The organism is Aquicoccus sp. (assembly GCF_041686535.1).
GTDB lineage: Bacteria > Pseudomonadota > Alphaproteobacteria > Rhodobacterales > Rhodobacteraceae > Aquicoccus.
This window is the reverse complement of sequence record NZ_JAWLDS010000005.1, coordinates 1-56,155: the sequence shown is the minus strand read 5'-3', so window position 1 is coordinate 56,155 and position 56,155 is coordinate 1. Positions and strand designations below refer to the sequence as shown.

The following is a 56,155-nucleotide window of genomic DNA, read 5'->3' as shown; positions in this document are numbered from 1 at the left end:
CAACCTCGATGGCACGTTGCGAGGGGCCCCTGCGATGAGCCTCAACGCGGGGTTCTGCAAGGAGGCTTACAAGTTGCCACAGGTGCGCTGTGAGGAATGGCTGGGCTGGGTCTTCATCACATTGAACCCTGATGCGGGGCCGGTTGCCATGCAGCTTGCCGAGCTGGGCGAGATGATCGCGGGTTATAACATGACCAACTACAGCGAGACGTTTTACGAGGAGCATGTCTGGAACACCAACTGGAAGGTGTTGGCCGAAAATTTCATGGAGAGCTATCACCTGCCGGTCTGTCACGCGGGCACGATCGGGGGATTGTCGAAGCTAGACGAGATGGAGTGCCCGCCGGGCCGGGCGGCGTTCAATTATCACACGATCCTCAAGGATGACAGTCTGCGCATCGCGATGGCGCATCCCTCCAATGACCGGCTGGAGGGGGATATGCGGCGCATGACCTACCTGATCGCGGTCTATCCCAGCCTGATGATCACGCTGACGCCGGGGTATTTCTGGTATCTCTCGCTACATCCGCTCACGCCGGGGCAGGTTCATATCCGTTTTGGCGGCGGGATGTCGGACGATTATGCCGGTGACCCGGACGCGCAACAAAATTTTGCCGATCTCAAGACCCTGCTGGATAACGTCAATGTCGAGGACCGGGGCTGCACCGAGAAGGTCTATGCCGGGCTTTCATCCGGCCTTGCAAGCCCGGGCCACCTGAGCCACCTTGAACGTCCGAATTATGACTTCGCGCAGTACCTTTATGCGAAGCTCGGTGCCTGAGGGGCCGTTCAAGAGGTGATGGATATGGGGCATGCCACCGGCGCGGCGCTGCGCGAGAGATTCCTTGGCGGGATGAGCCACGCGGCGGCGACGGTGAATGTGGTGACGACCGATGGCAGAGCAGGGCGCGGGGGCGTCACCGTCTCGGCCATGTCGAGCGTGAGTGCCGACACGCCGCGCCCGACGCTGCTTATCTGCATCCATCAGCAAAGCCCGGTGGCGCGGCAGATCATCGACAACGGGGTCTTCTGCGTCAATATCCTTAAGGATGACCAAGCTTATATCTCGGACGCCTTCGCCGGCCGATTCAGGGATCAGCTGGCCGACAAGTTCGATTGCTGCGACTGGGCGCCGATGCGTTCGGGCGCGCCACGGGTGCGCGATCCGTTGGTGGGGTTCGACTGCCACGTGATCTCGTCCGACCGGGTAGGTACGCATCACGTTTTCTTTGGTGAGGTCGATGACATCTTCATCGCCGAGGGCGGCTCACCACTGATCTATGCGCGCCGGGCCTATGGTGCTGCGACCCGGATCGAGACGCCCGCGACGGTGGCGGCGGGGCAGGAGGCCGAAGGTCGGGTGCTCAGGGTCGGATGCTTTCACACCTTCGGGCCGGTCCTGCTGCCCGATATCATCCGGCGCATGGCCCGGGCCGAAGAGCCAGCGCGCATCGCCCTGATCGAGGGCGACCAGCGCCGGGTGCAGGAGGCGGTGATGGCAGGTGAAGCCGATCTGGCGCTGCTTTACGATGCGGGGCTGCCCGAGGGGATCGAGGCGATGGAGCTTGCGCGGCTTGAGCCTTATGTATTGCTGGCCCAGGATCACCCGCTGGCAGAATTGCCCGAGATCACGCCGCGAGATCTGGCAAAACATCCGATGATCCTTCTGGGGGCGACGCAGGGCGGGGATTATTTCACTTCGATCCTCGAAGAGGCCGGGGTTCGCCCGCACGTGGCCTATCGCTCGTCGAGTTTCGAGATGGTGCGCGGGCTGGTGGGGCAGGGGCTAGGCTATGCGATCCTGTCCACACGCCCGGCGGCGACGATGAGTTATGACGGGCATTTGCTGGTCACGCGGCCCTTGCGGGCGGCGGCGCGGCCCAACCGGGTGATGCTGGCCACGCGGCGTGGTGTTGTTCCCGGACCGCAGGCGGCGCGGTTCATCCGCTATTGCCGGGATTATTTCCACCTGGATGAATGAACCGTGGTGGGTTGCGGACCCACTCAGAACAGGAGATCGAACAGTGGCGCATGAGCGTATTCGCACCTTCAACACCAGGGATACATATCCCGAACAGGCGCTCGACAATGACCTGTGCCAGGCCGTGGTCACGCACGGCGGGCGTACCGTGTGGATGCGGGGGCAATGCCCCCAGAACCTTGACGATTCGAAGAACATCGACAGCCATGATCCGGGCGAGCAGACCCACAAGGTGATGCAGAACATCCGCCAACTGATCGAAGAAGCCGGCGGGCGCATGGAGCATCTGGTCAAGGTGGTCGTCTATATCACAGATGTGCGCCACCGCGAGGCGGTTTATCGTGTGATGGGCGAGTATATTCGCGGTGTGCATCCGGTCTCGACCGGGCTTGTCGTACAGGCGCTGGCGCGGCCCGAATGGCTGGTAGAGATCGACGCCACGGCGGTGATCCCGGATTGAGAGGGAAGCGGCGAGGGGCCAGCCCCTCGCGCTCCCCGGAGTATTTACGGCAAGATGAAGGAGCGGGGAGATGACATTTTCACTGGTGGCGCGCTGCGCCAAGACGGGGATGTTCGGGGTGGCGATCTCGTCTTCATCGCCAGCGGTGGCGGCACGCTGCTCTCATGCGCGGGCGGGGGCGGGCGCGGTGGCGAGCCAGAACGTGACCGACCCGCGGCTGGGACCGCTGGTCCTGGACGTGATGGGCCGAGGCATGAGCGCCGGAGAGGCGATTGCCGAGGTGCAACGGTCGGGCGGTCATATCGACTATCGGCAGGTTCTGGCGATCGACGGGCAGGGGCGCACAGCGATTCATTCGGGGCCCAATTCGCTCGGCATCTGGACGCAGGCCGAGGGGCGCGACGTGGCGTCGGGGGGTAATCTTCTGGCCAATGAAAGCGTGCCTGCGGCCATCGTGGCGGGGTTCGAGGCAGCCGACGGCCATCTGGGCGACCGGCTGATCGTGGCGATGCGCGAGGGGTTGGCGGCGGGAGGTGAGGCCGGGCCGGTGCATTCGGCGGGGATAATGATCGTCGATGACGTGCCATGGCCGGTGGCCGACCTACGCTGTGACTGGATCGACGAGGGCTGCCCGATCGAGGCGGTGGCCCGCGCTTGGGAAGTCTACAAGCCGCAATTGCGCGACTATGTTACCCGTGCGCTGGATCCCACGCGGGCACCGTCCTACGGGGTGCCGGGGGACGAATGAACCGGTTTTCCCTGCGCCAGCTGGAGTATTTCGTTGCCGTCGGCCGGGCCGGGTCGATCGCGCGGGCGGCGGAGGCAGTGAACGTCTCGTCGCCCTCGATCTCCTCGGCGATAGCTCAGCTCGAAGAGACGCTGGGCCTGCCGCTGTTCGTGCGTCGCCGGGCGCAGGGTTTGTCGCTGACCCAGGCCGGGCGGCAGGTGATGGAACAGGCGTCCCGTGTGCTGGCCGAGGCCGAGGCACTGAACCGTCTGGCGGGCGAGATCGCGGGTAGCGTGCGCGGACCGTTGGCGGTTGGCTGCCTTTTGACCTTTGCGCAGATTATCGTGCCGGCGCTTCGCCGCGGTTTCGAGACGCGCTACCCGGAGGTGCGTATCCGGCAATACGAGCGTGACCAGGAAGGGATTTTCGACGGGTTGCGTCGGGCCGAGCTGGACGTGGCGCTGAGCTATGACATGAACATTCCCGATGATCTGGAGTTCGTGCCGCTCTTGCCCTTGCGCCCCTACGCTGTGATGGCGGCGGATCACCCGCTTGCCGGGCAGGCGGAGGTGACGGCAGCGGAGTTGGCCATGCATCCGATGATCCTGCTCGACCTGCCCCATTCCGCAGCCTATTTCCTGTCGTTTTTCGACGAGACCGGCACGCCGCCCCTGATCGGCGAGCGCACCCGCGACATGGCGGTGATGCGCAGCCTTGTCGCCAACGGGTTCGGCTATGGCATCGTCAATATCCGCCCGCTGAATGACCTTGCCCCGGACGGGCGGCCGCTCTCGTTCGTGCCGTTGGCCGGGTCGGTGGGTATGATGCATCTGGGGCTGGTGATGGCCCGGGGGGCTGCGGGTCTGCCGACGATCCGGGCCTTCATCGACCATGCGCGTGGCTATGTCGAGGGCGGCCATGTCCCCGGAATCACCCGGGTGGAGACGCCCGCATGAGCCGCACGCTGGAGCATCTCGAACGGCTGGTGGGCTTTGCCTCGCTCACCGATACGCCGAACGGCGAGATCGTGGACTATGCCGCCATGGTGCTCGACGCGGCGGGAGCACGGGTGTACCGGATCGAGGGCGGAGCGGGAAAATCGGGGTTATTGGCCGCGATTGGACCCGAAGGGCCGGGCGGCGTGATGCTTTCGGGCCATGTCGATGTGGTGCCGGTGGCGGGACAGGAATGGTCTTCGGACCCGTTCACGCTGCGCCGTGCGGGCGACCGCGTGTTCGGGCGCGGGACCACCGACATGAAGGGGTTCCTGGCCGCGATGTTGAGCGCGGCAGAACGGGCCGGTGGCTTGGCTCGCCCGCTCAAGCTGTCCTTTTCCTGGGACGAGGAAATCGGCTGTCGCGGTATCCCGGTGATGCTGGATCGTATCGACGAGACCGTGGGGCGGCCGGATGCCTGTATCGTCGGTGAGCCGACGGGGATGCAGATCGCGCTGGGGCACAAGGGCAAGACATCGCTGCGCGCGGTCGCGCAGGGGCAGGCCGGGCATTCGGCCGAGGCGCCAGATTACGTAAATGCACTGCATCTGGGTGCCGAGATGATCGGCGCGTTACGCGCCGAGCAGGCGCGGCTGGCCCGGTTGGGCGCGCGCGACGCCGGGTTCGCCATCCCATACAGCACGGTTCACGCCGGGGTAATGCAGGGCGGGCGCGCACTCAACATCGTGCCGGACCGGGCCGAAATCGCATTTGAAATCCGCAACCTGGCCGAAGAGACGCGTGATGGAATCATCGCCCGGCTGCAAGCGGCGGCGTTCGAGATTGCCGGGCAGGCGGGGCCGGGGGCCGAGTTGGAGATCGAAGAGATCGGGGCCTATCCCGGTCTTGCCACCGCGCCGGGCAGCCCGGCGGTGGCGCTGGCCCGTGACATCGCTCCCGGGGCGGGGTTGATCAAGGTTTCCTTTGGCACCGAGGCGGGGCATTTCGCGGCGCGCGGTATAGAAACGGTGGTCTGTGGTCCGGGCGACATGGCGCAGGGGCACAAGCCGGACGAGTTCATCGCGCTTGACCAGTTGGCGCAATGCGACGCGATGCTGGAACGGTTGCGAAAGAAGCTGGCGGGCTATTGAACGCCATATCAATGTCGTCCTTCAATGGCCATGAAGCGCGAGATAGATGCCGAACCCGCCGACGAGAACGAGGCTCGATGCCCAGACGACATCGAGGTTGAACCAGGTTCGTGAGAGGAATTTCAGACCAAAATAGAAATAGATCGCAACGGCAATGATGCCCCCCGCGATGGTCATGGCGAGGGTGTGCGCAAAAGCCACGAGGAAGGCGGATGCGACATTCTGTTCCATCAGGCCGCGTGCCGCCTCATGCCCGCCATCGCCCGGATCAACGCCGCAAATTCCGAGATAAATCGGCACAAGCATGAGCCCCGCGCCATGCGCCATGGCGGCCAGAAAGGACCAAAGCACCAGTCGAGACGGATGAACCCGGGCCAGGAATCGCGGGTGCCTGCGATTGATCAGAAGATAGAGGCCTGCAGCGATCACGAGCGCCCCGGCGCCGACGCGGAGTTCTGTTTCCCACGCGACCAGCGCGGTCAGCATGGAAAAGGGCAGCAGGATCGCGAGCATCGCCAGAAAATGACCCAACGCCAGGGCGGCGATGGCCTTTTCCAGCGCCCGGTGCCGACCTTCCATCAGGCCCGCGGACACAGCGAGCGGCCAACCCATCCCGGGATTGATCCCGTGATAGAAACCGGACAGGATGACGGCCCCCCAAAGAGCCGTCATCGTGCTTGCCTCGAGGGCCATTCAGACGTTGGGATAGCAGAAACTGTCGGTCGAGCAGTCTCCGCCCTCCAGCCGGATCTGGTGCGCCCTGTAGCCTTTGGGGAAATCGACATAGAAATCCTTGTCGAGCGTCAGCCCGCCATTTTCGCCCACATGTGCCATGACCATCTGGCCGCCTTCCTGGTCCGGATAGAATTGGCTGTCCCATGTCGAATAAAGCGAGTTGGTCCAGTAGACTCGCTTTCCGTCGCGACTGATCTCGACCATCTGCGGGCCGAAGGCGAAATCACCGCCGCCAGGGTGCTTGGTGCCGCGCGCGATCCCGCCCAGCTCGACCTTGCCTGCGAGAACCGGGTTCATCGGGTCGGACACGTCATACTGGTGCATCTCGCCAAGGCCCCAGCAAGCGACATAGAGATATTTGTCGTCAAGGCTGAGGTCGATATCGGTGATGAGAGGCGGCACGGCCTCGAAACCCTGCAGGAGCGGTGGCAGGTTCTCGGGCTTTTCCGGGCGCGGATCGATGGTGATGGTTTTCTTGGACTGCCAGGTGCCGTCCTCGCCGCGCCACCAGGTGAAGACCGCGCCTTGAAGGTTGGTGGTGTCGACCACCACGCCGCAGAAACCGTGGGATTTCTTGGGATCGTGGGCGGGGCGGATTTCCAGCGCCATCTGGTAGTTTTCGCCGAAATCGATGGTCTGGATGTTCTTGCGGCGGCGCAGATCCCAGAAATGTATCGAGTGGCCATACTTGTTGGACAGCAAATCCTCAGGCACGATGCCGTTCTCGTATTGCGGCGGCAGGGCCCACTCGGAACTGACCATGTAATCTTGTGGCAGGTTCCACCAGAAATCATAGTGCTTGTCCTGCTTGCCACGGTCCATCTCATACTGGCCGATGATCTCGAAGGTCTCACAATCCATGATGAAAATGCCCGGCGGGCCGTCCATGCCATCTTTGCCGCCACCGCCGAGTGTCGAGACATAAATCCCTTCTGGACCGCAATGGATGGTGTGGGGGCGCGAATACCCGGTCTTTGCGAATACCTCCTCGGGTTCGATGATCTTGTGAATCTTCAGGTCCAGTGGGTCCTTGGTGTCAATCACGTAGATGCGCGAGGACCGGATTCCTGGAACGATCAGGTAGCGACGCTCCAGAAAGGCGTGGCCCGAAAGCGGCGAGAGCGCCGAGGAACAGGCGTTCCAGCCGAAATGGTGGAACTCATCGCCCGTGTTGGGCATCAGGAGTTGATGGACGATAGTGCCATAGCTGTCGGATTTCTGGTCGAGATCTACCACCGCGATGCCGTCGGGTTTCGAGCCGTCCGGGCTGAGCATCACAACGAAGCCGTAGGTTTCCACCGGGGCCTGCATGGCAAGCTGCGCGGTTGCGTGAAATGTCGGGTCTGGTCTCAAAGTCATGTTTTCCTCCCTTGGATAGATGGGCCCGTGACGGGCTGACGTGCTCTTCTTTTCCTTTCTTCTTGGCGGTATGGCCGGTGCCTCCTCAAACTTCGGCCACATTGCACAGTTGTATGGCCCCGCTGACGCGGTCGGCCAGGTCGATCAGGTCATGCCCGATGTGGGCGCGGTTGTCCGATCCAAAGCGCCGGATCGGGCCGACGGCCCCGACGCTGAAGATCGCGCCGATATTCCCGATTGAGATCGGTGCCGCCACGCTGGCAATGCCGAGGTCGATCTCCTGATCGCAATCGGCAAAGCCCCTCTCGACGATGCGGGCGAAATCGGCGCGGAGCTCCTTTTCGGTGGTCTTGGTGTGTTCTGTATAGGCCTTGAGACTGCCGCTGATGATGCAGTCCTGGAACGTCGGTTCGGCAAAGGCTGCGATGGCCTTGGAACACGAACATGCATGCATCGGGCGCACGCCAAGACCGGGATGGATGAAAGCGCGCGCAGGATCGTCCGGCGTCTCGACATGGATGATCTCGACCTGGCTATTGCGGAACCGGGACAGGAACACCGTTTCGTTGAACCGGACCGCGGCGGCCTTGAGCAGTGGTGCCGCGGCCCGTCGCACGTCCACGTCGGATTTTCCAAGCAGGGCGATCCGGATCAGACGCTCTCCGATCATGACGCGACCGTCGCCCGAGGGGGACTCGATCAGGCCATGATCCTGAAGCGTCTGGATAAGCCTGTAGCAGGTCGGCTTTGGCAGGCCGGTCGCCTTTTGGATTTCCGATGCCGAAACGGGGTTCCCGGCCACGGCGACGATCTCCATGATTGTGATCAGGCGTTCGAGATGCATATTGACCGAATCGCTCCACCGGATGAGACTTGGTCTCAAATGATGAAACGAAACGCGGGAAACGCAAGAAAATTCGGGAGGTGATGTGAACATGCGCACACGAGCTGCTGTGGCCCTTGAGGCCGGAAAACCCCTTGAGATCATGGAAGTGAACCTTGAAGGTCCGAAAGCGGGCGAGGTTCTGGTTGAGATCAAGGCCACCGGCATTTGCCACACCGACGAATTCACCCGTTCGGGCGCTGACCCGGAGGGGCTGTTTCCGTCGATCCTCGGCCATGAGGGCGCAGGCGTGGTGATGGAGGTGGGCGAAGGGGTTACGACGCTCAAGCCAGGGGATCATGTGATCCCGCTCTACACGCCCGAATGCCGCGAATGCTATTCTTGCCGCTCGGGCAAGACCAACCTTTGTACTGCGATTCGCGGCACGCAAGGGCAGGGATTGATGCCAGACGGAACCACACGGTTCTCGATGCTCGATGGCACGCCGATCTATCACTACATGGGCTGCTCGACCTTTTCCAACCACACGGTTCTGCCCGAGATCGCGCTGGCCAAGGTGCGAGAGGACGCACCGTTCGACACGATCTGCTATATTGGTTGCGGCGTGACTACCGGCATTGGCGCGGTGATCAATACAGCAGAGGTCGAAATCGGGTCCACGGCGGCGGTGTTCGGGCTGGGCGGAATCGGCCTCAATGTGATCCAGGGTTTGCGCATGGCCGGGGCCGACATGATCATCGGGGTGGACCTAAATGATGCCAAGGAAGAGATGGCGCGCAAGTTCGGGATGACACATTTCATCAATCCCGATAAGGTCGATAACACGGTGCAGGAAATCGTCAAACTGACCCAGCGTGGCGACGACGCAATTGGTGGCGTGGATTATTCGTTTGACGCCACGGGCAATGTACAGGTGATGCGTGATGCGCTGGAGTGCAGCCATCGGGGCTGGGGCGTGTCGGTCATAATCGGCGTCGCGCCGGCGGGTGCCGAGATCTCGACGCGACCCTTCCAATTGGTGACGGGACGCGTCTGGAAGGGTACGGCATTCGGTGGAGCGAAGGGACGCAGCGATGTTCCCAGATTCGTGGATTGGTACATGAACGGGAAGATCGAGATCGATCCGATGATCACACACAAGCTGACACTGGACCAGATCAACAAGGGCTTCGATCTGATGCACGAAGGCAAATCCATCCGGGCAGTGGTGGAGTTCTGAAGTCTATTTCAAGGGCGCGACGCGCACCCTTCATGGCAACGGGCCGGATCGGGAAGCCGCTTCCGGTAGCGATATCGAGGTTAGCGCGCTTCCTGCTCAAGGTTCAGCTTCATGTCGAGCGATACCTGTTGCAGGACGACCGCTTCCTTGTGCAGGTTTGGTCTCGTTCACCGTCGTGAACCCGTCCTCGAGGGCTTGTCGAAACTCGTCATGAGCATCGCTAAACGGTGAGCCAGGGCTATTACATCCGTGTAGACGTCTCCCTGAGATACATGATCGCGGCGCCGGTCACGGCTCGGCGTGATGCCCTTCAGGTCGGACAGGGCCGCGGTCATATGTCTATTGCGGGCGCGCATTTCCTTCGGGCTCTTCGGTATTATCTTTTCCGGTTGCCTGTGGTGTCTCGGTTCCAGAGGCTTGCACCCATGCGCCAAGGCGGCATAAACCGCGCCCATGGCAAAGCTTCATTTCAATTATTCGACCATGAACGCGGGCAAATCGACGGTGCTCTTGCAGGCGGCGCATAACTACCGCGAAAGGGGCATGGAACCTTATTTGCTGACCGCACGGCTCGATACGCGCGCAGGGGTGGGACGGATCGCGAGTCGCATCGGAATCGGGGCCCAGGCCGATATGTTCGATGCGCAGGACGATCTGTTCGGATCGGTCGGCACGCGTTTGGCCAAGGGGCCGATCGCCTGTGTTTTCGTGGACGAGGCGCAATTTCTGACCCATGATCAGGTCTGGCAACTGGCGCGCGTGGTCGACGATCTCGGCGTGCCGGTGATGTGCTACGGGTTGCGGGTCGATTTTCGTGGCGCGCTGTTTCCTGGCTCGGCCGCGCTTCTGGCGCTTGCGGACGAGATGCGCGAGGTGCGGACCATCTGCCATTGCGGCAGTAAGGCGACGATGGTGGTGCGCCGAGATGCAAACGGTCGCCCCGTGACGTGTGGCGAACAGGTGCAGATCGGTGGTAACGAAACCTATGAGAGCCTGTGCCGGCAGCATTGGCGCGAGGCGGTGGGCGACCAGGTGGAAAAAATGATGGGAGGTGAGGGATGGAAATCGAAACGATAGGCAGGGCGCTGGCCGAGGCGCGTCGCACGGGGCGAAAGCTGGAGGAATATCCCTGCGTACGGCCCGACATGGGCGAGGCGCTCGCGATTCAAGGTGCGATGACGGCAGCGATGGGGGCGTCGGTGGTGGGCTGGAAGGTTGGGCTGACCTCGCTGCGCGCGCAAGAGCTTTGTGGTGTCGATGCACCGCTGGCTGGGCCCTTGTTCGAGGGGTCGGTCTGGGGCAGCGGGGTCGAGATCGCGCCAGTCGAGGGCGATCTTGGTATCCTTGAGGCGGAGATCGGGCTGAGGATGCAAGCCGATTTGCCGCCGCGCGCAGCGCCCTATGAGCGGGCCGAGGTGCTGGCGGCGGTGGGCGAGGTGCTGCCGGTCATTGAATGGGTCAACAAGCGCCTGCCCGGCGGCATCCGCGATGCGGCCGAATGGCTGGCCGCTGACGGGGTTATCAACCGCGGGGTGATCTGCGGGGCGGGGCATCCGTTCAACCCGGACCGGGACCTTGCGGGCGAGCGCGTCACGGTACGGCGCGACGATGTTGCAGTGACCGAAGGCGTGGGGGCCAACGCCATGGGCGGGCCCGATGCGGTGATCGCATGGCTGGCCAATGACCTCTCTGCGCGCGGCATCGGGCTGCGCCGGGGAGACGTGGTCGCGACAGGGTTGATCTGCGATGTGGTTCACGCCGTGCCGGGAGCGCGGATCGAGGCGGATTTCATGACCCTCGGGCCGGTTGCCGTTGCGGTGGCGGGATAGACGATCTTTCGCCGAATGATAGCGACGTCAGGCGCGCTCGATCAACACCGACCCCACCGAATAGCCCGCGCCGAATGAACAGATCAGCCCCTTGTCGCCCTTCCTCATATCATTTGAATGCTTCGCAAATGCGATGATCGAACCGGCGGATGATGTGTTGGCGTATTCCTGAAGAATGTTGGGTTGTTCCTCGGGCTCGGGCACCCGGCCCAGCACCTTGCGGCCGATAAAATCATTCATCGCCTTGTTGGCCTGATGCAGCCACATTCGCCTGAGATCGCCCGCCTGCCAGCCTGCGTCTTCGAGGTGGTGCGCGATATGGTCCGAGACCATCGGGACCACCTCCTTGAACACCTTGCGCCCGTTCTGCATGAACTGCATGTCGCGCCGGTCCTTCATCCCGTCGGGCCGATTGCGCCGCAGGAAGCCGTTGTTGTTGCGGATGTTGTTGGAAAACTCGGTCGCGCAGCGGGTGGAATGCACGATCCAGTGCTCCCCCTTGGCCTCCTCGGCGCGTTCCAGAACTGTCGCTGTGCAGACATCACCAAAGATGAAATGGCAATCGCGGTCGCGCCATTCGAGATGGCCGCTGGTGATCTCGGGATTGACAACCAACGCCTTGCGCACACTGCCCGCGCGGATCATGTCGGCGGCGGCCTGAATGCCGAAGGTGGCGGAAGAACAGGCCACGTTCATGTCGAAGGCGAAACCGCCCGCGCCAAGCGCCTTTTGAATCTCCACACCGATCGCGGGATAGGCGCGTTCCATGTTCGAGGCGGCACAGATCACGAGGTCAATCTCAATGGCCCGTACTCCCGCCCGCGTCAGCGCCTTTTCGCAGGCGTCCATCGCAATCTCGGTCATCAGGCCCGGCTCTTCGTCGCTGCGTTGACGGAAATGGGGATACATGCGGTCGGGATCCAGAATGCCCTCTTTTTCGAGCACATAACGCTGTTCGATCCCACTGGCCTTGAGGATGAACCCGGTCGAGGACATTTCCTTCGCTTCGACCTCCCCGGTGGCGATGGCATCGGCATGGGCGGCGTTCCACTTCTCGGCATAGGCGTTGAAGCTGGCGACCAGCTCTTCATTGGTGATGACATGTTCGGGTGTGAAAACACCCGTGCCGGTGATGGCTGGCTGATACATGAGACCTCTTTCTTTGATCGCGCTACAGGGCGCCCCGGTGTGTCGGGGATATCAAGGACGGAACCACCGCCCTCAAAGCTTGTTGGGTGGTTCGCGGCCTTCGAGATGGGCACGCAGGTTCTCGACGGCCATCATCCCCATTGCCTCACGCACATCGAGTGCGGCGGTCCCGAGATGCGGCAAGAGCACCGCGTTGTCCAGTTGTCGCAAGCGTTCGGGCACGTGCGGCTCATGCTCGTAAACGTCGAGTCCCGCACCGCCGATCCGGCTCTCCTCCAGCGCGGCGATCAGGGCGTTTTCATCCACAACGTCACCGCGCGAGATATTGATGAAATGCGCATGCGGCTGCATCGACGCGAGAAAACCCGCACCGATCAGGTGATGCGTCTCGCGTCCGCCCGGCACCGCCACCACCACGATGTCGGCGTGTCGCGCCAGTTCGTGTTGCGCCATCTGCTCGGCGGGGAATTCCATCCGTTTCTCGGACCGGTTGGTATAGATCACCTTCATCCCGAACCCATAATGACAGCGCCGCGCAATGGCCTGTCCGATCCGGCCCATGCCGACGATGCCTACGGTCTTGCCGGTCACATGCATGCCCAGAAGCTGCATCGGGTTCCAGCCCGTCCACCGACCTGCACGCAACATCCGTTCGCCTTCACCCGCGCGGCGCGCGCTCATCAGGATGAGCGTCATCGCGATATCGGCGGTGGCGTCGGTGACAGCACCTGGCGTATTCGTCACGGTCACTCCGCGCAGCCGTGCGGATTCCACGTCGATATGGTTATATCCTACGCCGAAATTGGCCAGGATGGTTGCACGAGGGGGGCTAACGGCAGCGAAGATCTTCTCCGAAAAGGCATCGCCCAGCGTCGTCAACACCGCGTCATAGTCAGTAAGCGCCGTGCGCAACTCGTCCGGTGATAGCGGGTCGTTTTCATCGCGCACCGTCACGTCGAAAAGCCCCTTTGCGGCTTCGATGGTCCGATCGGGGTGGCGCCGGGTAATGAGCAGGCGTTTCAATGCATCCGTCCTCCGTTCGGTACGGGCAGGTCCGGTGATAATAGCACGATTCCACCTTTCGTGCCCGACAGCCCCAGAACAAGGCATTCGGACATGAATTTTCCGATCTGTCGAGGCGGGAAATTCACTACGGCAAGCACTTGTTTTCCGAGCAAAGATTCGGGTGTGTAATGCGCGGTGATCTGGGCCGAGGATTTGCGCTCGCCGAGTTCGGGGCCGAAATCGACCCAGAGCTTGATTGCCGGCTTGCGCGCCTCTGGATAGGGTTCGGCGCGGGTGACGGTGCCTACGCGGATATCGACCTTGAGAAAATCGTCGAACGTGATCTCAGCCATTTGCAAGCTCCCGTGATCGGTTGACGGCGGCGGCGACGGTCCTTTCGATCAGCGGCGGAAGTCCGGTCGCCTCGTCCATCAATATGTCGAGCCCGGCTTGGGTCGTGCCATTGGGCGACGTGACATTGACGCGCAATTGCTCGGGGCTTTCGCCCGAGTTCATCGCCAGCGCCCCCGCACCCGCCACCGTAGTCCGAGCAAGTTCCAGCGCAAGATCGGATGAGAGCCCCTGCGCTTCGCCGGCCTGGGCCAGGCACTCGATCATGTGAAACACATAGGCCGGGCCGGACCCGGAAACGCCGGTGACCGCGTCCATTTGCGATTCGGCGTCGAGCCTGACCACCTGTCCGACCGCGGACAAAAGGGTTTCGGCCGCGTCCAGATGGTCGGCGCTGGCATGTGCATTGCCGATGATCGCGGTGATACCTCGGCCTATGGCAGCGGGCGTGTTGGGCATGGCGCGGATAATCGGGGACTCGGCCCCCAGCACCCGCTCGTAGGTGGCGATCGACGTGCCCGCCGCGACCGACAGGAACAGCGTTTCGCCATTCCCCATTGGAAGCAGCACCGGAAGCGCCTCTGCCATCATTTGCGGCTTGACCGCGATCAGCACGATGGCAGGCTCGACGGGAAGGTCCGTGTTGAGGTGAACCCCTGTGCCGCTCAGCCAATCCGAGGGTGCAGGGTCACGCACATAGACCGATCCGGCCGGCAACCCACCGGCCAGCCAGCCCATCAACATGGCCGAGCCCATCTTGCCGCAGCCCAGCAAGACCAGCCCGCGCGCCGCGATGTCATCCATAGTCATGTGATCCCCCTTGGTGATTGCGGGGGACAGTGTTACGCGCGCCCGTAAGCCTCGGCAATGGCGACTTGCAGCGCATCCTTGGGGGTGCGGTCGGCCCAGACGACCAGTTGAAACGCCGGGTAATAGCGTTCGGCGCTTACCACCGCGGCGCGGATCATCGTGTCGATCTGTTCCGCCGATGCGATCTGACCGCCCGCCAAGACGAGGCCGTAACGATAGACCATCAGTTTCTGGTCTTCCCACCATGTGAACGCGCCCGCCCAGCATTGATCGTTGACCGCGTTCAGCGCAGCCATCAGCGCGTCGTGCTTGCCCTCGGGCGGTTCCATCTCGAAGGTGCAGACCATGCGCAGCGTTTCATCATAAGCCGACCAGGCCAGCGTGATGGAATAGGTCCGCCACTGGCCTTCGACGGCCATGGCGATCTGGTCATCTGCGATACGGTCGAAATCCCAATCGTGATGCGCGGCAAGGGTTTCGACGATGTCGATCGGGTGAAGCTCGTCTTCCAGATACTGCTCGCTCAGGGCCATGACGCCACCTCTTTGCTGTTTTGGCGCTGGGGCTTGGCAGCGCCCCAAGCGCTAGGTGCCTGCTCTACAAGGTGGGGTCGCTTCCCTACCTTATACGAAATATGGTGAGGGCTGAACTCTCGCCTGTAAAGCAATTTGTTGCGGACAACCTCAATAACTTGTGGATTTTCGCGATTGGGACACAAATCTCTGTCATGCCCGCAACCGATATCCCGCGTGAATGTGATAGCGATTTGTCTCGGGGCGGAACGCGACGCTTTGCGCATTCAGCAGTTGCGGCTATGATTAGCGCCCAGCGTTTTGTCTGGCGGTCGTAGACAGGACCTTTGGCAGGTCCTTGACTGGGTTATGGTGACAGAGTGTCGGAGCCCATGCAGGTTCGGGCATTCTGACGCCACGTAATGGGCTGGAGGACCAACAAAACCTTGAGTCGAAGGGCACAGCTTTCCTTTAATGAGACCTGCCTCAGGGCTCGATGAGAATGCCGCTCTCGGTCAAAGAAAAGTGGAGGAGAACGATCCGCGCAACTATGAACCGGCCCTGCCCGTTTCGATGAGCTTCCGGTCGTTGCGCATGAGATATACGGGCCTGTCGAGGTTGCATAACTGCCAAAAATGCATTCGGCCAGTCGTCGGATGAACCAAAGAGAACCGAACTATGGGAGGAGACCCAAAATGAAATCGCTCAAGAAATTCGCGCTCGGCATGGCCGTCGCTGGCCTTTCGGCCACGGCTGCCGCTGCCGAGAATGTCAAGATCGCGTTCATCGACCCGCTTTCGGGTGCGTTTGCAGCGACGGGTACGAACGGCTTGCATCAATTCCGATTTGCCGCGGATAAACTGGTGAATGAAAACGGTGGCGTTCTCGATGGCCAGATGTTCGAGATGGTCGCCTTCGACAACAAGACCAGCCCCAAGGAATCTCTGACGCAGCTTCAAGTCGCGATCGACCAAGGGATTCGCTATGTTGTGCAGGGCAATGGCTCGGGCGTGGCGCATGCGCTGACCGACGCGATCAACAAGCACAACGACCGCAACCCCGATGACCGGCTGTTGTTCCTCAACTATTCGGCGGTTGATCCGGCGCTGACCAACGAGAAATGCAACTTCTGGCATTTCCGTTTCGACGCCCATGCCGACATCAAGATGGACGTGCTCACGGATACCATTGCCGAGAATGAGGATATCGAGAAGGTCTATATCATCGGACAGGACTATTCCTTTGGCAAGGCCGTGGCCTCGGCTGCGGTGCGCATGCTGGCTGAAAAGCGGCCCGATATCGAGATCGTCGGCAACGAGTTGCACCCGATCGGTAGCGTGCAGGACTTCACCCCCTACGCTCGCAAGATCGTTTCGAGCGGCGCCGATGCGATGATTACCGGCAACTGGGGGTCCGACATGCTCGGCATCGGCAAAGCTGCGATCGAGAACGGGTTCAGTGGCCCGATCTATACATATTACGGTGCGGCTGATGGGATCACTGCAGCCTTTGGAGAAACCGGTGTGGGATCTCTCAAACTCGTGGCCGAAGGTGGTAACAATCCCCCGTCAAAGCCCGAAGCGCAGGAGTATATCAGGGCCTTCAAGGACAAGTATCCCGACGGCAACATCAGCCAGGCGCGCATCACGAACGTGATCCAGATGCTGGCAATGGCGATTGATGAGGCTGGCACCGCGACCGACGTTGTCAAGGTGGGCGAGGCGCTTGAAGGCATGGAGTTCACCGACAGCCTGTGGAGCGACAACCCCCTCGTCATGCGTGCCGACGATCACCAACTGATCCAGGAGGTGCACATCTTAGGGCATGTTCCGGTCGAGGCGCCGTTCGATTTCGACAATTCGGGCTATGGCATGCAATATGAGAACTCGATCGTGGCCGCCGGTGAAGACCTGCCGATGTCCTGCGAGATGGATCGTCCGTAACACGGCGCTGTCTGGTCCGGGCCGCGTCGCTGTGCGCGGCCCGGGCATCATCCAAAACTCCGGGTAACTGACCCAGGCAGGGAGGTCGACGCATGTCGCTCTTTATCGTCAACATCCTGGACGGTTTCGTCACAGGGCTGTTGCTTTTCATGCTGTGCAGCGGGCTGACGCTGATCTTTTCGATGATGGGTGTGCTGAACTTCGCCCATGCGAGCTTTTACATGCTGGGCGCCTATTTTGCCTATCAGATCAGCATGTTCACCGGCTTTTGGGTGGGGTTGATCGTGGCGCCGATCATTGTGGGTGTGATGGGGGCGCTGATCGAGCGATACGGGCTCAGGCGGGTCCACCAGTACGGCCATGTGCCCGAACTGATCTTCACATTCGGGCTTGCTCTTCTGATCGAGGAATTCGTGCAGTTCTTCTGGGGGCGCCAGCAGGTGCCGTATGATCCGCCAGCGGCGCTGGATTTCACGGCCTTTGCCATCGCGGGTAACACCTTTCCGGCCTACAAGGTTTTCATGATCTTCATGGCGATCGGCCTGTTCCTTGTCCTGCTTTACATCCTGACCAAAACCCGGATCGGCATGACGATCCAGGCGGCGCTGTCCTATCCCGAAACTGTGCAGAATCTCGGTCACAACGTGCCAATGGTATTCATGGGCGTGTTCGGCGTCGGTACCGCGATGGCGGGGCTGGCGGGCGTGATCGCCGGGCCGGTGATGGGCACCTTTCCGGGCATGGCCTTCACGTTGGGGGCCATTGTCTTCGTGTGTATCGTCGTCGGCGGGCTCGGCAGTCTCTGGGGCGCGCTGGTCGCGTCGCTCCTGATCGGGTGGATCCAGACATTCGCGGCAAGCTACAACCTGCGGATGGAAGACCTGCTGATCTGGTTGGGGTTCGAAAAGCCGATGCTCATTTGGGAAAGCCCGTGGCAGGATCTCTGGACCCTGACGTTGCCGCAGGTTGGACCGATCCTGCCATATCTCTTGATGGTCATCGTCCTTGTGCTGCGTCCACAGGGCCTATTTGGGAAACGTGAGACATGAGCACCCCATCCACCAATCCCCTCACCGCCGGCACAAGCAGGCTCATCCCGCTCAACCACGCGCTGCCATGGATCATCGCCGCGGTGGTCTTGTTGCTGCTTCCGGTGATCTTTGATTCACGCGGGGCACTGACGATCATGAACCAGATGGCGATCACCATCGTCTTTGCACTGGCCTACAACATGCTTCTGGGCCAGGGCGGGATGCTGAGCTTCGGTCATGCCGTCTACATGGGCCTGGGTGGCTTCTTCTCGATGCATGTCCTGAACTGGATGAGCGATGATCCATGGCTGCCCCTGCCGGTTCTGCCGATCTTCGGCGGTTTCTTCGGGTTGCTTTTTGCCTTTCTGATCGGGTGGTTCTCCACCCGGCGGGCCGGCACGACCTTCGCGATGATCTCGCTAGGTGTTGGGCAACTGGTCGCGTCGATGTCGATCATCATCGTGACGTTCTTTGGCGGCGAAGAGGGGATCAGCGGCGATCGCACCGGCATGCTGCCATTCTTCGGTTGGGATTTCGGCCAGCAACAAGAGGTCTATTACCTGACATCCGTGTGGCTCTTGATCGCGGCGCTGGGGATGTACCTGTATTCGCGGACTCCGATGGGCCGGCTGGCGAACGCGGTGCGCGACAACGAGGAACGCGCCGAGTTTCTGGGCTATTCCCAACGCAATGTGCGCTGGATCAGTTTTTGCGCGTCGGGGTTTTTTGCTGGCATCGCGGGTGCGCTGTTCGCGATAAATTTCGAGATCCTGACCGAGGAAAACCTCAACCTGGCCACGTCGGGGCAGATTCTTCTGGTGACCTTCCTGGGCGGGGTGGGGTTCTTTATCGGGCCTATCATCGGTGCCATCGTCTTCACGTTGCTGCAAACCGTACTGAGCCTGCATAGCGAGATATGGGCGCTTTATGTGGGCATCCTGTTCGTCGCGACAGTGATGTTCTTTCCCTTCGGACTGACCGGGCTTCTGGCACTTCACGTGCTGCCATGGAAACTGGGCAAGATCGGGTACCTCGTCAAACCCTATGCAAAGATGGCCGTTCCGGGGCTGGTCTTCGTGCTGTCTTCGGCGGCAGTGCTGGAGATCCTGTTTCATGTCCGCCATGCCGGGCGTGGAGATAACGAGATGACGATCTACTGGTGGCTCACCTTCGACAGTCATTCGCCGCTGCCGATGATTATCGGCCTCGTTCTGGCCGGTGTCAGCGCCTACGCATTGGTAAAACTCGCTCCCGGCCTGAAGGCAGCCTGGGACGAGGCAACGCAAATGGGGGAGGCAGGAAAATGACGGCAGCCGCGATCGAATTGAGGAACCTCAACAAAAGCTTTGGCCTGGCCAAGATCATCCAGGACGTGAATCTCGAAATCAAGAAAGGAGAGCGTCACGCGATCATCGGCCCCAACGGTGCCGGCAAATCGACGCTTTTCAATCTCATCACCGGAAAGTATGCTCCGACAACCGGACAGGTGCTTTTGCATGGCCAAGACGTGAGTGGAAAAAAGCCCTTTGAAATCAATCGTATGGGGCTTTCTCGCAGCTTTCAGATCACCAACATCTTTCACAGGATGACGGTGTTCGAGAATGTCCGCTGTGGCCTGTTGTGGTCGATGGGCTACAAGTACAGTTTCTGGACCATGGTGAACGGGCAAAAGGAATTGACCCGCCGGACCGACGAAATCCTCGAACAGATCAACCTTACCAAGCGCCGCGACATGCTGGCCGGTGCGTTGGCCTATGCCGAGCAGCGCGCACTCGAGATCGGGATCACCATCGCGGGCGGGGCCGACATCATCATGCTCGATGAACCCTGTGCCGGGATGAGCATTTCGGAAACAGAACTGATCGTTGACCTGATCCGCAAGGTGACCGAGAGCAAGACCCTCGTGGTCGTTGAACATGACATGGGCGTGATCTTCGACCTTGCCGACCGGATCAGCGTGCTGGTCTATGGCGAGATCATCGAGACCGACACGCCAGAGCGCGTGCGCGCCTCGAAGGCCGTGCAGGAAGCCTATCTCGGAACCACGCTGGAGGAGGCGTCATGAGCGCGATGCTGGAAGTCACTGATCTGCACGCCTATTACGGCAAGAGCCATATCCTCCAGGGCGTCGATTTCAAGGTCCAGGAAGGTGAGATCGTGGCCCTTCTGGGCCGCAACGGCGTTGGTCGTTCGACCACCTGCAAGGCAGTCATGGGTGAGGTTCCGCCGCGCGGCTCGGTCAAGTTTCGCGGGCAGGAGCTCGCCGGCAAGCCATCCTACGAGATCGCCAAGGCAGGCATCGGCTATGTGCCTGAGAACCGCGACATCTTTCCAGGGCTGACCACCAAGCAGAACATGATCCTCGGGCTCAAGCCCGGACAGAAGGACGGGCAAGGGCGCTGGTCGATGGACATGATGTTCGATGCCTTTCCCAACCTGCGCCAGCGCGCAGATGTCGATGCCGCGGTGCTTTCGGGGGGGGAAAAGCAGATGCTCACCGTTTGCCGGTCGTTGATGGGCGATCCGGATTTCGTGATGATCGACGAACCGACCGAGGGGCTCGCCCCCAAGATCGTCGAACAGGTGGGTGACATGCTCGAAATGATCGCCAGACGGGGCGTGTCAATCCTTCTGGTCGAGCAGAAACTGACCATCGCGCTACGCATTGCGACCCGCGTGTATGTGATGGGTCACGGACGCATGGTGTTCGAGGGCACCCCCGAAGAGCTCAAGTCGAACGAGGCGATCCGCAAGGAATGGCTGGAAGTATGACAGACTCAACGCCGGGGTTCGATCCCGACCGCCTTGCCCGGATCGACGACTGGATGGCACGCAACCGTGAAAGCGGGCGCTATACCGGCTCGTCCTTGCTCATCTACCGAGACGGGCAAGAGGCATATTTCGGCTGTGATGGGCAGCGGTCGGTCGAGCGGGGGCTACCATATGCGCGTGACACCATCGCGCGCATCTACTCGATGACCAAACCGGTGGTCTCGGCGGTGCTGACGATGCTGATGGAACGCGGGCTGGTCCGGCTCGAAGACCGTCTTTCGGACTATATTCCCGCCTTTACCGACTGCCAGGCCCTGTTGCCGGGTGCCACCGACGAAGCGCAGGTCGAAAAGGTGCCGTCGCCCACGTTGGCGCAATGCCTGACCCATACATCGGGTCTCACCTACGGGTTCAACCCCGGCCTGGCGGCGCGGATATATGAACGCGAAAAGGTCGATTTCGGCCCGCGAATGGGCGTTCTGGCCGACATGTGCGATCATGCGGCGGCGCAGCCGCTGGCCTTCCGGCCTGGCACGAAATGGGAGTATTCCATCGGAATAGACGTGATTGGCCGGGTGATCGAGATCTTGACCGGCAAATCGCTCGATCGGGTGCTGCGCGAGATGGTGTTCGATCCACTGGGCATGGTGGATACCGGGTTCTCGGTGCCAGCCGAGAAACAGGCGCGGTTTGCCGATTGCTATACAAAGACGCCCGACGATCCGCTGGCCTCGCTCGATCCGGCCACAAAAAGCGCCTTTGCCGAAGAGCGGGTGACCATGTTCTCGGGCGGGGGCGGGCTGGTTTCGACACTCGACGATTACATGCGCTTCGGCGAGATGCTGCGGCGTGGTGGTGAACTTGACGGGGTGCGGCTCCTGGGGCCGCGAACGGTCGCATTCATGCGGCGAAATTTCCTGTCCGGCGATATCGCCTCGATGGGGGCGGAGAGTTTCATGGAAATGCCCATGGCCGGGATGGGATTCGGCATCGGCGGCGGGGTGCTGCTCGATCCGGCGTTGGCGCGCATGCCAGGCTCGGTGGGCGATTTCGGATGGGGTGGCATGGCCTCGACCTATTTCTGGACTGATCCGGTCGAGCAATTGAGCGTGGTTTACTTCACCCAGCTGGTGCCGTCCTCGTCCTATCCCAGCCGGGTTGAACTCAAGGCGCTGGTGCAGGCGGCTTTGACCGGCTGAGCCGGGAAGCGCAAAGCGATTTGCCGCGCACGTTGGGCTTTCGCCCCTGCGGCAAAGCGGCTAGCTTTGCGCCATGTTTCCGATCCGCGATCACAATCCGTCAAGCAGCGTGCCCTATGTTACATATGCGCTCATCGCGGTGAATATCGCGGTTTTCCTGTCCTATGTCGGGTTATTCACCAATCCGCGTGCGCTCAACATGTTCTTTTATGAGTGGGCGATCCTGCCCGCCAGGTTGATGGAGGGGGGCGGTTTCGAGACGCTTGTCACCTCGATGTTCCTGCATGGCGGTTTCATGCATATCATCGGTAACATGCTGTTTTTATGGATTTTTGGCGACAATCTCGAAGACCTGATGGGGCATGGCAGGTTTCTGCTCTTTTACCTCGCCTGCGGTGTCGGGGCGGGGTTGGTGCACGTGGCGATGGCGCCCGAGTCCACGGTGCCGACGGTCGGGGCGTCGGGGGCGATCGCCGGGGTGATGGGCGGATACCTCTTGCTTTTCCCCAAGGCGCGGATTGATATCCTCTTCATATTCATCATCTTTTTCCGCATCTTCACGATTCCCGCATGGGTCATGCTGGCGGTCTGGTTCGGGATGCAGTTCTTCGGTGGGCTGGGTGCTGATCCCCAAGCGGGGGGCGTGGCATACTGGGCCCATGCGGGTGGCTTCGTGATCGGGGGCATCCTGACCATTCCAGTGTTTTTATCCAATGGTGGCAAGGACTTCTGGGAGCAGCATCGGGGGCATCCGCCGCATCCCGAGGCGAAATACGCCCGCTCGAACGTGCCCCGGGCCGGGCGGAGGAAGCGGAAATGAATATGCGCCTTACATGCCATTGCGGGGCGGTCGAATTGTCCATCGATCCGCCCGAGGGGCTGGCCACGGCGCGGCGCTGCGATTGCTCATTCTGCGCCCGTCGCGGCGCGGCCGCGATCTCGGTGCCCGAGGATCGCCTGACGATCGTCGAAGGCGCCGAAAATCTCACGCTATATCAATGGAATACCCGGACCGCGGAGCATTATTTCTGTCGCATCTGCGGCATCTATACCCACCACCGGCGGCGTTCGAACCCGCGCGAGTTCGGTGTGAACCTGGGCGCGATCGAAGGGGTGAACCCGCGTGACCTTGATCCGATTCCGTGGGTGGACGGGGTCAACCACCCCTCGGACCGCAAGGGCTGAGCCCCGCAACGCGCGGTGCGGTTAACGCGATTTTCCGGCAAGGAACCGGGGGGTGATATGCGTATGACTCCCGGCTGCCATCCGGCTGCCGGGGCAACGGCGCCGCGCGGGGGCGAAATCCGGTTAACGCATCGTGCGCTTGCCCGCTTCAGGCGCCGCGGATCAGCTTGGCAAAGGGGTCGAACATCGCCTCGTTGGCACAGATCACCGTGCCGTCTTCGAGGATCTCGCCCGCGGGGGCGACCGATTGGATGAAACCGCCCGCCTCTTGCACGATCAGGAGGCCCGCAGCGAGATCCCAGGCATTGAGCCCGCGTTCCCAGAACCCGTCATAGCGCCCCGCCGCGACATAGGCCAGATCGAGCGCCGCCGACCCCCAGCGCCGCACCCCGGCACAGGCCGGCAGAAGCCGCGCGAGATCCTGCAGCGTGTCGGGCAGATCGGCCCGCCCGCCAAAGGGTAGCCCGGTGGCAAAGATGCACTCGATCATCTTGCGACGTCCCGAGACGCGCAGGCGCTTGTAATCGTCCAGCCAGGCACCCTGGCCCTTCTCGGCAAAGAACATCTCGTTCTTGACCGGATCGAAGATCACGCCCGCGACCACCTTGCCCTTGTGTTCGAGCGCGACCGAGACCGCCCAATGGGGCAGCCCGTGCAGGAAATTCGTGGTTCCGTCGAGCGGATCGACGATCCAGCGCCGGGTGGGGTCTTCGCCATCCTCGCCGCCGCCCTCTTCGGCCAACCAGCCATAGGTGGGGCGGGCGTTGCGCAACTCTTCCTTGAGGATCTCCTCGGCGCGCAGATCAGCGCGGCTGACGAAATCGCCGGGGCCCTTCACCGACACCTGTAGCTGTTCGACCTCGCCGAAATCCTTGAGCAGGCTGCGTCCCGCCTTGCGCGCGGCCTTGATCATGATGTTGAGGTTTGCACTGCCCTGCATGCTTCGGCTCCTTTGGTTCAGGGGCGGCGTATACGCGCGGCGGTTGGCCTTGCCAAGGGGCAAGCGTGGCGCACAGGCCCTGTTCGCGGGCAAACAGTGCAACTGCGGCATAGGGGGCATAGGTCAGTCCGGACCAGTCATTCAATAAAGGAGGTCCACGACATGAGCAGCCCGAAAATCCTGATCGCATTCTATTCGACCTATGGCACCAATCACCAGGTGGCCGAAGAGGCGGCCCGCGCCGCCGAAGCCGCCGGTGCCGAGGTGCGCCTGCGCCGCTTTGCCGAAACTGCCCCGCGCGAGGTGGTCGAGGGGCAGGACGCCTGGAAGGCGCAGCTTGAAAAGGTGTCCGACATCCCCGAGATTTCCCATGACGACATGACATGGGCGGATGGCCATTTCTGGTCGGCCCCCACGCGTTATGGTGCGGCGCCAAGCCAGGTGCGCGCCTTTGTCGACACGCTGGGTGGCCTCTGGATGGAGGGCAAGCTGGCCAACAAGACCTTCACCGCCACCACGAGTGCCCAGAACACCCATGGCGGGCAGGAGGCAACGCTTCTTGGCCTTTACACATCGGTGCTGCATTGGGGGGCGCTGATCGTTGCGCCGGGCTATACCGATCCGATCCTGTTCGAGAGCGGCGGCAACCCCTATGGTTTCTCGGTCAACGCGGGCGGGCTTGATGACACGGGCCGCAAGGCAATCGCCCACCAGGCCAAGCGTCTTGTCGAGATGACGGCGAAACTGGCCGGGTAAGGCGGCTGAATGGACCTCGCCCGGGACGCCAAGCGTCCCGGGCATGCGCCCGCCCGCCCCATGGCGGGCGCATTCGCGCCCACCCGGGCAGGCGCATGCCCTCTGTTGGGCCATTCGGCCAAGTTTCGCTTGGCCCCTCGTTCGGCCTGGAGCCTGCCTTACCCGCGTTGCATCCGCACCGGGATCTCGCGCCCGAGTTTCAGGAAATGCGCCATGTAGGGCAGGTCGGCCTCGTCCGAGCGGATCGCGGCATAGAGCCGCTTGGTGAGGCCCTTCTCGGTGATCGGGCGCGTGATGTAGTCGGTCGAGGTGCGGATCTCGCGCAGCACCCAGTCGGGCAGCACCGACACCCCGCGCCCCGAGGCCACCAGCATCAGGATCACCGCCGTCAATTCGACCTGCCGCACGCCGCGCGGCTCGACCCGGGCCGGGGTGAGCAATTCGGAAAACACGTCGAGCCGTCCGCGTTCCACCGGGTAGGTGATCAGCATCTCGTCGCGGAAATCCGTGGCCTCGACAAAGGGTTTCGCGGCCAGCGGATGATTTGCGGCGGCGACGAAAACCGGCTCGTAATCGAAGAGCGGGCGGAACTCGACGCCTTCGATCGCCTCGGGGTCGGACGAGATCACCACGTCCACATCCTCGCGCCTGAGCGCCGGCAGCGCGTCGAATGCGAGGCCGGGGCGGATATCGACATCGACCTCGCCCCAGGTCTTGCGGAACGCTTCGAGCACCGGGAACAGCCATTCGAAACAGGCATGGCATTCGATGGCGATATGCAGCCGCCCGGCGCTGCCGATGCGCAACCCCTCGAACTCGGACTGCAGCGCCTCGATCTCGGGCAGCACCTTTTCCGCGGCGCGCAGCAGGCGCTGACCGGCGGCCGAGAGACGCAAGGGTTTCGACCGGCGCACGAAAAGGGCGACCCCGGCCTGGTCCTCGATCCCCTTGATCTGGTGCGAGAGCGCCGATTGGGTGATGTTGAGCAGGTCGGCGGCGCGGGCGAGGCCCCCGGCCTGGTGGATGGCGCGAATGGTGCGCAGGTGGCGAAACTCGATATGCATGGGCGACCCCGTCTGCTGTTGCGGGGGATGTGCCATGATGGGGGCGGAATGTGAAGGCCCCTCATGTTCATCGTGAAATTAATGAATTTGCTTCACGTCGCGCGGGGCATCAAAACAGACGGAACAAAAGGAAGCGAGTCGCATCATGGCCCCGAAAGTTTCATTCGAATTCTTCCCGCCGCAGAACCTCGAAGGGTCGTTCCGCCTTTGGGACACGATCCATGCGCTGGCGCCGCTCGACCCGCGGTTCGTTTCGGTGACCTATGGCGCGGGCGGCACGACGCGTGATTTGACCCGCGACGCTGTGCGCACGATCAACAAGGCGACCGGCCTCAACGTGGCGGCGCACCTGACCTGCGTGGACGCGACCCGCGAGGAAACGCTGGCCATCGCCGATAGCTATGCCGAGGCGGGGGTAAGCGAGATCGTGGCGCTGCGTGGCGATCCGCCCAAGGGGTCGGGCCGCTTCGTGCCGCACCCGGAGGGCTTTGCCCATTCGGTCGAGTTGATCGAGGCGCTGGCGGCGCGCGGCAAGTTCATCATTCGCGTGGGTGCCTACCCGGATGTGCATCCCGAGGCGAAAAACGCAAAGGCCGATATCGACTGGCTCAAGGCCAAGCTCGACGCCGGGGCGGATGAGGCGATCACGCAGTTCTTCTTCGAATCCGAAGGCTTCCTGCGGTTCCGCGACGAATGCGCCAAGGCCGGGATCGACAAGGCCATTGTGCCGGGTATCGTGCCGATCGAGAACTGGAAGGGCGTGCGCAATTTCGCCTTCCGCTGCGGCGCATCGGTGCCGGCCTGGCTCGACGATGCCTTTGCCAAGGCCATGCGCGACGGGCGCGAGGATCTGCTGGCCACGGCGCTTTGCACGGAGCTGTGTTCAGAGCTGATCGACGAGGGCGTGGATGCCTTGCATTTCTACACGATGAACCGCCCCGAACTCACTCGCGACGTATGTCACGCGCTGGGCGTGGTGCCGCGGGTGCAGCTGGAGAACGTGGCGTAACGCCGGGCCGGGCCGTCTGGACGCTCCTGGCCCGCAGTCATAGCATTTGCCCGTTGAACAGGGGACATGCCATGGCCGAGCCACGCAAATACGCCGAAAGACCCGAAGACCTCGCCACGATGGAGGACATCCTGTCGATGTCGGGGCTGGAGTTCATGCAGGCCATCGCCGACGGGCGCCTGCCCGGCCCGCCGATCGGCCGCACCATGGGGTTCTGGCCCGAACTGGTCGAGGAGGGGCGGGTGATTTTCACGGGCACGCCCGAATTCAAGGTGATGAACCCGATCGGCACGGTGCATGGCGGCTGGTATGGCACGATCCTAGACAGTTGCATGGCCTGCGCGATCCAGACGCGGGTGCCCAAGGGCTCGGCCTATACGACGCTGGAATACAAGATCAACATCATCCGCCCGATCCCCATCGGCACGCCGGTGCGCGCCATCGGCACGGTGCATCACGCGGGCCGCTCGACCGGCATCGCCGATGGCGAGATCCGCGGCGTAGAAGATGACCGGCTCTATGCGACCGGCTCGACCACCTGCATCATCATGAAGCTGGGCTGACAAGAGGCTTTGCGCCGCCTGCGGCGTCGCCCGGGGGCGGGGTCTCGGCTGCGCCTCGACCCCGCCCAGCCGGACCATGCGATGTGCCTCATCCTGCCCGCCGCTCTTGCCTGAACCGTGGGGATTTTGAGTATTTTTTCCAAGAAAGAACGGCAGGGCGCATGCTGGCCCCGGCTCTCTTTCTTGGTGTAAATACTCAACGTCCCGGGCTCTCGACCGGCACGCGCTGACGGGCGGGCCACGGCGGTGTCACGCCGCCCCGCCCAGCAACTCGGCATTGCCGCCCGAGGCGGTGGTGTCCACGCAGACATGGCGTTCGCCCATCACGTGGCCGGTATCGGGCATGCCGGTGATGAGCGGCAGGATCGGCCCGGCGCGTTCGGCCAGCGCGCGGGCACAGGCGCGGGCCATGTCGTCATTGCCCCAGAAGATCACGCCCGAGAACCCGCCGAGCGTCGTCAGCGCCTCGGGCGCAAGCCGCCCCGTGACCATGACCGCCCGTCCGCCCAATCTGCGCACCGCCTCGGCTTGTGCGCTGGCGGCCGCCTCGCCCGGCCCCATGCAGAGGAGCGGCAGGCGGGGCAGGCTGGTCAGCCGGTTCGACTCGCCCGTGGGTCCGGGCAGGGTGAGCGTGCTGCCGCCCGCCGCGCCGGGTGCCGCATCGAGCGCCTTTCGCACCGTTTGCGCATCGGTCTCCTGCGCCCATGTGCCACCGGTCCCCGTGGCCGGGCGTGCGCCGAACCGGGCGAGGTAATGCGGTCCGCCCGCCTTGGGGCCGGTGCCGGAAAGCCCCTCGCCGCCGAAGGGCTGGCTTCCCACGATGGCGCCGATCTGGTTGCGGTTGACATAGATGTTGCCCGCGTGGATTGCCTCGGAGACATGCTGCACCCGGTCGTCGATCCGGGTTTGCAGCCCGAAGGTGAGGCCATACCCGGTGGCGTTGATGTCTCCGATCACCTGGTCGAGATCGCCCGCGCGGAACGTGGCGAGATGCAGCACGGGCCCGAAGATTTCGCGCTCCATGTCCTTGATCCCGCCCACCCGGATCAGCGTGGGGGCGATGAAATGGCCCGCGTTGGGGGTGCGCAACTCGTGCAGCAGCCGCCCGTCGGCGCGGGCGGCGTCGATATGCGCGGCGATACCGGCGCGGGCCTCTTCGTCGATCACCGGGCCGCAATCGGTGGAAAGGTGCCACGGATCGCCCATGGCAAGCTGATCCATCGCGCCCTTGAGCATCTCGGTAAAGCCTTCGGCGATGTCCTCCTGCACGTAGAGACAGCGCAGGGCCGAGCAGCGTTGGCCTGCCGACTGGAAGGCGCTTTCCACGATGGCCTGCACCGCCTGTTCGGGCAGGGCAGTGGAATCGACGATCATCGCGTTGAGGCCCCCGGTCTCGGCGATGAGCGGTGCGCCGGGCGCAAGGTGCCGGGCCATGGCGCGGCGGATGATCCGCGCTGTGTCGGTCGAGCCGGTGAAGGCCACGCCTCCCACCCGCGCATCCGAGGTGAGCCGAGCGCCCACCTCGCCCGCACCGGGCAGGAATTGCAGCGCGCCGCGCGGTACGCCCGCCTCGTGCAGGAGTTCGACCGCGCGATGCGCGATGAGCGGGGTCTGCTCGGCCGGTTTGGCCAGCACCGCGTTGCCCGCCGCCAGCGCCGCCGCGATCTGGCCGGTGAAGATGGCGAGCGGAAAGTTCCACGGGGATATGCAGGTGAAAATGCCCACTGGCGCGCCCTCGGGGGCGTTGGCGGCGTAGTAGCGCAGGAAATCCACCGCCTCGCGCAGTTCGGCCACCGCGTCGGGCAGGGATTTGCCGGCCTCGCGGGCGACGATGGCGAAGATCTCGCCGAAATGCGCCTCGTAAAGGTCGGCGGCGCGATTGAGCACCTTTGCCCGCTCGGGCGCGGGCGCGGCCCAAGGCGTGGCCGCCGCAAGCGCGGTTTCCGCGTCCGCCGCGCTGGCCCATGCCACCGTGCCGGGGTGGTCGGCGGGATCGGCGGGGTTTATCACCGGCCCGGGGGCTTCGGGTGCGGCCTCGCCCGCGAGGATCGGCGCGGCGGCCCATTCATGACGGCGGAACGGGTCGCGCGCCGCGTCGATCATGGCCAGCGTCGGGGCGTGGGTCAGGTCGAACCCCTTTGAGTTGGTGCGCTCGGGCGCGAAAAGCTCGGGGCCGGTGGCGATGGCGGGCGCGGGATCGGACAGGGCCTCGAACGGGTCGCGGGCGACCTCTTCGGGGGGCACGTCCTCGTCCACGATCTGGTTGACGAAGGAGGAGTTCGCCCCGTTTTCAAGCAAACGCCGCACCAGGTAGGCCAGCAGGTCGCGATGCGCCCCGACCGGTGCGTAGATCCGGCAATTGCTGCCTTCCTGGTCCATCACGATCTCGTGCAGGGCCTCGCCCATGCCATGCAGGCGCTGGAATTCGAAGGCGGTCTTGGCCACGCCCATATCGGCGGCCATGTCGAGGACGGCGGCGACCGTATGCGCGTTATGGGTGGCGAATTGCGGATAGATGCGCGCGCTCATGCCCAGAAGTTTGCGCGCATTGGCAAGGTAGCTCACATCGGTCGCGGGCTTGCGGGTGAATACCGGGAAACCCCCGACCCCCTCGACCTGCGCGCGCTTGATCTCGGTGTCCCAATAGGCGCCCTTCACGAGGCGGATCATCAGCTTGCGGTCATGTTTCTCGGCCAGGTCGTGCAGGAAATCGAGCACCTCGCCCGTGCGTTGGCCGTAAGCCTGCACCACCACGCCGAACCCGTCCCACCCGGCCAGCGCGGGTTCGGAGAGCACGGTCTCGATCACGTCGAGCGAGAGGGTCAGGCGGTCGGCCTCCTCGGCGTCGATATTGAGGCCCATCCCGGCGGATTTCGCCAGAAGGGCGAGCGAACGCAGGCGCGGCACCAGCTCGTCCATGACGCGGGCATGTTGCGCCACCTCGTAACGTGAGAACAGCGCCGAGAGCTTGACCGAGATGCCGGGGTTCTGCCGGGTGTCGCGGCTCTTGCAGGCGGCGGCGATGGCGGTGATGGCGCGGCTGTAGGAGAGGTAGTAGCGCCGTGCGTCCTCTTCGGTGCGCGCCGCTTCGCCCAGCATGTCATAGGAATAGGTATAGCCCTTCTTCTCCATGCCCGCCGCACGCTCCATCGCCGCGCCGATATCCTCGCCCAGCACGAACTGGCGGCCCATTTCCTTCATCGCGCGGCCCACGGCGGTGCGGATCACCGGCTCGCCCAGACGCTTGACCGCGCCGCGCAGGCTGCCGATCAGGCCGGGGCGCGGGTCGTCGAGCACCTTGCCGGTGAGCATCAAGGCCCAGGTCGAGGCGTTGACCAGCGGCGAGGTGGAATGGCCCATGTGCCGCGCCCAGTCGGAAGGTGCGATCTTGTCCTCGATCAGCGCGTCGATCGTGTCAGCGTCCGGCACCCGCAAAAGCGCCTCGGCCAGGCACATCAGCGCGATGCCCTCGTCGGTCGAAAGGCCGTATTCAGCCAGGAAAACCTCCATCAGCCCGGGATTTGAGCGGCCGCGAATGTCGCGCACCAGTTCGGCCGCGCGCGCGGTGATCCGCGCACGCGCGGTGTCGTCGAGCGCGGCGGTTTCGACCAGGCGCGACAGCGTGTCGGCCTCGTCGGCATAGGTGGCGGTGTCAATGACGGCGATATGGTCGGGCAGGGGCATGGTGCACTCCGGATGTTTGGGCTATGATATCACTGATCTTGCGGGCAGTTGTCCTGAACGGTGTGAGTATGAAAGGCAAATAAACTGAAATGAGGGAAGAAAACGGGCCAGATGGCTTTGACGAACTTGACCGGCACGACCGCCGTATCCTCTCGATTCTGGCCAGCGAGGGCAGGATCAGTATTGCCGATCTCGCCCGTCGGATCGGGTTGTCGAAATCGCCCACCCAGGCGCGGGTCAGGCGGCTGGAAGAGACTGGCGTGATCACCGGCTATCGCGCGATGTTCGATCCCATTCGCATGGGGCTCGACCACGTCGCCTTTGTCGAGGTGCGCCTCAGCGACACGCGCGAGGCCGCGCTGCGCGCCTTCAATGCCGCCGTTGCCGGGATAGCCCAGATCGAGCAGGCCCACATGATGGCGGCAAATTTCGACTACCTCTTGAAAGTGCGCACCCGCGACATGCGCGATTACCGCCGCGTTCTGGCCGAGGAGATCACCGCGCTGCCGCATGTGGCCAGCACCTCGACCTTTGTCGCGATGGAGGCGGTCAAGGAGAACGCGCTGTCGGATGCGCTCTGACCTTTACTGCGTCGGACAGGCTGGGCAACCGCGGCATCGCGTGGCGCCTGCGCATCTGACTTGGGCGTGAACGCGTGCACCGCGCCTCCATGAATTCAACCCGCGCGCTTTACACCACGGGCAGGGTGGCTAAAGTGCCGTTTCCGAATGCGGGCGTGATGGAATGGTAGACATATCGGACTTAAAATCCGAAGGGGGAAACCCCGTGTGGGTTCGAGTCCCACCGCCCGCACCATTCTTGAATCCGTATCCTTCAAGTCCCCCAGGGCAAGGAAGGGCAAGGCGGTTTCTCCAGTTCGAACATTTCGTCGAATGATCGTGCAGGAATGGTCGTTCGCCCGTTCCGGAAAGCATCGTCCCGATGGACCCGAGGTCAACAATGCACTAACAATCAAACCGGGCCACCCGTGGGGGCACGCCCGCGCGTTCAAACGGAAAGGCAAACATGGATCAGTCGCTCATCGAACAACCCGCCCGCGCCGCAATCCTGGACGCTGTAGAAGCGCACTTCGACGAACAGATTCGCTTCCTCGCGGATTTCGTGCGTATTCCGAGCACCCGTTTCGAGGAGGGGCCGGCACAGGATTTCATCGCCGAAGCCCTGCGAACGCGCGGCTACTCGGTCGACGATTGGCGCATTGATCTCGAAGACCTGGAGCATCTGCCCGGCTTCGGGCCCATCGAGGGCGATTTCTCGCGCGCGCGCACCGTGGTCGGCTCGCACCGGCCCTCCGAAGTTCGGGGCCGATCCCTGATTCTGCAGGGCCATCTCGATGTTGTGCCTGCGGGGCCGGCGGAAATGTGGACCACCCCGCCCTTCGCGCCCGCGATCCGCGACGGCTGGATGTATGGCCGTGGCGCCGGCGACATGAAGGCCGGCACGGTTGCCGCGCTCTTCGCGCTTGACGCGCTCCGCCATGCGGGGTTCGAGCCCGCCGCGACAGTGCATTTCCAGTCGGTGATCGAGGAGGAGTCGACCGGTCTCGGAGCGCTCTCGACGCTCCAGCGTGGCTATCGTGCCGATTTTGCGCTGCTGCCGGAACCGTCCGACTTTACCATCAACCGTGCGCAGGTCGGTGCGATGTGGTTCAAGCTGCGGGTGCGCGGCCGCCCGGTTCATGTTGCGACGGCGGGAACGGGTTCCAACGCAATCCTCGCCGCCTATGACATGATCAACGCCCTGAAAGGCCTGGAGGCGAACTGGAACGAGCGCGCCGCCAAGGATCCTGTCTACAAGGACATAGACCATCCGCTGAACTTCAACGCAGGCAAGATCACCGGCGGCGACTGGGCCTCCAGCGTCCCGGCCTGGTGTGACGTGGACTGCAGGATCGGCGTGTTGCCGGGGCAGGATCTGGCAGAGGCGCGGGCGGAGGTGGAAGCCTGTGTCGCGCAAGCGGCACACGCGCATCCCTTCCTCTCCAACAATCCGCCGGAAGTGGTCTGGAATGGGTTCCAGGCCGAAGGCTACGTGCTGGAAAACGCGGACGAACAGGAAAGTACCTTTGCCGCCGCCTATGCCGACGTCTTCGGGGCCGGAGAACACCCTGCGGAGCGCAAGATGACAGCATTGACCGATACGCGCTTTTACGGCCTCTATTACGGCATTCCTGCCTTCTGTTTTGGCCCGAAAGCAGAGAACATCCACGGCTTCGACGAACGGGTCGAGCTCGATTCGATCAAACGCTGCACTGAAGTATTCGCGCTCTTCATCGCGCGCTGGTGCGGCTTGAACCGGATCCAACGGTGAGCGCGCATGACTTTGCTCCACGTCGCCATTGGCGATTTCCTGCCCAAGATCAAGACGTTCGGTCGATCCAAGGCAATCTGAGAGGGTTCCCGACAATGTGGCGAAACGGCCCTGGCCGAGTGCGCGGAAACGCCTGATCGCTGGCTCATGGTCGTCCGGCTGGCGACGCCCCGGACAATCGGTCCGGGGCGCGCCTTGCCCGCATCACTCGTTGCGGGCCGCTTCCGCACCCTGGACGACGTTGCTTTTCAGCGTCGTCATGCGGCCGTGATAGGGATAGACGAGATCGGCAAAGTCCACCTGGGATTGATAGACCTTTGCAAAGAACTCGTCACCGTCGATATACTCCTTGATGACCTCGTTCTGGGCCTCGATGAAGCGCGTGTAGTACTCTTCCGGAACGTCCAGGACGTTGATCCCCGCTTCTTCGTACTCCTTCACGGCGACCGAGTTCTCGTGCAGGTTCGCGGCGTTGGTCATGGTCGCATTGGCCTTGACCGCGACACGGATGATCGCCTGAAGATCGTCGGGAAGTTCGTCGAACCAGGACTTGTTGACCAGCAACTCGCCGATATCGGTCTGCTGGTGAAGGCCCTGCAGGTAGTAATACTCCCAGATCTTGTCGAGGCCGAGATTGCGGTCGTCCGCGGGCCCGATCCATTCGGCGGCGTCGATCGTGCCGCGTTGTGCGGCGGGCACGATCTCGCCCCCCGGCAGGGCCACGGCGGGCACGCCCATGGCGGCATAGGTCTCGCCCGCGATGCCCGGCGGGCTGCGGTACTTGATCGACTGGAACTCGTCCAGGTTCTCGAACGGGCGCGAGAACCAGCCCAGCGGGTCCGGACCCATGGGTTGCATCAGGAAGGGCTCGACATCATAGCCCATCCGGTCCTGCATCAGCTCACGATAGAGGTCCTGTCCCTCGCCCGAGTAATACCAGGACATCAGCGTCTCCTGGTCCATCCCGGTGCTTGCGGGCACGTTCGAGAAGAGCACGAAGGACGAACTCATGCCGGACCAGTAATGCGGCCAGGCATAGCCCGCCGTCACCACCCCGTCGCTGACCGCGTCGAGGATCTCGAAGGCCGAGACCTCGGCCCCGTCGGGCAGCACGTTGACCGTGATGCGGCCGCCGGACATCTCCTCGACATCGCTGGCAAACTGTTCGGTCAGCTTGAAATAGAGGCTCGCGTTGGGCACGGCGGTCTGGATGTCCATGCGGTAGTCCTGCGCCAGCGCAGGCATGGCACCTGCTGCGACCAGTGCGGCCGCGCAGATCGTGCCCTTGAACGGGCCGGTCAATGCAATATTCATAGTCTCTCCTCCTTGGTTGCAGGTCTTGGGTTGCGCCGGGGTTGGCTCCCCGTTTCTGATTGCAGGCCGCGCACCGGGCGCGGCACCGGTTCAGTTGCCCAGCACCCGTGGCAGCCACAGCACCAGGTCGGGCACAAGGATCAACAGGCCGACGACGATGAGTTGCAGCACGACGAACTGCAACATGCCGAGATAGATGTCGCCCATCGACCAGTTCGGCACGACGCCCTTCAGGAAATAGGCCGACAGCGCCATCGGCGGGGTCAGCCACGAGGTCTGAAGCGTGACCGCGACGAGGATCGAGAACCAGAGGGGATCATAGCCCATCTCGACCATCGTCGGCAGAAAGATCGGCACGATCACCAGTACGATCGGGATCCATTCCAGCGGCGAGCCCAGAACGAACACGATGCCGAGGATGATGAGCAGCATCACCATCGGTGAGAACGGCAGGTGCAACAGGAACTCGGTCAGCAATTCACCGCTTCCGAGCCGCGAGAACACCGCGCCGAAGAAGTTGGCCGAGGCGAGCAGGAACATGATCATCGCGGTCAGCAGAAGCGTGCTGTAGACGCTCTGCCTGAAGGCGTTCCAGTCCAGCTTGCGGTAGACGAGGGCCAGGATCAGCGAGGCCAGCGCGCCGGTGGCGGCCGCGTCGGTGGGCGTGGCTATCCCCGAGATGATGAAACCGAGCGTCGCGGCAATGATCAGGAAGACCGGGATCACGCCCAGCAGCAGTTCCCTGAGCTTTTCGCCCAACGTTGTTTCGGCGATTTCCGCGTCGGTTATGGGCGGTCCCAGCGTGGGGTTGAGATAGCTGCGCAGAAGCGTGTAGAGGATATAGACCGTCGACAGCATCAGCCCCGGCACGATCGCCGCGGAAAACAGGTCCGACACCGGCACGCCGACCACCGGCCCCATCACGATCAGCAGGATCGAGGGAGGGATCAGGATGCCCAGCGTTCCCCCTGCGGCAATGGCGCCTGCCGATATCCGCGTGTCATACCCCGTCCGCTGCATGATCGGCGCGGCCATCACGCCCAGAACCGTGACCGAGGCGCCCACGATCCCGGTTGCGGCGGCAAAGACCGTGGCCACCAGCAGCACCACCAGGTAAAGCGACCCGTTGAGCCGCCCGAGCAGCAGGCGCAGGGCCATGAACATCCGCTCCATCAGCCCGGATTTCTCGAGGATGAAGCCCATGAAGAGAAAGAGCGGGATCGCCGCCATCGTGGTATTGCGCATCAGCGAGAAGAACTGGAACTGCATCAGGTTCACGACCCGGTCGCCCATCCCGACATAGCCGAACAGCAGCGCGATGAAGATGAAGGTGAACGCCATCGGGTAGCCGGTCAGCAGGCCGACAAAGACCAGCCCCAGCGCCACCAGGCCAAGGATCGGTTCGCTCATGCCAGCCCCCCTTCGTCGTCGCGGAACCGTCTGTTCGTGGCGATGTTGTAGAGGCTCTTGATCAGCTCGCTCACCCCCTGGATCATCAGCAGGATCCCGGTGATCGGCATCACCGTCTTCAGCGGATAGATGATCGGCATCATCGGGCTGGTGGGAATCCGCTCGCCCCGCATCCAGGACTTGGCCGCGTATTCCCAAGTGGCCAGGGTAAAGAAATACATCGCCGGAAAGAACAGGCAGATGATGAAAAGCGCGTCGATGGTTCCCTGCCAGCGCGGCGACAACACGTTGAACAGGAAATCGGCGCGCACGTGCGAATCCCGCCCCAGCGTCCAGGCCGCGCCCAGCATGAACATCGCACCATAAAGCATGTAGGTGACGTCATAGGCCCAGGCGGTCGGCCGATTGAACCCGAATCGTGCGACCACCTCCCAGATCAGGGCCATGATCATCGGCAGGATCAGCCAGGCTGCCACCTTGCCGACGATCGTCGCCGGCATGTCCAGCCAATGGGTAATCCGGCGGATGCGGTGTTCTCTCTCGGGGGTCACGACATGACCGCGCAATGGGTCATCGATCGGCGAACCGAGTCTGGCGCATGTGTCACCTCATTCTCCTCCCAGAAATGAGACTTGTTGTCTCATTAACGCCACCTTATGCTTCGATTGCAAGAAAAATCATGTCGCTTCGGGGAGGGGTGCGGATGGACGGGGCCGAATTCGACTATGTCATCGTCGGTGCGGGGTCGGCTGGCTGCGTGCTTGCCAACCGGCTCAGCGAGAACCCGAAGGATCGCGTCCTGCTGCTCGAGGCGGGCGGTCCGGACAGCAATCCGTGGATCCACATCCCGGTGGGCTACTTCAAGACCATGCACAACCCGTCGGTGGACTGGTGCTATCGCACCGAGCCCGATCCCGGGCTCAACGGGCGCGCGCTCGACTGGCCCCGCGGCAAGGTGCTGGGCGGGTCATCCTCGCTGAACGGCCTGCTCTACGTGCGCGGGCAACCGCAGGATTACGACCGCTGGGCCCAGATGGGCAATGCCGGCTGGGGTTGGTCCGATGTGCTGCCGCTCTTCAAACGGTCCGAGGACCAGGAACGCGGCGCCGATGACCTTCATGGGGTGGGCGGGCCACTCTCGGTCTCGAACATGCGCGTGTCCCGCGCCATCTGCGAGGCGTGGATCGAGGCGGCCAAGGCGTATGGCATCCCCTACAACCCCGACATCAACGGGCCCGAGCAGGAGGGCATGACCAATGCCCAGCTGACCATGAAGAACGGCCGCCGCTGTTCGGCCGCCGTGGCCTTCCTGCGCCCGGCGATGAAGCGCGAGAACCTCACCGTGATCACCCGCGCCCAGACCAGCCGGATCGTCCTGACCGAGGGGCGCGTCACCGGCTTGCGCTATCTCGACCCCGACGGAACCGAGCATACAGTCAAGGTGCGCGGCGAAGTGATCCTTTCCGCCGGGGCGATCGGCTCTCCGCAGATCCTGATGCTCTCCGGAATCGGTGACACGCAAACGCTTGCCGGCCACGGGATCGAACCGCGCGTGCATCTGCCCGGCGTCGGCCGGAACCTTCAGGATCACCTTCAGGCGCGACTGGTCTTCAAGTGCAACGAGCCGACCCTGAACGACGAGGTGCGCAGCCTCTTCGGAAAAGCCCGGATCGGGCTGCGCTACGCCCTGTTCCGGCGCGGGCCGATGACCATGGCGGCAAGCTTGGTGATCGGCTTTGCCAGGACACGCGAGGGGCTGGAAACGCCCGACATCCAGTATCATATCCAGCCGTGGTCCGCGGACAGCCCCGGCGAGGGGGTGCATCCCTTTTCCGCCTTCACCGCCTCGGTCTGCCAGCTACGCCCCGAAAGCCGGGGCAACCTGACGCTGCGTTCGGGCGATGTGCGCGACCACCCGGTGATTCGCGCGAACTATCTCGGCACCGAAACCGATTGCCGGACCATTGTTGCCGGTGTCCGCCAGGCACAGGCCATCGCCGCGCAGGCCCCGCTGGCCTCTCGAATCAGCACCCCGCACAGCCCCGGCCCGGGCGACCATGACGATGCCGCACTTTTGGACTGGGTGCGCAACACCTCCACAACGATCTATCACCCCTCGGGAACATGTCGCATGGGGCAAGGCCCTTCGGCGGTTGTCGACTCGCGCCTGAACGTGCATGGAGTGCGCGGCCTGCGTGTCGCCGACTGCTCGATCATGCCCGAAATCGTTTCGGGCAACACCAATGCCCCGGCGATCATGATCGGAGAAAAGGCCAGCGACATGATCCGCGCCGACCGTCGCGCGCGTTAGAGAGGACGACACCAGGGCCGATGGCAGAACAGCTCCCCACGATTTCCGGAAATCTGCGGCTGCTGGTGCTGCTCGAACGCATCTGTGCCAGCGAAACGCCCGTAACGGCCGCCGACGTGATGGCGGAAATGGACCTGCCGAAACCCACGGCCCACCGGCTGCTCTCGACGCTCGAGACCGAAGGATTCATCCGCCGGAATGCCGACGGGCGCGGCTATATCTCGGGGCTTCGCATGCAGCGGCTTGCCGCCGGCATGGTCGCCACGATGCGCCATCGCGCGGCTGTGTCGCTGGTGCTGCGCGACCTGTCCGAAGAGATCGGCGAAACCTGCAACATCGCGCAGCGCGACGGAGATGCGGTTGTCTATATCGACCGGGTCGAAACCAAGTGGCCGCTGCAGATCGCGCTGCCGGTCGGGAGTCGCATACCGCTGCATTGCTCGGCGGCCGGCAAGGTTTGGCTGGCCAGTCTCGACGACGACCAGTTGCGCCCGCTGCTGACCTGTTCCGACCTGGAGCGGCGCGCGCCCAACACCATCACCGACCCCGAACGCCTGCTGGACGAGCTGCGCCTGACCCGCGCACGCGGCTGGGGCGAGGACAACGAAGAGGCGATCGAGGGCATGGTGGCGCTCGCCGTGCCGATCACCGACGGGCAGGGGCGCCTCTACGCGACGCTCTCCTTCCATGCGCCGAAACTGCGCATGACGCTCGACCGGGCGCGCGGGCACCTGCACTTGCTGCAAAGACGCGCCAGTGAGATTTCGCACCTCTTCCTGCAAGGCAGCGCAACATGACGCCTCGCGTTACCTTCGAAAGGCGGTCACGCGATCCGGGCCGCCCGGGAATATGCGCCATCGTGCCTCAGGTCTGGTCGGCGCGGTCATTGTTCCGCCGCGCAAGGAAAACCGTGGTGACTAGGGCGATCAACGCCAGCACGAGCCCAACGGGATAGTTGAGCAGCTTTGTCGGGTCGCCGTTGAGCAATGCCAGCGTCTGGCTGAGCGAAACTTCGAGGCGTGGCCCGAGAAAGAAGGCAATGATGAAAACGACGACGGAGATGCCAAGCGTCGTCATCACGTAGGCAAGCGCGGCGAAGGCCAGCATCACGGCGATGCCGAAGAGCCCGCCCGAGGTCAGGTAAACCCCGACAAAGCACATGAGAAGCGCTGATGCGAATATGAAGCTCTCGGGCGCCGAAACGACCCGCACCCAGAAGCGCAGACCGAACTGCCCGATGATGAGATTGCCGAGATTGGCCAGAAGCATGGCGCCAAAGAGGCCATAGATCAGGCGGCCCTGGGTGTCGAACAGGAAGGGGCCGGGCTGTATGCCGTGGATCATGAAGGCACTGATGATGAGCGCGGCGCCGACAGAGCCGGGAATGCCGAGCGTGAGAAGCGGGATCATGTTTGCCCCCATGACCGCGCTGTTGGCCGATTCGGTGGCGGCGATGCCGTGGATATTGCCCTTGCCAAAGCTGGACGGGTCCCTGGATGCTTGCTTTGTCGTGGCGTATGACATGAAAGCGGCCGCCGTTGAGCCGATGCCGGGAAGCGCCCCGAGCAACGTGCCGATCACGGCGCCGCGGGCGAGCGTGAAGCGGCACGCCCAGTATTCGTGCCAGCTTACCATGCTGTCTTCGCGCGGCTGGCCCCGTGGCAGCCGGACCGCCGGGTTCACCTCGCGCCGACTTTCGCTCAGCCGGCGCAGAAGCTCGGATATCGCGAGCATCCCGATGGCGATGGCCGGAAGCGGGATCCCGTCGTAAAGCTCGAACTGGCCGAAATAGAGCCGCGGCGTGCCATGCTCGGGGTCGGTGCCGACCATGGCGGCCAGCAACCCGAGCGCGATGGCAATGATGCCCTTGACGAGCGAACGCCCCATGAGCCCCGAGATCACGGCAAAGGCCAGCAACATCAGGCCGAACACCTCGACTGGCCCCATGCGCAGCGCCAGCAGCGCCAGCGGTGCCGACACGGTTATGAGGACGATGTCGGAAAACGTGTCGCCGGTGACAGAGGAATAGAGCGCCATTTTCGTGGCTTTGAGCGGCTTGCCTTGGCGGGCAAGCGGGTGGCCGTCAAGGGCTGTTGCGGCCGCGTCGGGCGTGCCGGGCGTGTTGAGAAGAACCGCCGGGATGGCCCCGCCGACAAGCCCGCCCTTGTTGACGCCGACAAGAAAGCCGATCCCCGCGAGCGGGTCCATCCCGAAGGTGAAGGGGATCGCGATCGCCATCGCCATGATCGGGCCGATGCCGGGCACGGCGCCGACGAATTGTCCGACGAACACCCCCGCGAAGACGAAAAACAGGTTGGCCGGTGTGAACGCATCGCCGAGACCGGCGAGAATGATCGCGAGTTCAGGCATGTATCGGCCTCATGGCAGGGTGCGTTCGAGCACGATGGTGATCACGACCCAGATGACAGCGGGCATGACGGCGCTGCCGAGCCCCAGCCAGAGCCAGCGCCGCTCGTAGGCAAGCCACATCACGGCAAATGCCAACGGCGACGCCGCATAGACAAAGCCGACCACGCCCATGAGCCAAAGCCCGAGCGCCAGCACCCCGGCAAAGAGCGCCGCGCGCAGCCAGTTGAACGTGGAGGGCCGTGCATCGCCAACCGGCTTGACCATGAGCGCGACGCCGCAAAGACCGAGCACGACCGCAAGGGCAAGCGGCAACGTGCGCGGTTTGAGCCAGCCATAATCGGCGGTTTCAACCTGCCAGGGGATGACCCAGAGATAGAGGACCACCCCGAGCAGGATGAAAAACCCGCCGGTTACCCTGTCGGTCAGCATCAGCCGTGCGCTTCCAGATCAGTTTGCAAAGAGCGCGCCGACATTCGTGACGCCATCTCGCATCATTTGCTCGGTGCCTTCCGGTCCCATGTTCTCGATCGGGGACTTGAGCGTGTTTTGCACCACTTCCTTCACCGCGTCGCTTTCAAGGGCCTCGGCAAGCGCCGCGGTGAGCGCCTCGCGTGCCTCGCTGGGGGTTCCTGCGGTGGTCGCGAAAAAGAAGACCGGATCGACATAGATGTCATAGCCCTGCTCTTGCAGCGTGGGCGTGTCGGGCGCGTAGTTGTGCCGGCTGTTGTTCATCGAGGCGAGCATCTTGATATCGCCAGCTTCGAGGAACGGAAGATGTTCGCCGGCCTCGAATGCCGCGATCGCCTGTCCGCCCAGCGCAAGCTTCGCATTCTCTGCGCCGCCCTTGGTCGACATGAACTGGAACTCGGCTCCCGACTGCTCCATGACAAAGCGCATGGCAAGCTCTTGCGGCTTGGCGTCGAAGGCGATGGGCGCATCGTTTGACTTGGCATATTCCACGAGCCCCGCCACGTCATCGAAGGGGGCGTCCGAGCGGGCGATGAGCGCCAGCTGCGCGCGTGCCGCAGTGCCCAGATAGTCGAAGCTGTCGAGGTCGAACTTGAGTTGATCGGGGCGATTCACGAGGTTGACGAGGATCGGCATGCTCACACCAAGCCCGATGACAGTGCCGTCGGCCGGGCGATTGGCGATGCCGGTGAACATGGCGATGCCGCCGCCGCCGGGCTTGTTCTCGGCAATCACGTTCCAGCCGGTTTGCTCTTTCATGGTCTGTGCCACGATCCTGCCGATGGTGTCGGTCGAGCCGCCGGCGCCAAAGCCGATCTGCAGCGATACGTTGCCCTCCGGCTCCCATTCCGCCTGTGCGGTGCCGGCCAGCACAACCAGCGAGACGGCGGCAAGTGCCTTGATTTTCTTTGCGATATTCATGTCTTCCTCCCGTTCAGTCGACATTCCCCAAGTGGATTGTCGTTTGTCGACAAGGTCGTCTGATTCTGCCGATTGATCAAGGGTATACTGCGACGGGCGGTTCTCGTCGCTGCCGGCCCGGGCGTGATCCTTCCGGCAAGCCGCGTCGCCATATCCACCGTCAGGAGCGCCGGTTTCCCGCGCCCTCACGGTATGGCCGGGGGAACGGCAGCACGGCCGACGATCTCGTGCTTTCGGTCATGACAGGTCTGCCGGATGCAGCTTCGGGCTTGACGTATTGCCGCGATGTAAATACGTAAAAGCGTAATAACGTAGCAGCGGGCGATGATCAATGGAGACATCTACGGATCTGGTCGAGCGGCTTGCCGCCCTTGAGGCCCGTGTCGGGCGGCTCGAAGCGCCGCGCCCGGTCACGGGCGAGACCGTGCTCGATCGCCTGCGGACCGAAGCGCCCGAGGGCAGCGGCGTGGCCTTCGCGGGCAGTCTTGCGCTTCCGGGCGGTCGGCGGGTCGAGTGGCAGATGGGTCATCCGGCGAGCGGGCTGCTTGATGCGGATTGGAGTGATATCGCGCCCGCGCTGGCCGCGCTCGGCCACCCGGTGCGGTTGCGGTTGCTGAATGCGGTGCTGGCCGGGACGCGGGAAACGGCGGCGCTGGTGCGCACCTTGGGCGATGGCACCACCGGGCAGTTGCACCACCACCTGCGCGAGCTTACCGCGACGGGCTGGCTCCGGGCCGAGCGTCGCGGATGCTATGACGTTCCCGCCGATCGCGTCGTGCCGCTTCTTGTTGCCATCGCCGCCGCGGGCGGTCCGCAGACCGGACGGGAGGGCGCATGAGAGCCGAGAACTTCCGCTGCGACCTTTCGATCCGCTTCGATCCCTGGGGCTTTGCCGATGATCCGGCGCTGGAGGTGCTGCTGCCGCTGCCTTGCGATGACGGCTACCAGCGGGTCCGCGACCTGCGCGCGCCCGAAGGCGCCCATATCGAGGACATGCACGGGCATCGCCGCCTGGTCCGGCTCCGGCATGGCGAAGCCGTCGAGATCTCGGCCCGGATCGAGACCCGCCGGCTGCGTCCGGGCGATCACCTCGACCTGCCGCCTCCGGGGCCCGCGGACCGCTCGCTCGGGCCGATGACCGCACCCGACGCGGCGCTGCGCGCGCTGGCCGAGGACAGCGTGAGCGGTATCGAGGGGGCAAAGGCCTGCATCGCCGCGCTCGCCCATGCGACGGCAGACGCGCTGCGCTATCGCTATCCCAAGGACGCCCGCGGCGCCGCCCTGTCATACGCGCGCGGCTGGGGCGATTGCGGCGAATATGCCTTCGTCTTCGTCGCCCTGTGCCATGCCATCGGCATCCCCGCGCGCCCGGTCTTCGGGCTGATCACCGCCCCCTGGATGCAGACCCCGCACGCCTGGGCCGAGGCCTGGGACGGCGCGGGCTGGTGCCCGGTCGATCCGAACTTCGTGCGCGAGGGCGCCTATTTCGGCCCGCTTCTGGAAACGGCGCGCGGCGCAGCTGCTCATGTCGGCAGACTTGATCCCTATCGCGTCGTGTTCTCGCGGCACACCGCGATCCCCTGGCCTTCCGGCGCGGTTGCTCGGCCGGGCGATGTATCGGGCCTGACCCTGACCTGCGAGGGGCTTGGCGCGGTCGCGATCTGGCACGAGACCCCGCGCTGGCAGGGGGCGCCGGTGGTGCCCTTCCTGCAACTGCCCTGGCCCGCGATCCGCCGACCGGCCAGGGCCACCCCTCTGCGCTGGCTGCGCCGCCAGCGCGCCTGGCGGGTCCGTGTGAAGGCGCCGTCGCGGCGGCTCCCGCGCAGGCCGCTGGCCTGCGCCGATGTCGTGGCGCTGCACCCGATCAAGGGCGCGACCGCCGTTTTGCTGGCTTCGGGCCTCGCCTCCGGCGTGCCCGTGCTGGCCCCGATGGTCGAGGCCGGCGTGTGGATCTGGGTCGCCGCCTTCAGCGTGGGCCTGCTGCGTAACCTGCGCCTGATGCGGCTGCGCTCGGCCCTGTGGTTGAAGACCGAGGCTGCCCTGCGCAAGCGGACCGCAACCGCACTGGCAAGGTGGAACGTGGCCGAAGGATCCGGTTGACCTGCCCTTGTGCCATGGCCCGGCAAGCGCGAGCGGCGCACCTCATCCCTGGCCGGTCGGGCGGCCAGCTGGGTTCGAGGGGCGACGCGAGCCGTTCGGCCGGCGCAGCGGCCAAGAGCGTCTGCGCTGTCCGAACTGATCGCGATAGGCGGCGGGGGTCATTCCACTGTACCGCTTGAACACGCGTCGGAAGAAGCCCACGTCGCAGTAGCCGACCGAAAGGCTCACCTGTTCGATCGAGGCGGCGCCCTCCTCGAGCAATGCGCGGGCTGCCGCGACGCGCAGCATCTGGGTGTAGCTACCTGGCCGCGAGCCGGTGGCGGCCTTGAACCGGCGGACGAGGTTGCGGCGGCTCATCCCGACGAGTTCGGCGAGTTCGTCCGTGGGCACGTCGCGGCGGAAATGCGCGCTGAGGTGATCTTCCGCCTTGCGCACCTGCGCGTCGCAGTGCGGCTTGGAAAGCGGCAGGATCGCGTAGCCGGACTGGCTGGGTCGCGGCATGTCGAGCAACAGGGCGCGCGCCGCCTCGACCGCGACGCGGTGGCCGCAGAAACGCTCCACGAGATAGAGGCCGAGGTCGGACGCGGCGTTCACCCCGCCGCTGCAGAACAGACCGGAATCCTCGGTAATGAGAAGATCGGTGCGCCAGTGGACCCGCGGGTAGCGGGTGCGGAAGGTCTCCGCCACGCCCCAATGCGTCGTGGCCCGACGCCCGTCGAGGAGCCCTGCCTCGGCCAGAAACGCCACGCCGGAGCATACGCCCGCAATGAGTGTGCCGTCGTCGTATCTCTTGCGCAGCCACGGCAGGAGCCCCGCGTGGCGCGTCATCCATTCCGCGGGCATCGGTCCAGAGGCGGAGACCATGACGATATCGACAGGCCCCAGATCTGCGAGCGCGCAATCCGGCGCGATACGAAGGCCATAGGCGCTTTCGACCGGCCGGCCGTCTATGGACGCCGTCGAGACCCGAAACAACGGCTCGGGCTGCGCGCCACGCATCTCGTTCCACATCGCGCCGGCCGATGCGAACACCTCCAGCGGACCGATGGCGGTCGATGCGTAGCCTTCGTTGACGAGGATGATCGCAACCTCGAGCTTGTCGATGTCGTCCGCCATGCCCCTCCACCCGCTGCGCGCCCGCAGTGTGGCGCAAACCGGCCGATTTTTCCAGCGGCGGCACAGCGCATGGCCTGTTTGCCATCGCGATATGGCAGGATCACCGGCTTTCGGGGTGACAGGGCCTTCTCCAGACTGATCGTATCGAAGGAACGCAAAGGAGGAAGAAATGGATCTCTACATTATCCGCCGTCATGGCGTCTGGGCCAACCAGGCGGAACTCGAGAAAACCACCCAAGCATCCCTGCATGTGGGCGAACAGATGAAGGACCGGCTGCGCTGGATCCGCAGCTATGTCGTGACCGAGGAAGACGGTCGGATGGGCTCGCTCTGCGTCTACGAGGCATCCGATCCCGATGCCATCCGCGAACATGGCCGACGCATCGGTGCCCCGAGCGACGATTTCCAGGTGGTGCGTGGCACCGCACTGAAACGGGACGATCCGCAACCTGTCACGCGGGTCTGAATGCGAGAGGACAGTCCGGCCCGCCGGTATCGGCCGGCGGGCCGGAAACACGTGTTTCCTGGCGCCTGAGACGCGCCACAAGCAGGTGGTTCGCCAGCTTGCGCCGCGTCAGGTCAAGCCATGCATCAAGCGTCGGAAGAACCGCGCGACGCTTGCCGAAGCCATCGTCGGGGCGCGCTCGTGAGCTCTTGTCACGCCCAGGGTTTCTTTCCATGACAGTCGAACATTCCGGGACGCCGTTGAACTATGCGCGGTTTCCCGCGTGTGTCATTGCCGGATGATCCCGGAACCGGCGTGCGGGATCAACGCGACCGATCTTCCTGCGGACCGCGTTCAGGAAAGAGTTGGAAAAACGATTTCACGGGTTTAGTCTCGTTCGTACTGGACAAGCGGGTGCAGGCGATCGCACCCCGTCTTGGTCGGGCTGGGCCGGAGTGATCCGGCTCGCCTCAAACATGCGGGGCATGCCCCTTGCCGGGTCTTTCGGGTCGGGTGGGCGTCCTCGCGTAAATCGTCACAACAAGGGAGTGCACTCCGATATGAAACTCAAACTTTTCGCGGCGGCCGCCGCAACGCTGGTGGCCACCGGCCATGTACAAGCGCAGGACCAGGAATTCGTCTCGATCGGCACCGGCGGTATCACCGGTGTCTACTATCCCGCGGGTGGCGCCATCTGCCGCCTCGTCAACAGGGATCGGCAGGACCACGGCATCCGCTGTTCGGTCGAGTCGACGGGTGGATCGATCTACAATATCAACACGATCCGCTCGGGCGACCTGGAATTCGGCGTGGCACAGTCCGACTGGCAGTATCACGCCTATAACGGGACCTCGAGTTTCGAGGACGATGGCCCGTTCGAGGATCTGCGCGCGGTCTTTTCCCTTCACCCCGAGCCGGTGACGATCCTCGCCCGCGCCGACAGCGGCATCGTGAACATCACCGACATTCCCGGCACGCGCTTCAATATCGGCAACCCGGGGTCGGGCACGCTTGGCACATGGGAAGTGATCGAGGAAGCCATGGGCTGGAGCCGTGACGACCTTTCGCTGGCCGCGCAGATGAAATCGGCCGAAACCAGCGATGCGCTGTGCGACGACCAGATCGACGGCTATTTCTGGCTGGTGGGGCACCCTTCGGCGCTGACCGAGGAGACCGTGGCAAAATGCGACGCGAAACTGGTCTCGGCCGAGGCGCCCGAGATCGACAAGCTGGTCGAGGACAACCCCTATTACCGTGTCGCAACCATCCCCGGCGGCATGTATCCGGGCAACCCCGATGACGTCACCACCTTTGGCGTCGGCGCGACCTTCGTGACCTCGGCCGAGGTTTCGGACGAAGCGGTCTACCAGGTGGCCAAGGCGGTGCTGGGCAATCTCGATGATTTCCGCAAGCTGCACCCGGCCTTTGCCAACCTCGAAGCCGAGGAAATGATCAGCGACAGCCTGTCGGCCCCGCTGCATCCCGGTGCGGTCAAGGCGTACAAGGAACTCGGCCTCATGGAATGATGAGGGCGCGGGCGCGGGGGTTTCGGCCCCCGCGCCTTTTGGTTCGGCAACCATGCCAACAAGGGGCGCGCAAAACGCCCGGGTTGTCCGAGCGACCGGAAATTGACCGGGACAGGGGGTAAAGGAATGGCCAAAGAGAACCAAAACGGCCCGGGTGGTGTGACCGACGCGGCGGCCCTTGTCGCCGATCTCGACGTGGGCGCGCGCAACCCGACCGGCTGGCAGGGCAGGCTGATCGCCGCCGTGGCGCTGATCTGGGCCTTCGGGCAGGTGCTCAACGCTTCGCCGCTGCCGGCGCTGGTGGCCGGATGGACCGGGCAGAACTGGATCTACATCACGTCGGACGTGCAGCGCGTGCTGCACCTTGCGTTCGGGTTGACGCTGGCGACGCTGGCCTACCCGATGTTTCGCAGCGCGCCGCGCGACCGCCTCCCCTGGTATGACTGGTTGCTGCTCGCGGCGGGACTTTATGCCACGCTCTATCTTCTGTGGAACCAGGACGCGATTTCCGGTCGCCCGGGGCTCTGGACGCGGGGTGACGTCGTGGCCTCGGCCATCGGCCTCTCGGCGGTTCTGCTGGCGACCTATCGTGCGCTGGGCCTGCCTATGGTGATCGTGGCCGGCATTTTCGTGCTATACGTTTTTTTCGGAGACTCCGGTTTCTTTCCCGACGCGATGCAATGGAAGGGCGCATCCTTTGCAAAGGCGATGGGCCATTTCTGGATGCAGAGCGAGGGTGTCTTCGGCATCGCGCTTGGCGTTTCGGCCTCGATGGTGTTCCTGTTCGTGCTGTTCGGCTCGCTGCTGGACAAGGCGGGGGCGGGCAACTACTTCATCAAGCTGGCCTTCGCCCTCATGGGCCATCTCAAGGGCGGTCCGGCCAAGGCGTCCGTCGTGGCCTCGGCGGCGACCGGGCTTATCTCGGGGTCATCCATTGCCAACACCGTGACCACCGGCACGTTCACCATCCCGCTGATGAAGCGCGTGGGCTTCCCGGCGGAGAAGGCCGGCGCGGTCGAGGTGGCCTCCTCGACCAACGGGCAGCTCACCCCGCCGGTGATGGGTGCCGCGGCCTTCCTGATGGTCGAATATGTCGGCATTTCCTATCTCGAAGTGGTCAAGCACGCCTTTCTCCCGGCCGTGATCTCCTACATCGCGCTGGTCTATATCGTGCATCTCGAAGCCGCGAAAATGGGTCTCGAAGGGCTGCCGCGCAGCGGACCGGCGCGCAGCCTCGCGCAGAGGCTGGCCAGATTCATGCTTGGGGTCGCCGTGTTCTGCGCGCTCTGCCTGATCATCTATTACGGTCTCGGCTGGCTCAAGCCGCTGTTGGGCGCGTGGTCCCTGCCGGGCATGGCGGCGCTTTTCCTGGTGGCTTATCTCGGGCTTGTGCGCTGGGCCGCGCAAACCCCCGATCTCGAGGTCGATGACCCCAACGCCCCCTTCATCGAACTGCCCGAAGCGGGCCCGGTCGCGCGCACCGGTGCCTATTTCGCCCTGCCGGTGATCGTGCTGATCTGGAACCTGATGATCGAACGGCTCTCGCCGGGGCTCGCGGCCTTCTGGGCGACGCTCGCGATGATCTTCATCATGCTGACCCAGCACCCGCTCAAGGCGATGTTCCGCGATGGCACGCCCACCCACTGGTCGCGCGGCTGGGGCGAGTTCATCGACGGCATGATCGCGGGCTCGCGCAACATGATCGGCATCGCCGTGGCCACCGGCACCGCGGGCATCATCGTCGGCACGGTGAGCCTGACCGGCGCGCACCAGGTGATCGGCGAATTCATCGAGGTGATCTCGGGCGGCAACCTGCTCTTGATGCTGATCTTCGTGGCGCTGTTCAGCCTCGTGCTGGGGATGGGCCTGCCCACGACGGCCACCTATATCGTGATCACCTCGCTGATGGCGCCGGTGATCGTGACGGTGGGGGCGCAATCGGGCCTGATCGTGCCGCTCATCGCGGTGCACATGTTCGTCTTCTACTTCGGCATCATCGCCGACGACACGCCGCCCGTGGGCCTTGCCGCCTTTGCCGCGGCGGCGATTTCAAAGGGTGATCCGATCCGCACCGGTGTCATCGGCTTTTCCTATGATATCCGCACCGCGATCCTGCCGTTTCTCTTCATCTTCAACACCGAGCTTCTGCTCATTGATGTCGGTCCGCTGAAGGCGGTCTTCGTCTTCATCGTCGCACTCATCGCGATGCTGCTCTTCGCGGCGGCGACACAGCGATGGTTCATCACCCGGTCGCGAATCTGGGAAAGCGTGGCGCTCCTGCTCATCGCCTTCACGCTGTTCCGGCCGGGTTTCTGGCTCGACATGGTCGAAGACCCTTACGTGCATGTCGAACCTGCCCGGCTGGTCGAGATGGCCGACGAGGCGCCGGATGACGCACAGCTTCGGGTGCGACTCGAGGGCGAGGATTTCTCCACCGGGCAGATCAAGGCGACGACGGTTGCACTCGATCTGGGGTCTCGATCCGACGGGGACGGCGCGGCACGCCTGCAAACCAATGCCGGCATTGCCTTCCGGACCGAGGAAGACGGCCGTGTCTATGTCGATAACCTCGATTTCGGCGGTGACCTGCAAGAGCAGGGCATCGACTTCGACTGGGAGGTCATCACCGTCGAGGAAGAGGCCGACCGGATGCCCAAGGAGGTGTTCTACATCCCGGCGCTGCTTCTGCTGGGATTGATCATCTGGTTGCAGACGGGCCGCGCGCGCCAGGGCGCCGCCGCCATGGCGTGAAAGGAGCGTTGCGATGAAAAAGGTTCTTCTGGCCATTGATCTGGCCCATCAGGAAGGGTGGGACGCGTCCATCGAACACGCGGTGATGCTGTCGCGGACGCTGGGGGCGGAGTTGCATGTGCTGACCGTGATTCCCGATTACGGCATGGCAATCGTCGGCTCCTATTTCCCCAAGGACTATTCCGAGACCGCGATCAAGGAAACCGAGGCCGCGCTCGATACCTTCATAGCCGAACATTTCCCCCACGAGGTCGCGCCCGTCCCGCATGTGCGCCATGGCACGATCTACAAGGAAATCACCGGCGTCGCCGATCACCTTGGCGTGGACATGATCGTGATGGCCTCGCACCGGCCCGAGATGAAAGATTACCTTCTCGGCCCCAACGCCGCGCGGGTGGTGCGCCACGCGCGCCAATCGGTGACGGTGATCCGCTAGGGCATGTTGCGCTTGAATGGGATTCGGCCGACGCCCAACGAAAGGGCAGCGCCCGACCCGGGGTGGGTGCTGCCCGGGCTGCAAGCAGCACGGACGGAGTGAATTCGATTGAGTGAAACCCGACAGGGTAAAAGAAAAGGACCAACCCCCATGTCACACGTCTTTCCGCGTCATGCCCGCGCCACGTTGCCCCGCGCCGTGGCGGGTGATGGCTGTTACCTCATCGACAGCGACGGCAAGCGCTATTTCGATGGCTCCTGCGGTGCCGCGGTCTCCTGTCTCGGCCATTCCGATGCGGGGGTGCGCGCGGCGGTCAAGACCCAGATCGATCAACTGGCCTTTGCCCACACCGGGTTCTTCACCTCCGACCCGGCCGAGGAACTGGCCGACATGCTGGCCGCCCGCGCGCCCGAGGGGCTGAACCGCGTATATTTCGTATCGGGCGGCTCCGAGGCGGTCGAGGCGGCGCTGAAGCTCGCCCGGCAATATTTCGTCGAGAAGGGCGAGCCGGACCGGCGCCACATCATCGCCCGGCGGCAAAGCTATCACGGCAACACGCTTGGCGCGCTGGCGGCGGGGGGCAACGAATGGCGCCGCGCGCCGTTTGCGCCGCTGCTGATCGACACGCATCTGGTCTCTCCCTGCTATGATTACCGTGACCGCGCGACCGGCGAGAGCCCCGAGGATTACGGCGCGCGCCTTGCCGCCGAGCTCGAAGCGCGGATCGAGGCGCTGGGCCCGGAAAACGTGATGTGCTTCATAGCCGAAACCGTGGGCGGGGCCACCGCCGGGGCGCTCACCCCGCCGCCGGGCTATTTCAGGCGCGTGCGCGAGATCTGCGATCGGCATGGCGTCTTGCTGATCCTCGACGAGGTGATGTGCGGGATGGGGCGCACCGGCACCCTCTTTGCCTGCGAGCAGGAGGGGATCGCCCCCGACATCGTCACCATCGCCAAGGGGCTGGGCGCGGGCTATCAGCCGATCGGCGCGATGATGTGCCAGGACCGGATCTATGACGCAATCCGCGATGGTTCGGGCTTCTTCCAGCACGGGCATACCTATCTGGGGCACGCCACGGCGGCGGCGGCGGGTGTTGCGGTGCTCAAGGCGTTCGACGAGCGCGATCTCATCGCCAATGTGCGCGACAAGGGCGCGAAACTGCGCGCCGCGCTCGATGCCGAATTCGGCCAGCACCCGCATGTCGGTGACATCCGGGGGCGGGGGCTTTTCCTCGGGGTCGAGTTCGTCGAGGAGCGCGCCACCAGGGCGCCGTTCGATCCGTCGCGCAGCGTCGCCGGGCAGCTCAAGGCGGCGGCCATGGCCGAGGGGCTGATCTGCTACCCGATGTCGGGCACGATCGACGGGCGACAGGGCGATCACGTGTTGCTGGCACCGCCCTTCATCATGGACGACGCACAGGTGGACGAGGTGGTGACCCGGCTGTCGCGTGCGGTGAAAACGGTGATCGGCTGAGCGTGCGGCGGGTTAACTGAATGGTTCGTTAACAAATGCCGCAGTGCGGCGGTGCACGCGTGTCAGCCGGGGCGCAGCCGGAGATCACCCCCCAGGGTCGGTGTGCGAAAAATCCGGTTAACCTGCGGCCTCGCCCGCATCCTGTCGCCTCAAGGGGGCCCGGCTGCGCGCGTTGCCGGCCTCGGTTGTCTTGCGTAAAAGCCTGAGAAAACTGGCTTTTTCGTCCTCGTCCAGCCCCGAAAGAATGTCGTTCTGAAGCGCGCGGACATGCGGGGTCACCCTTTGAAAGACGGCCTCTCCCTCGGCCGTGATCGTCAGCGCCCGCGCGCGGCGATCACGCGACGATTGGCTGCGAAGGATCAATCCCTTGCCCGTCAACCGGTCCACGACACCACCTATTGTGGCCTTGTCATAGGCAATCGCCCCGGCCAGCGTTGCCTGGTCAATCCCCGGAACATCGCGAATCGACGACAACGCCGCATACTGCACCGGCGTCAACTCGACCCCGATCTCGCTCATCCGTTCGGAAAAGACCGCCATTGATATCTGGTTCAGACGGCGGATCAAGTGCCCGGCCATGCTATGGATTTCGTTCACGCCCAACTCCGATTACATTGCTGGAAGATTAGCCTTTGATAAGCATACATGCAAATTTGACGAATGGGATTGTAGTATGTATGCATACTAAAAATCAGGGTGAGGAGGAACCGCCATGTCGCCGCAACTGGGAACGCTGGAAGATCTGCCCGAGGATTACCGCGCGGATATGCAAAAGGCCGGGGTCGCGCCCCTGTGGCCGATGATGCGCAACGTGTTGCCGCACGGTGCGCCCAAGCCGCAGACCGCGGCCGGGTATTGGAATTACGAGAAGATCCGCCCGCTTCTCATCCGTGCGGGCGAATTGACCCCGGTGGAAAAGGCCGAACGCCGGGTTCTCGTTCTCTCCGATCCCGGGCGCGGCGTGGGGGCGATGCAGGCCACGGCCTCGATCTATCTGGGGCTTCAGCTGCTTCTGCCGGGGGAAACCGCGCCAGCACATGTGCACACTCCTTCGGCAGTGCGGATCATCGTCGAGGGCAAAGGTGGCTTTACTGTCGTTGATGGCGAGAAACTTCCCATGGAGGAAGGCGATCTCGTGCTCACTCCCGGCGGAGAATGGCATGATCATGGGCATGAGGGCGAAGAGCCGGTTGTCTGGCTCGATGCGCTTGATCTTCCGCTCTTCTACTATCTTGAAGGCTCTTACGCCAAGGAGGGACCGTTGCAGGCCCAACGCAACCGCCCGGATGCCAGCCAGGTGGAATATCTTTCGGCCGGGCTCGCGCCGACACGGAAACCCGGGGCAGGGGTACGGCGCTATCCGATGATGCGCTACCCTTGGACGCGCACCGAGGGGGCGCTGCGCGAGTTGGCGGCTTATGGCGGGGACGAGATCGCGGAGCTTGATTATGTGAATCCCGAGACCGGTGCAGACATCCTCCCAACCATGGGGTTTACGGCCATGATGCTCCCGGCGGGGTCGAAACACGAGCCGCCATTGCGATCCTCTTCGGCGGCCTTTCACGTCATCAAGGGCCGTGGCAAGACGCGGATCAACGGTGAGACTTTCGAGTGGGGGCCGAAAGACACGTTCAGTGTGCCGGTCTTTGCCGAAATCACCCACGATGCGGACGAGGAATCCTTTCTCGTGCGCGTTCATGACCGACCGCTCCAGGACAAGCTGGGATATTACGAGGAACGCAGCCGATGACCGACTATCTGTTCGACGCCCCCGAGGTGTTTTCCATTCCCGTGAAGGGTGAAAGCGCGGAATACCCGGTGCGGCGCATCTTTTGCGTGGGACGCAACTATGCCGCCCATGCCGCCGAGATGGGGGCCGAGGTCGACCGCGAATCGCCGTGGTATTTCACCAAGTCGGTGGCGCACGCGGCGCACTCGGGCGCGGTGCAGCCCTATCCGCCGGGCACCGAGAATTTCCATTACGAGATGGAATTGGCCATTGCGATCGGCAAGCCGGTCTTTCGCGCGACACGCAACGAAGCGACTGCGGCAATCTATGCCTATGGCTGTGCGCTCGACATGACGCGACGTGACCGGCAACAGGACGGCAAGGACAAACGCCGGCCCTGGGACCTGGGCAAGGATGTCGAAGGCTCGGCCGTGCTGGCGCCAATGACCCGGGCCGAGGATTTCGGCAAGGTGGCGGATCAGCGTATTCATCTGGAAGTGAATGGCGAGATCAAACAGGACGCGACGCTGGCCGAACTGGTCTGGAGTTGCGAGGAAGTTGTGGAACACCTCTCGCGTTTCTATCACCTTGCACCCGGTGACGTGATCATGACGGGCACGCCGGCCGGTGTGGGCGCCGTGGTCGCCGGTGACCGGATCACGGGCGGGATAGACGGGCTTGACCCGATCGGATTGTCGCTGACTGACCCGGAATAAGGCCGGAAAGCAAGAGGCAGCAGGTTTCACCGGACAACCCGAACCGGGCCCGGGGCGAGGGGGATGTATCATGACGCAAGACAGAATCCTGATCGCGGGGGGCGGGATCGGCGGCATGGCCACCGCCAGCGGTCTGGCCCAGAAGGGAGTCCGGTCGGTCGTTCTGGAGAAATCGCCGGAACTTGGCGAAATCGGGGCGGGCATTCAACTTGGCCCCAACGCGTTCCACGCCTTTGATTACCTTGGCGTGGGTGATGCGGCCCGCGATATGGCGGTCTATATCGACAATCTGCGCCTCATGGACGCGATGAGCGGGCACGAGATCACACGCATTCCGCTGGGTGACGCGTTCCGAAAGCGGTTTGGCAACCCTTACGCGGTCGTTCACCGTGGCGATCTCTATGGTGTGTTCCTGCGGGCCGCCCGTGCGCATGACCTGGTGGAGTTGCGCAGTGGGGCCGAGGTGATCGACTACGACCAGGACGCAGGCAGCGTGACCGCGATCCTTGTCGATGGCGAGCGGGTCAAGGGGCGCGCGCTGATCGGGGCGGATGGGCTTTGGTCGAATATCCGGAAACGGGTGATCGGCGATGGCGCGCCGCGGGTCAGCGGGCATACGACCTATCGTTCGGTCATCCCGACCGGGGACATGCCCGAGGATCTGCGCTGGAACGCGGCGACGCTCTGGGCCGGGCCGAAATGCCATATCGTGCATTACCCGCTTTCGGGGTGGAAGCTCTTCAACCTTGTCGTGACCTATCACAACGACGCGGCCGAGCCGGTTGCAGGCAAACCGGTCGGCCATGACGAGGTGCGCAAGGGATTCGAGCATGTTGCGCCCGTTGCCCGCCAGATCATCGACAAGGGCAAGGACTGGCGGCTTTGGGTGCTGTGCGACCGCGATCCGGCGTTGAACTGGGTCGACGGGCGGGTGGCCCTGTTGGGCGACGCGGCGCATCCGCAATTGCAATACATGGCGCAAGGCGCCTGCATGGCGATGGAGGATGCCGTATGTCTTGCCGCGCAGGTTGAGGGCCGGTTCGATGATATCGGGGCCGTATTGCAGGATTACCAGGCCAAGCGTCGGCTGCGTACCGCCCGAATCCAGCTTCAAAGCCGGGAGCTTGGCAACCATGTCTATCATCCCGCTGGCGCCCATGCGGAATTGCGCAACGCGGTAATGCGGGCGCGCGGACCCGAGGAATGGTATGACGAGATTGCGTGGCTCTACGGCACCACGGGACTCGATGGTGCGGTGAGCCGAGAGACCATGCCGGGGCAATGAGAACTGCATCACATTTGGCAATGGTGAGCAGGCATTTCGGGCAATGTGCTGAAAAGGGCGATTACCCGCGGTGGATTGGTCGTTTGCGCGCCAAATGATTGCGCCGCGACTTCAGCACGGAACCGGATGTTGATCTTTATCGAAAACTGACCGCCAATCTGCTTTCCATCTCGCCTTTCAACCAGACATCCCACGCATAACCCGACCAGGAGAACGCTTTCGAGAGGGCAAGTGGCGGAG

54 protein-coding genes and 1 tRNA gene (1 of these 55 cut by a window edge) are annotated in these 56,155 nt (G+C 63.6%); 35 read left to right on the top strand and 20 right to left on the bottom strand.

All coding sequences use genetic code 11. The annotated features are described in order from the left end of the window. The 6 genes from ACESL9_RS02425 to argE all read left to right on the top strand — a co-directional run. Window positions 1-781 carry the 3' portion of an aromatic ring-hydroxylating oxygenase subunit alpha gene (locus ACESL9_RS02425; RefSeq protein WP_372674469.1) on the top strand. It extends 353 nt beyond the left edge of the window, so 781 of the gene's 1,134 nt are visible here — the last part of the coding sequence; the start codon falls outside the window, past its left edge; it ends in the stop codon at window positions 779-781. A gap of 24 nt (window positions 782-805) precedes the next feature. Beyond that, a complete protein-coding gene (locus tag ACESL9_RS02420; RefSeq protein WP_372613858.1) occupies window positions 806-1,981 on the top strand; it encodes a LysR substrate-binding domain-containing protein in 1,176 nt (391 codons plus the stop codon). Window positions 1,982-2,024: 43 nt separating this feature from the next. Beyond that, entirely contained in the window at window positions 2,025-2,441 is a 417-nt protein-coding gene (locus tag ACESL9_RS02415) for a RidA family protein (protein WP_372674467.1), read from the top strand. Window positions 2,442-2,511: 70 nt separating this feature from the next. Beyond that, window positions 2,512-3,189 carry a DUF1028 domain-containing protein gene (locus tag ACESL9_RS02410; protein ID WP_372613854.1) on the top strand — a complete coding sequence of 226 codons (678 nt, stop codon included), beginning with the start codon at window positions 2,512-2,514 and terminating at the stop codon, window positions 3,187-3,189. Next, a complete protein-coding gene (locus ACESL9_RS02405; protein ID WP_372613852.1) occupies window positions 3,186-4,124 on the top strand; it encodes a LysR family transcriptional regulator in 939 nt (312 codons plus the stop codon). Before ACESL9_RS02410 ends, ACESL9_RS02405 begins: the two co-directional genes overlap by 4 nt. Further along, window positions 4,121-5,254 (top strand): acetylornithine deacetylase, encoded by a 1,134-nt coding sequence (argE, locus tag ACESL9_RS02400; RefSeq protein ID WP_372613850.1) that lies wholly within the window; start codon window positions 4,121-4,123, stop codon window positions 5,252-5,254. Before ACESL9_RS02405 ends, argE begins: the two co-directional genes overlap by 4 nt. Window positions 5,255-5,275: 21 nt before the next feature. Here the strand turns inward: argE and ACESL9_RS02395 are convergent, their stop codons facing one another. The 3 genes from ACESL9_RS02395 to ACESL9_RS02385 all read right to left on the bottom strand — a co-directional run bounded on the left by ACESL9_RS02395 (window position 5,276) and on the right by ACESL9_RS02385 (window position 8,192). Further along, window positions 5,276-5,926 carry a hypothetical protein gene (locus ACESL9_RS02395; RefSeq protein ID WP_372674465.1) on the bottom strand — a complete coding sequence of 217 codons (651 nt, stop codon included), beginning with the start codon at window positions 5,924-5,926 and terminating at the stop codon, window positions 5,276-5,278. 21 nt (window positions 5,927-5,947) lie between these two features. Further along, the gene (locus ACESL9_RS02390) at window positions 5,948-7,348 is read right to left on the bottom strand and encodes a selenium-binding protein SBP56-related protein (RefSeq protein WP_372613846.1); all 1,401 of its coding nucleotides are present in this window, start codon (window positions 7,346-7,348) and stop codon (window positions 5,948-5,950) included. Between the two features lie 85 nt (window positions 7,349-7,433). Then, window positions 7,434-8,192 (bottom strand): IclR family transcriptional regulator, encoded by a 759-nt coding sequence (locus ACESL9_RS02385; protein WP_372613844.1) that lies wholly within the window; start codon window positions 8,190-8,192, stop codon window positions 7,434-7,436. 91 nt (window positions 8,193-8,283) lie between these two features. Here ACESL9_RS02385 and ACESL9_RS02380 point away from each other — a divergent pair, with 91 nt between their 5' ends. The 3 genes from ACESL9_RS02380 to ACESL9_RS02370 all read left to right on the top strand — a co-directional run bounded on the left by ACESL9_RS02380 (window position 8,284) and on the right by ACESL9_RS02370 (window position 11,240). Beyond that, complete coding sequence (locus tag ACESL9_RS02380; RefSeq protein ID WP_372674464.1) at window positions 8,284-9,411, top strand: S-(hydroxymethyl)glutathione dehydrogenase/class III alcohol dehydrogenase; 1,128 nt, start codon at window positions 8,284-8,286, stop codon at window positions 9,409-9,411. A gap of 453 nt (window positions 9,412-9,864) precedes the next feature. Then, window positions 9,865-10,488: a thymidine kinase gene (locus ACESL9_RS02375; RefSeq protein ID WP_372674462.1), complete on the top strand. Its 624-nt coding sequence runs from the start codon at window positions 9,865-9,867 to the stop codon at window positions 10,486-10,488. Next, window positions 10,470-11,240 (top strand): 2-keto-4-pentenoate hydratase, encoded by a 771-nt coding sequence (locus ACESL9_RS02370; RefSeq protein WP_372674461.1) that lies wholly within the window; start codon window positions 10,470-10,472, stop codon window positions 11,238-11,240. The genes ACESL9_RS02375 and ACESL9_RS02370 overlap by 19 nt, the downstream gene beginning before the upstream one ends. A gap of 27 nt (window positions 11,241-11,267) precedes the next feature. On the opposite strand, the gene ACESL9_RS02365 is transcribed toward ACESL9_RS02370, so the two are convergent. From ACESL9_RS02365 to ACESL9_RS02345, 5 genes are all read right to left on the bottom strand, one after another. Continuing rightward, window positions 11,268-12,389, bottom strand: coding sequence for a beta-ketoacyl-ACP synthase III (locus ACESL9_RS02365; RefSeq protein WP_372674460.1), 1,122 nt, complete (start codon window positions 12,387-12,389; stop codon window positions 11,268-11,270). A 72-nt stretch (window positions 12,390-12,461) separates the two neighbouring features. Beyond that, window positions 12,462-13,412, bottom strand: coding sequence for a 2-hydroxyacid dehydrogenase (locus ACESL9_RS02360; protein ID WP_372613834.1), 951 nt, complete (start codon window positions 13,410-13,412; stop codon window positions 12,462-12,464). Further along, on the bottom strand, window positions 13,409-13,747 hold the full coding sequence (locus ACESL9_RS02355) for a tRNA-binding protein (protein WP_372674458.1): 339 nt from the start codon (window positions 13,745-13,747) through the stop codon (window positions 13,409-13,411). Before ACESL9_RS02355 ends, ACESL9_RS02360 begins: the two co-directional genes overlap by 4 nt. Further along, window positions 13,740-14,555, bottom strand: coding sequence for a pyrroline-5-carboxylate reductase (proC, locus tag ACESL9_RS02350; protein ID WP_372613830.1), 816 nt, complete (start codon window positions 14,553-14,555; stop codon window positions 13,740-13,742). Before proC ends, ACESL9_RS02355 begins: the two co-directional genes overlap by 8 nt. A gap of 32 nt (window positions 14,556-14,587) precedes the next feature. Further along, window positions 14,588-15,088: a YbjN domain-containing protein gene (locus ACESL9_RS02345; RefSeq protein WP_372613828.1), complete on the bottom strand. Its 501-nt coding sequence runs from the start codon at window positions 15,086-15,088 to the stop codon at window positions 14,588-14,590. 674 nt (window positions 15,089-15,762) lie between these two features. Here ACESL9_RS02345 and ACESL9_RS02340 point away from each other — a divergent pair. The 8 genes from ACESL9_RS02340 (at window position 15,763) to ACESL9_RS02305 (ending at window position 23,197) form a co-directional block, all read left to right on the top strand. Then, a complete protein-coding gene (locus tag ACESL9_RS02340; protein WP_372674457.1) occupies window positions 15,763-17,010 on the top strand; it encodes a branched-chain amino acid ABC transporter substrate-binding protein in 1,248 nt (415 codons plus the stop codon). 92 nt (window positions 17,011-17,102) lie between these two features. Beyond that, a complete protein-coding gene (locus ACESL9_RS02335) occupies window positions 17,103-18,059 on the top strand; it encodes a branched-chain amino acid ABC transporter permease (protein WP_372613824.1) in 957 nt (318 codons plus the stop codon). Next, on the top strand, window positions 18,056-19,348 hold the full coding sequence (locus ACESL9_RS02330; RefSeq protein WP_372613822.1) for a branched-chain amino acid ABC transporter permease: 1,293 nt from the start codon (window positions 18,056-18,058) through the stop codon (window positions 19,346-19,348). The genes ACESL9_RS02335 and ACESL9_RS02330 overlap by 4 nt, the downstream gene beginning before the upstream one ends. Continuing rightward, window positions 19,345-20,106, top strand: a complete 762-nt coding sequence (locus ACESL9_RS02325; RefSeq protein WP_372613820.1) for an ABC transporter ATP-binding protein — start codon at window positions 19,345-19,347, stop codon at window positions 20,104-20,106. Before ACESL9_RS02330 ends, ACESL9_RS02325 begins: the two co-directional genes overlap by 4 nt. After that, window positions 20,103-20,813, top strand: a complete 711-nt coding sequence (locus tag ACESL9_RS02320) for an ABC transporter ATP-binding protein (RefSeq protein ID WP_372613818.1) — start codon at window positions 20,103-20,105, stop codon at window positions 20,811-20,813. The genes ACESL9_RS02325 and ACESL9_RS02320 overlap by 4 nt, the downstream gene beginning before the upstream one ends. Then, entirely contained in the window at window positions 20,810-22,012 is a 1,203-nt protein-coding gene (locus ACESL9_RS02315; RefSeq protein ID WP_372613816.1) for a serine hydrolase domain-containing protein, read from the top strand. Before ACESL9_RS02320 ends, ACESL9_RS02315 begins: the two co-directional genes overlap by 4 nt. 73 nt (window positions 22,013-22,085) lie before the next feature. Further along, window positions 22,086-22,832, top strand: a complete 747-nt coding sequence (locus ACESL9_RS02310; protein ID WP_372613814.1) for a rhomboid family intramembrane serine protease — start codon at window positions 22,086-22,088, stop codon at window positions 22,830-22,832. 2 nt (window positions 22,833-22,834) lie between these two features. Further along, window positions 22,835-23,197: a GFA family protein gene (locus tag ACESL9_RS02305; protein WP_372613864.1), complete on the top strand. Its 363-nt coding sequence runs from the start codon at window positions 22,835-22,837 to the stop codon at window positions 23,195-23,197. Window positions 23,198-23,345: 148 nt separating this feature from the next. On the opposite strand, the gene ACESL9_RS02300 is transcribed toward ACESL9_RS02305, so the two are convergent. Continuing rightward, window positions 23,346-24,137 (bottom strand): inositol monophosphatase family protein, encoded by a 792-nt coding sequence (locus tag ACESL9_RS02300; protein ID WP_372674456.1) that lies wholly within the window; start codon window positions 24,135-24,137, stop codon window positions 23,346-23,348. A 162-nt stretch (window positions 24,138-24,299) separates the two neighbouring features. Between ACESL9_RS02300 and ACESL9_RS02295 the strand changes: the two genes are divergently transcribed. After that, complete coding sequence (locus ACESL9_RS02295; RefSeq protein WP_372613810.1) at window positions 24,300-24,893, top strand: NAD(P)H-dependent oxidoreductase; 594 nt, start codon at window positions 24,300-24,302, stop codon at window positions 24,891-24,893. Between the two features lie 158 nt (window positions 24,894-25,051). Here the strand turns inward: ACESL9_RS02295 and ACESL9_RS02290 are convergent, their stop codons facing one another. After that, window positions 25,052-25,957: a LysR family transcriptional regulator gene (locus ACESL9_RS02290; protein WP_372613862.1), complete on the bottom strand. Its 906-nt coding sequence runs from the start codon at window positions 25,955-25,957 to the stop codon at window positions 25,052-25,054. 145 nt (window positions 25,958-26,102) lie between these two features. On the opposite strand from ACESL9_RS02290, the gene metF reads away from it, so the two are divergent. Together metF and ACESL9_RS02280 are read left to right on the top strand one after the other, a co-directional pair. Further along, window positions 26,103-26,966, top strand: a complete 864-nt coding sequence (gene metF / locus ACESL9_RS02285) for a methylenetetrahydrofolate reductase [NAD(P)H] (protein WP_372613808.1) — start codon at window positions 26,103-26,105, stop codon at window positions 26,964-26,966. 71 nt (window positions 26,967-27,037) lie between these two features. Further along, a complete protein-coding gene (locus ACESL9_RS02280; protein ID WP_372613806.1) occupies window positions 27,038-27,529 on the top strand; it encodes a PaaI family thioesterase in 492 nt (163 codons plus the stop codon). 249 nt (window positions 27,530-27,778) lie between these two features. Here ACESL9_RS02280 and putA read toward each other — a convergent pair whose 3' ends face one another. Next, entirely contained in the window at window positions 27,779-31,213 is a 3,435-nt protein-coding gene (putA, locus tag ACESL9_RS02275; RefSeq protein WP_372674455.1) for a bifunctional proline dehydrogenase/L-glutamate gamma-semialdehyde dehydrogenase PutA, read from the bottom strand. An 89-nt stretch (window positions 31,214-31,302) separates the two neighbouring features. Between putA and ACESL9_RS02270 the strand changes: the two genes are divergently transcribed. The 3 genes from ACESL9_RS02270 to ACESL9_RS02260 all read left to right on the top strand — a co-directional run bounded on the left by ACESL9_RS02270 (window position 31,303) and on the right by ACESL9_RS02260 (window position 33,544). Then, window positions 31,303-31,794, top strand: coding sequence for an Lrp/AsnC family transcriptional regulator (locus tag ACESL9_RS02270; protein WP_372613802.1), 492 nt, complete (start codon window positions 31,303-31,305; stop codon window positions 31,792-31,794). A 149-nt stretch (window positions 31,795-31,943) separates the two neighbouring features. Continuing rightward, a tRNA-Leu gene (locus tag ACESL9_RS02265) sits at window positions 31,944-32,029 on the top strand. A gap of 210 nt (window positions 32,030-32,239) precedes the next feature. Next, window positions 32,240-33,544, top strand: coding sequence for an ArgE/DapE family deacylase (locus ACESL9_RS02260; protein WP_372613800.1), 1,305 nt, complete (start codon window positions 32,240-32,242; stop codon window positions 33,542-33,544). A 204-nt stretch (window positions 33,545-33,748) separates the two neighbouring features. Here the strand turns inward: ACESL9_RS02260 and ACESL9_RS02255 are convergent, their stop codons facing one another. The 3 genes from ACESL9_RS02255 to ACESL9_RS02245 form a co-directional block, all read right to left on the bottom strand. Continuing rightward, complete coding sequence (locus ACESL9_RS02255) at window positions 33,749-34,858, bottom strand: TRAP transporter substrate-binding protein (protein WP_372613798.1); 1,110 nt, start codon at window positions 34,856-34,858, stop codon at window positions 33,749-33,751. A 90-nt stretch (window positions 34,859-34,948) separates the two neighbouring features. Further along, entirely contained in the window at window positions 34,949-36,268 is a 1,320-nt protein-coding gene (locus ACESL9_RS02250) for a TRAP transporter large permease subunit (protein ID WP_372674454.1), read from the bottom strand. Beyond that, window positions 36,265-36,819 (bottom strand): TRAP transporter small permease subunit, encoded by a 555-nt coding sequence (locus ACESL9_RS02245; protein ID WP_372613794.1) that lies wholly within the window; start codon window positions 36,817-36,819, stop codon window positions 36,265-36,267. Before ACESL9_RS02245 ends, ACESL9_RS02250 begins: the two co-directional genes overlap by 4 nt. A gap of 128 nt (window positions 36,820-36,947) precedes the next feature. Between ACESL9_RS02245 and ACESL9_RS02240 the strand changes: the two genes are divergently transcribed. After that, window positions 36,948-38,579 carry a GMC family oxidoreductase gene (locus ACESL9_RS02240; RefSeq protein WP_372674452.1) on the top strand — a complete coding sequence of 544 codons (1,632 nt, stop codon included), beginning with the start codon at window positions 36,948-36,950 and terminating at the stop codon, window positions 38,577-38,579. A 20-nt stretch (window positions 38,580-38,599) separates the two neighbouring features. After that, window positions 38,600-39,376 carry an IclR family transcriptional regulator gene (locus ACESL9_RS02235; protein WP_372613790.1) on the top strand — a complete coding sequence of 259 codons (777 nt, stop codon included), beginning with the start codon at window positions 38,600-38,602 and terminating at the stop codon, window positions 39,374-39,376. Between the two features lie 67 nt (window positions 39,377-39,443). On the opposite strand, the gene ACESL9_RS02230 is transcribed toward ACESL9_RS02235, so the two are convergent. The 3 genes from ACESL9_RS02230 to ACESL9_RS02220 are packed head-to-tail and all read right to left on the bottom strand — an operon-like array spanning window position 39,444 to window position 42,338. Further along, window positions 39,444-40,949, bottom strand: coding sequence for a tripartite tricarboxylate transporter permease (locus ACESL9_RS02230; protein ID WP_372613788.1), 1,506 nt, complete (start codon window positions 40,947-40,949; stop codon window positions 39,444-39,446). A 9-nt stretch (window positions 40,950-40,958) separates the two neighbouring features. Further along, window positions 40,959-41,378 (bottom strand): tripartite tricarboxylate transporter TctB family protein, encoded by a 420-nt coding sequence (locus tag ACESL9_RS02225; protein ID WP_372613786.1) that lies wholly within the window; start codon window positions 41,376-41,378, stop codon window positions 40,959-40,961. A gap of 18 nt (window positions 41,379-41,396) precedes the next feature. Continuing rightward, window positions 41,397-42,338, bottom strand: coding sequence for a tripartite tricarboxylate transporter substrate binding protein (locus ACESL9_RS02220; RefSeq protein ID WP_372613784.1), 942 nt, complete (start codon window positions 42,336-42,338; stop codon window positions 41,397-41,399). 331 nt (window positions 42,339-42,669) lie between these two features. On the opposite strand from ACESL9_RS02220, the gene ACESL9_RS02215 reads away from it, so the two are divergent. Both ACESL9_RS02215 and ACESL9_RS02210 read left to right on the top strand, forming a co-directional pair. Further along, the gene (locus ACESL9_RS02215; RefSeq protein ID WP_372613782.1) at window positions 42,670-43,176 is read left to right on the top strand and encodes an ArsR/SmtB family transcription factor; all 507 of its coding nucleotides are present in this window, start codon (window positions 42,670-42,672) and stop codon (window positions 43,174-43,176) included. Then, window positions 43,173-44,438: a transglutaminase-like domain-containing protein gene (locus tag ACESL9_RS02210; protein ID WP_372613780.1), complete on the top strand. Its 1,266-nt coding sequence runs from the start codon at window positions 43,173-43,175 to the stop codon at window positions 44,436-44,438. The genes ACESL9_RS02215 and ACESL9_RS02210 overlap by 4 nt, the downstream gene beginning before the upstream one ends. Before the next feature lie 42 nt (window positions 44,439-44,480). Here the strand turns inward: ACESL9_RS02210 and ACESL9_RS02205 are convergent, their stop codons facing one another. Beyond that, on the bottom strand, window positions 44,481-45,554 hold the full coding sequence (locus ACESL9_RS02205) for a GlxA family transcriptional regulator (protein ID WP_372674451.1): 1,074 nt from the start codon (window positions 45,552-45,554) through the stop codon (window positions 44,481-44,483). A gap of 169 nt (window positions 45,555-45,723) precedes the next feature. On the opposite strand from ACESL9_RS02205, the gene ACESL9_RS02200 reads away from it, so the two are divergent. The 5 genes from ACESL9_RS02200 to ACESL9_RS02180 all read left to right on the top strand — a co-directional run bounded on the left by ACESL9_RS02200 (window position 45,724) and on the right by ACESL9_RS02180 (window position 52,185). Further along, the gene (locus ACESL9_RS02200; protein ID WP_372613775.1) at window positions 45,724-46,020 is read left to right on the top strand and encodes a nickel-binding protein; all 297 of its coding nucleotides are present in this window, start codon (window positions 45,724-45,726) and stop codon (window positions 46,018-46,020) included. Between the two features lie 539 nt (window positions 46,021-46,559). Continuing rightward, the gene (locus tag ACESL9_RS02195; RefSeq protein ID WP_372613773.1) at window positions 46,560-47,525 is read left to right on the top strand and encodes a TAXI family TRAP transporter solute-binding subunit; all 966 of its coding nucleotides are present in this window, start codon (window positions 46,560-46,562) and stop codon (window positions 47,523-47,525) included. Window positions 47,526-47,651: 126 nt separating this feature from the next. Then, on the top strand, window positions 47,652-50,276 hold the full coding sequence (locus ACESL9_RS02190) for a TRAP transporter permease (RefSeq protein ID WP_372613771.1): 2,625 nt from the start codon (window positions 47,652-47,654) through the stop codon (window positions 50,274-50,276). A 13-nt stretch (window positions 50,277-50,289) separates the two neighbouring features. After that, complete coding sequence (locus tag ACESL9_RS02185; RefSeq protein WP_372613769.1) at window positions 50,290-50,712, top strand: universal stress protein; 423 nt, start codon at window positions 50,290-50,292, stop codon at window positions 50,710-50,712. Between the two features lie 150 nt (window positions 50,713-50,862). Beyond that, entirely contained in the window at window positions 50,863-52,185 is a 1,323-nt protein-coding gene (locus tag ACESL9_RS02180) for an aspartate aminotransferase family protein (protein ID WP_372613767.1), read from the top strand. Window positions 52,186-52,302: 117 nt separating this feature from the next. Here the strand turns inward: ACESL9_RS02180 and ACESL9_RS02175 are convergent, their stop codons facing one another. Beyond that, the gene (locus tag ACESL9_RS02175; RefSeq protein ID WP_372674450.1) at window positions 52,303-52,782 is read right to left on the bottom strand and encodes a MarR family winged helix-turn-helix transcriptional regulator; all 480 of its coding nucleotides are present in this window, start codon (window positions 52,780-52,782) and stop codon (window positions 52,303-52,305) included. A gap of 115 nt (window positions 52,783-52,897) precedes the next feature. On the opposite strand from ACESL9_RS02175, the gene ACESL9_RS02170 reads away from it, so the two are divergent. The 3 genes from ACESL9_RS02170 (at window position 52,898) to ACESL9_RS02160 (ending at window position 55,915) form a co-directional block, all read left to right on the top strand. After that, entirely contained in the window at window positions 52,898-53,935 is a 1,038-nt protein-coding gene (locus ACESL9_RS02170; RefSeq protein ID WP_372613763.1) for a cupin domain-containing protein, read from the top strand. Continuing rightward, window positions 53,932-54,630 (top strand): fumarylacetoacetate hydrolase family protein, encoded by a 699-nt coding sequence (locus ACESL9_RS02165; RefSeq protein WP_372613761.1) that lies wholly within the window; start codon window positions 53,932-53,934, stop codon window positions 54,628-54,630. Before ACESL9_RS02170 ends, ACESL9_RS02165 begins: the two co-directional genes overlap by 4 nt. Window positions 54,631-54,700: 70 nt before the next feature. Further along, entirely contained in the window at window positions 54,701-55,915 is a 1,215-nt protein-coding gene (locus ACESL9_RS02160; RefSeq protein ID WP_372613759.1) for a 3-hydroxybenzoate 6-monooxygenase, read from the top strand. Window positions 55,916-55,923: 8 nt separating this feature from the next. Here the strand turns inward: ACESL9_RS02160 and ACESL9_RS02155 are convergent. Further along, on the bottom strand, window positions 55,924-56,155 hold a 232-nt coding region (locus tag ACESL9_RS02155), incomplete at its 5' end, for a hypothetical protein (protein WP_372674449.1).

Coding starts and splice junctions, on each gene's coding strand:
- ACESL9_RS02370 (WP_372674461.1), top strand. CDS start 10,470: ATGGAAATCGAAACGATAGGCAGGGCGCTGGCCGAGGCGCGTCGCACG.
- ACESL9_RS02375 (WP_372674462.1), top strand. CDS start 9,865: ATGGCAAAGCTTCATTTCAATTATTCGACCATGAACGCGGGCAAATCG.
- ACESL9_RS02305 (WP_372613864.1), top strand. CDS start 22,835: ATGCGCCTTACATGCCATTGCGGGGCGGTCGAATTGTCCATCGATCCG.
- ACESL9_RS02230 (WP_372613788.1), bottom strand. CDS start 40,949: ATGCCTGAACTCGCGATCATTCTCGCCGGTCTCGGCGATGCGTTCACA.
- ACESL9_RS02280 (WP_372613806.1), top strand. CDS start 27,038: ATGGCCGAGCCACGCAAATACGCCGAAAGACCCGAAGACCTCGCCACG.
- ACESL9_RS02255 (WP_372613798.1), bottom strand. CDS start 34,858: ATGAATATTGCATTGACCGGCCCGTTCAAGGGCACGATCTGCGCGGCC.
- ACESL9_RS02260 (WP_372613800.1), top strand. CDS start 32,240: ATGGATCAGTCGCTCATCGAACAACCCGCCCGCGCCGCAATCCTGGAC.
- ACESL9_RS02365 (WP_372674460.1), bottom strand. CDS start 12,389: ATGTATCAGCCAGCCATCACCGGCACGGGTGTTTTCACACCCGAACAT.
- ACESL9_RS02240 (WP_372674452.1), top strand. CDS start 36,948: ATGTCGCTTCGGGGAGGGGTGCGGATGGACGGGGCCGAATTCGACTAT.
- ACESL9_RS02385 (WP_372613844.1), bottom strand. CDS start 8,192: ATGCATCTCGAACGCCTGATCACAATCATGGAGATCGTCGCCGTGGCC.
- ACESL9_RS02235 (WP_372613790.1), top strand. CDS start 38,600: ATGGCAGAACAGCTCCCCACGATTTCCGGAAATCTGCGGCTGCTGGTG.
- ACESL9_RS02170 (WP_372613763.1), top strand. CDS start 52,898: ATGTCGCCGCAACTGGGAACGCTGGAAGATCTGCCCGAGGATTACCGC.
- ACESL9_RS02340 (WP_372674457.1), top strand. CDS start 15,763: ATGAAATCGCTCAAGAAATTCGCGCTCGGCATGGCCGTCGCTGGCCTT.
- argE (WP_372613850.1), top strand. CDS start 4,121: ATGAGCCGCACGCTGGAGCATCTCGAACGGCTGGTGGGCTTTGCCTCG.
- ACESL9_RS02270 (WP_372613802.1), top strand. CDS start 31,303: ATGAGGGAAGAAAACGGGCCAGATGGCTTTGACGAACTTGACCGGCAC.
- ACESL9_RS02300 (WP_372674456.1), bottom strand. CDS start 24,137: ATGCAGGGCAGTGCAAACCTCAACATCATGATCAAGGCCGCGCGCAAG.
- ACESL9_RS02160 (WP_372613759.1), top strand. CDS start 54,701: ATGACGCAAGACAGAATCCTGATCGCGGGGGGCGGGATCGGCGGCATG.
- ACESL9_RS02310 (WP_372613814.1), top strand. CDS start 22,086: ATGTTTCCGATCCGCGATCACAATCCGTCAAGCAGCGTGCCCTATGTT.
- proC (WP_372613830.1), bottom strand. CDS start 14,555: ATGACTATGGATGACATCGCGGCGCGCGGGCTGGTCTTGCTGGGCTGC.
- ACESL9_RS02215 (WP_372613782.1), top strand. CDS start 42,670: ATGGAGACATCTACGGATCTGGTCGAGCGGCTTGCCGCCCTTGAGGCC.
- ACESL9_RS02295 (WP_372613810.1), top strand. CDS start 24,300: ATGAGCAGCCCGAAAATCCTGATCGCATTCTATTCGACCTATGGCACC.
- ACESL9_RS02410 (WP_372613854.1), top strand. CDS start 2,512: ATGACATTTTCACTGGTGGCGCGCTGCGCCAAGACGGGGATGTTCGGG.
- ACESL9_RS02325 (WP_372613820.1), top strand. CDS start 19,345: ATGACGGCAGCCGCGATCGAATTGAGGAACCTCAACAAAAGCTTTGGC.
- ACESL9_RS02195 (WP_372613773.1), top strand. CDS start 46,560: ATGAAACTCAAACTTTTCGCGGCGGCCGCCGCAACGCTGGTGGCCACC.
- ACESL9_RS02330 (WP_372613822.1), top strand. CDS start 18,056: ATGAGCACCCCATCCACCAATCCCCTCACCGCCGGCACAAGCAGGCTC.
- ACESL9_RS02320 (WP_372613818.1), top strand. CDS start 20,103: ATGAGCGCGATGCTGGAAGTCACTGATCTGCACGCCTATTACGGCAAG.
- putA (WP_372674455.1), bottom strand. CDS start 31,213: ATGCCCCTGCCCGACCATATCGCCGTCATTGACACCGCCACCTATGCC.
- ACESL9_RS02200 (WP_372613775.1), top strand. CDS start 45,724: ATGGATCTCTACATTATCCGCCGTCATGGCGTCTGGGCCAACCAGGCG.
- ACESL9_RS02420 (WP_372613858.1), top strand. CDS start 806: ATGGGGCATGCCACCGGCGCGGCGCTGCGCGAGAGATTCCTTGGCGGG.
- ACESL9_RS02345 (WP_372613828.1), bottom strand. CDS start 15,088: ATGGCCCTGAGCGAGCAGTATCTGGAAGACGAGCTTCACCCGATCGAC.
- ACESL9_RS02250 (WP_372674454.1), bottom strand. CDS start 36,268: ATGAGCGAACCGATCCTTGGCCTGGTGGCGCTGGGGCTGGTCTTTGTC.
- ACESL9_RS02395 (WP_372674465.1), bottom strand. CDS start 5,926: ATGACGGCTCTTTGGGGGGCCGTCATCCTGTCCGGTTTCTATCACGGG.
- ACESL9_RS02405 (WP_372613852.1), top strand. CDS start 3,186: ATGAACCGGTTTTCCCTGCGCCAGCTGGAGTATTTCGTTGCCGTCGGC.
- ACESL9_RS02185 (WP_372613769.1), top strand. CDS start 50,290: ATGAAAAAGGTTCTTCTGGCCATTGATCTGGCCCATCAGGAAGGGTGG.
- ACESL9_RS02355 (WP_372674458.1), bottom strand. CDS start 13,747: ATGGCTGAGATCACGTTCGACGATTTTCTCAAGGTCGATATCCGCGTA.
- ACESL9_RS02210 (WP_372613780.1), top strand. CDS start 43,173: ATGAGAGCCGAGAACTTCCGCTGCGACCTTTCGATCCGCTTCGATCCC.
- ACESL9_RS02165 (WP_372613761.1), top strand. CDS start 53,932: ATGACCGACTATCTGTTCGACGCCCCCGAGGTGTTTTCCATTCCCGTG.
- metF (WP_372613808.1), top strand. CDS start 26,103: ATGGCCCCGAAAGTTTCATTCGAATTCTTCCCGCCGCAGAACCTCGAA.
- ACESL9_RS02335 (WP_372613824.1), top strand. CDS start 17,103: ATGTCGCTCTTTATCGTCAACATCCTGGACGGTTTCGTCACAGGGCTG.
- ACESL9_RS02290 (WP_372613862.1), bottom strand. CDS start 25,957: ATGCATATCGAGTTTCGCCACCTGCGCACCATTCGCGCCATCCACCAG.
- ACESL9_RS02390 (WP_372613846.1), bottom strand. CDS start 7,348: ATGACTTTGAGACCAGACCCGACATTTCACGCAACCGCGCAGCTTGCC.
- ACESL9_RS02220 (WP_372613784.1), bottom strand. CDS start 42,338: ATGAATATCGCAAAGAAAATCAAGGCACTTGCCGCCGTCTCGCTGGTT.
- ACESL9_RS02315 (WP_372613816.1), top strand. CDS start 20,810: ATGACAGACTCAACGCCGGGGTTCGATCCCGACCGCCTTGCCCGGATC.
- ACESL9_RS02180 (WP_372613767.1), top strand. CDS start 50,863: ATGTCACACGTCTTTCCGCGTCATGCCCGCGCCACGTTGCCCCGCGCC.
- ACESL9_RS02205 (WP_372674451.1), bottom strand. CDS start 45,554: ATGGCGGACGACATCGACAAGCTCGAGGTTGCGATCATCCTCGTCAAC.
- ACESL9_RS02225 (WP_372613786.1), bottom strand. CDS start 41,378: ATGCTGACCGACAGGGTAACCGGCGGGTTTTTCATCCTGCTCGGGGTG.
- ACESL9_RS02380 (WP_372674464.1), top strand. CDS start 8,284: ATGCGCACACGAGCTGCTGTGGCCCTTGAGGCCGGAAAACCCCTTGAG.
- ACESL9_RS02190 (WP_372613771.1), top strand. CDS start 47,652: ATGGCCAAAGAGAACCAAAACGGCCCGGGTGGTGTGACCGACGCGGCG.